The sequence below is a fragment of the Psychrobacter sp. UBA6739 genome, from assembly GCF_002453835.1.
Classification (GTDB): domain Bacteria; phylum Pseudomonadota; class Gammaproteobacteria; order Pseudomonadales; family Moraxellaceae; genus Psychrobacter; species Psychrobacter immobilis_A.
Map to the genome: position 1 here is coordinate 1 of NZ_DKHR01000048.1, position 42,629 is coordinate 42,629.

A 42,629-nucleotide genomic window follows, 5' to 3' on the forward strand; every position below is an offset into this window, starting at 1 on the left:
GTATAAGATCAAAAATGAATGTCTAAACTGAGGAAAAGTATACAATTTTTAAACTTAGAGAGAAAGTGTGGGGGGCAGGGGGGATTATGGAAAAGCAGATGAGCCAATGGCATGCGCATGTTTATGACAAAGAGCCGACGCACTATAGTTAGTGATGAGTTGCTGTTAAGCTGGCTAGTAGTCAATTAAAATAATCATCATGAAAAGTAGCAAGCATAAAAAAGGGTATATCAATTGATATACCCTTTTTTTCAAATAACTTATTTATAGAAAGTATTTATGAAAATATATTCTATAAATTATAGCAATTATTTGATTTTAGCTTCTTTAAACATCACGTGCTGGCGAATTTTTGGATCGAATTTCTTCATTTCCATTTTGCCAGGCATAGTGCGTTTGTTTTTAGTAGTGGTGTAGTAATACCCAGTACCAGCTGTTGATACTAATTTAATTTTATCTCTCATGATAGCTTTCCTGTAAATGAGGGGTCTTCAAACGATAGGTACGGATCTAAAATATTAAGTAGCTACATAAGATGTAGCAGAAAAGCAGCTTAAACGACGAAAATTATCGAGATATTAAGCTGCCAGTCTTAACTTATACTTTTTGACCTTGTGCGCGCATATCTGCTAACACTTTATCGATACCAAGTTTGTCAATAGTGCGCATACCTTTGGTAGACACACGTAGACGTACAAAACGATTTTCAGACTCTACCCAAAAACGATGGTTATGAAGGTTTGGTAGAAAGCGACGACGGGTTTTGTTGTTTGCGTGCGAAACATTATTACCCACCATAGGGCGCTTTCCAGTCACTTGGCAAACTCGAGACATGGCGAACTCCTAATCTATGAGGTATGAGTTTTTCTCATACCAGTCTGGGCAAGTTGCACGTTTTTGCGGCATGGACACAGCAAGCGGCAGCTTTGCACCAAACAAAACTATATGAATGTTGAGTTGATATTGCTGTTATCTAAAGGCAAATAACAAGCGTACCAATTCAGAAAATTTTAAAGCCGACATTTATACCATAAAAGTGATGAATACTCAAATATTTTTATGATTATTGTCGATCTAAAGGATGGCTATTATACCCTGAAATTCACTGGCTATGTTGTTGATTATTTAATAGTAAAAATTAATTTTTAGTTGTAAGTTATGACAAAAGTCAGTAAAGTTGCTGTTATATATTTAATACAATCTGTTAATACAACGGGTATTAATGTAAATCTATGTATCATTACCAATCTATTATGATTCTGTGTAATGATTTTTGTTTATTTGCTCGAATAAATTACTGCTGACGCGGAGTCCAAAACATGTCATATAGTTCACGCCCACTTTCTTCTAAGTTGTTTCAATTGACAGCGTTATCACTGGCTTTAACATTAGCAGGATGTGGTGGCGGTGATGGTACAGATACAATTGCGCCAGCGCCTGATTTGGGTGTAGAGCAGCCTGGTACAGGTGACGGTGAACAAGCTATTGGGGAAATCAATATTGTAGAAGGTGCACTCTTTAATGCTGATAGTAATATCATAAACTCAATTAGCTTAGAAGGAGCCTACTACAAGATAAAGGTTGTTGATAAAGCTAAAAACCCTATTATAAATGCGAAAGTTGTTTTCGATATTGATGCAGAAGGGATAAATCTTTCTCAAACAACATCAGGCGCAGTTTTGACAGATGCAGAAGGTATAGCGCAAATATTTTTGAAACCTAATAATGCAGAGGTTTCAGGCGCATATACTATCTCAGCGAATGTAACCTATAAGCAGAAAACCGCTACAACGGAGACAACTTTCTCAGTTCAGGCAACAACTGTTACTTTGTCAGAAATAACAGTTGGGTCCAGTAGCTTGGCTTCAGGAGGCCAAACGCCTATCAGTCTAAAAGTTACTAATGAAGCAGGTGATGTACTAAGTGGTGTTTTAGTAAACCTCAATAGTAGCTGTGGTCAAATACCAGAACAAGTTACCTCTGATAGTGAAGGGATGATTAAAGCAGTTTTTAAAGCCATTAATTTAGATACCACACTATGTAGTGGTCCAGTTAGTATGTCTGCACGTACAGGTAATAAAACTAAGTCAACGACAGTTACTGTTGCCTCTGCTGAAGCTACATCAATTATCTATACTTCTAATGACATCAGTCTAGGTATTCGCGGTAGTGGCTCATCTTCTACAGGACAAGCTGAGTTTACGGTGTACTCTGGATCTACTACCCTGGCAAATGAACAAGTCAGAGTGTCTTTAGAGAAATCACCCCTTGGTCTTACTTTTGGACCAAATAGAAACCAGCAATCTTATGTAGCAACCACTGATGCTAGTGGTCAGATTATTGTGCCTATATTCCCTGGTACAACGCCTGGGCCAGTAGAGATTGAAGTATCTTTAGTAGATGACCCATTAATAAATGCTTTGTCAAAAAACATAACAGTAGCCAGCTCACGAGTCACTCAGACGGGCCTTAGTTTATCATGGGAGAAGAACGTTTTAGATTGGTCTTATGATGGCGATAGTACTCAAATCAATGCAAGAATGGTGGATCGTAATGGTAATAAAGTGCCCGATGGCACAGTAATTAACTTTACTGCCGAAGGCGGCAAGGTTACCTCTAGTTGTGCCACAGTTGATGGTAACTGTGATGTCACCTTTACAACGCAAAACCCGCGTCCAGGTGATGGACGCGTAAGTATTTTAGCAGTTGCTGAAGGTGAAAAAGACTACATCGATATGAACGAAAACAATGCTTGGGATGAAGGTGTTGATATACTAGTTCATAATATCGGTGATACATTCCGTGACGATAATGAAAGCGGAGATTTTCAGATTGGTGAGTTTACTTATCCACTGACAACTGGGGCAAGCAATGCATGTGAAAATAATATTGATAAGTACATCAATTTAAAATTTCCATCATTGTCTGATTTGAAAAAACGTCAGTACGAATCTAGGTATATCAATGAGTTCGTTTCACCCAACAAAGTAAATAGCTGTAACACTGATTTAGATACGGTAGTACGTTATCAAGCTGTTACTTTGCTGTCTAACGGTAACGATACGCGTTTCACTGTGGGAAGTTTAGATCAAGGTGGTAATTTTACAGTTCGAACACCTCAAGCTATTTTTAGTAGTGACACATCCATATCATTTAGAGTGAATAGCGGTGGTTTTTACGACTTAAATCCTATGCCTTCTGGTACAACGATAACTGGTTCAGCAATTGACCAAACTTCTGCAAATCCAACTGCTACAATTGAACGTGTCGCAAATGGATTTTTCATTGAGGTTTTGGATGCTAATCCAAGATCAAGAGTTACTGTAAAAGTTGGTAATGAAGAGTTTTTAGTTCCTATTGGTAGTAACGGTACGGGAACTTCACAAGTATTTACTACTAATCCACCTATAGGCGACATTAGTGTAGAAAGCAAAAATAATACTTGTGAGGCTACCCTATCAGGTGTTACTAAAGTACCTGCTAACTTAGCAACTGGTATGCCGGGTGATAACTTGGGTACTTTTACAACCTTTAAGCTGAAAAACTGTCAGGCAACGGATGAGGTTAAGATTACTGCCACTTCACCAAATGGCAATGTAACTAGCTATACTTATACTATTGGATAGTTGCTTTAGGCTTTAGAACGAACCCCTAACCTCGCGTTGGGGGTTTTTACGTTATGAATCTTAATAACTAAAAAAAACCAACTCAGTCAGCAAAGTTAGGTAAAAGCGATTAGAATAGTCGGTTTCCTATGCTAATGACCGTATTGAAAGTCAGTAGCAAGTTTAATTTTTTGATTGGGCGCACTATGTCAGACACTGCAACGATTACTTCAGTAAAACACTCATCTCATAAACTATCTAGTAACCTGTCTAACAAGACGGCAATCGATACTGCCACGCTATTGATTAAATGCCGCGATCAAGCCGGTATTGTGCAAGCGGTATCTGAGTTTATTCATCGCTATGGTGCTAATATTATTACTCTCGATCAGTATTCAACTGCTCATGAGGGTGGTCAATATTTTATGCGTTTAGAGTTTGCTTTAGCAGGATTGAGCGAGATTATTGAGAATTTTGAAGCCAGTTTTGCGCATACGGTAGCCAAGCGCCATAATATGGCTTGGCGTTTACATGATAATGCGATTAAGACGAAAGTTGGTATTTTAGTATCAAAGTTTGATCATGCATTGTTGGATTTGTTATGGCGGCATCAGCGAGGTTTACTTGACTGCGAGATTACCTCTGTTGTTAGTAATCACGAAGACTTACGCCAATCGGTAGAGAACTTCGGTATTACTTTCCATCATGTGCCAGTGACCAAAGACAATAAATCAGAGGCAGAAGAGCAGATTCATACGCTAATGGCAGGCAATGATTTGCTAGTGTTGGCGCGTTATATGCAGATATTATCGTCTGATTTTGTCAAGCGATGGCCGATGCAAGTCATTAATATTCACCATTCATTTTTGCCTGCATTTGTGGGAGCTGACCCTTATCGTCAGGCTTATGATAAAGGTGTGAAACTCATCGGCGCGACCGCGCATTATGTCACCGCTGAGCTTGATCAAGGCCCTATCATTGAGCAAGATGTACACCGAGTCACTCACCGTCAAGGTGTGACGGAGCTGCGCGCTATTGGTCGTGATATCGAGCGTAATGTCTTGGCACGCGCTGTGAACTGGCATGTACAAAACCGCGTGATTGTAGCGGGTAATAAAACCGTGGTTTTTAATTAGCATTTAATTAGAGCGAGTTCAAATTGAGAAGTGCTGGTTAACAGAAGGTTAAAAAAAGCCGTGAGTATTATTCATTAATACTCACGGCTTTTTTCTGGACCTATTGCTATTGCAGCGCTGATTTTATATCAGCATCTCTAACACAAACTTGCTGCCCACAAAGCCAATGGCTAATAGGAGAAAAGCATAGATAGTCATATTGGCGGCACGTTTGCCCCGCCATCCAGCACGCCAGTTACCGACCAGTAGCGCCCCAAACAATAACCAAGACAGCAGGCTAAACACAGTCTTATGCACAATATGCTGTGCCATCAAATCCTCTACATAGATAAAGCCAATGCCCAATGCGATACTCAGCAGGACAAAACCGACCAATAACATATCGAATAATAGACTCTCCATACTTTGTAGTGACGGTAGTTTATTGACCCAAAACCGATGAATAGAGTGGTGCTTGAGTTCGCGTATTTGTAGGCGCAAAAATAGCGCTTGCACCGCTGCCATCAGCAGCACACAATAGGCGGCAAGTGATAGTAATATATGAGCTTCAAGCCCAATACTGATATTTGTAATGGGTTGATAAGGCGCACGGCCAATATAGCCAATTGTCAACCCTACCAATGCTGTTGGCGCTGCCAGTATGCCCAGACTGATAATAGGGCGATACAAGCAAAATAAAAAATAGAAGAACAAAAAGAATAAGCTGATTAGGCTGATGATATTAAAAAGATTGAAATTTAGCCCGTAAAGCGTCACAACATAAGGATAAAGTAGCGCCGCATGCGCGAGCATGCCGACCATCAATAATCCCAAACTGATGCCTTTATGGATAGGCTTATCCCGAGTCAGTGCCCAACTAAGGTAAGCGCTGACTAAGATATAGGCTAGGCTAGCAAGTAAGAATGCAAAGTGCACAGATATAATGCCTCATCTCATACTGAGCGTAAAATAGCCGCTCAATTTAATGCTAAAGTGGTATTATCGGAATGATTAGAATAATCGTCCAATTTATCATAAAATGGGTGCCAATTGAGCACCAACTTGCTTATTCCTTATAAATGCTTGGCCAAGTTTGCTTGAATAAGCGCTCATATGCCTAGCTTATAAAGCGATTGTCTATAAGTCATAAAGCGCTGCGCTAAGCTTTGGTAATGCTGTATTTGCAAAATCATTATAATTTTGGCGTCGTCTTGGTGCTATAGTGTTGATAATAGACTATTTTTTATCATTGTTTTTATGAAGATACGATTAAATACTTTACAGTATTCCCTAATAATATTTATCCGCCATTTAAGCTGAAGCCAGTTTCACCTAAGTATTGTTTTAAGTAAATATTGTTTTCACCAAGAATTATTTTAACTGAGAGTTATTTATGTTTGATACCTTAACAGAACGCTTGTCGTCGAGCCTGCGCAATATCGTCGGTACTGGGCAGTTGACCGAAGACAACATCAAAGATACCCTGCGTGAAGTGCGTATGGCGCTACTAGAAGCCGACGTCGCGCTACCCGTCACCCGTGACTTTGTAAAGCGCGTCAAAGAGCAAGCGCTTGGCGCAGAAGTACTCAAAGAGCTGGCACCAGGTCAAGCCTTTGTCAAAATCGTCCATGACGAGCTGACCGAAATGATGGGCAGTGCCAATCAGCAGCTTGAGATGACGGGTAAGCCACCAGTTGTTTATTTACTGGCTGGTTTGCAAGGGGCAGGTAAAACCACCACGGCTGGTAAATTGGCGAAGTTTTTACAAGAGCGCCATAAGAAAAAAGTCATGCTGGTATCCGCTGACGTCTATCGTCCAGCGGCGATTGCTCAGCTTGAGCAAGTGGCAGGTCAAGTGAATGCCAAGTTTGTTAATTCAAGTAGCGACGAAAACCCGATAGACATCGCGCTGCGTGCTATCGAAGAAGCTAAAATTCAATATCAAGATATTTTGATTATTGATACCGCTGGTCGTCTGGCTATCGATGAGACTATGATGGCTGAGATTAAGGCGTTAACTGCAGCGGTCAATCCGTCTGAAACGTTATTTGTCGTCGATGCGATGACGGGTCAGGATGCGGCAAATACTGCCAAAGCCTTTAATGATGCGCTGCCATTAACGGGTGTGATTTTAACCAAAACTGATGGTGATGCGCGCGGTGGTGCGGCACTTTCTGTACGTGCGATTACTGGCAAACCAATTAAGTTTTTAGGTCGCGGTGAAAAATTAGACGCGTTAGAGCTGTTCCATCCTGAACGTATCGCTCAACGTATTCTTGGTATGGGTGACGTACTGAGCTTGGTCGAAGAAGTTGAACAAAAAATCGACCGTGATAAAGCCGAAAAAATGGCAAAAAAGATGCAAAAGGGCGGTGATTTCGACCTTGAGGATCTATTGACCCAGTTCCAACAAATGAAAAGCATGGGCGGCATGGCAGGCTTCTTAGATAAGATGCCAGGTATGGGTGGCTCGGATATGCAAAAAGCGGTCGAAGATGCTAAGCCAGAAGAAAAAGTACGTGAGATGGAAGCGTTGATTAATTCGATGACGCCATTTGAGCGCAAAAATCCCGATAAAATTAATCCAAGCCGTAAGCGCCGTATTGCCGCAGGTTCTGGACGTGAGATTCAAGACGTCAATCGTTTGCTCAAACAACACAAGCAAATGGCAAAAATGATGAAAATGATCTCTAAGCCTGAAGGCATCAGTAAAATGATGAAGTCGATGCAAGGGCTAATGGGTGGCGGTGCTGCAGGTGGCGGCGGTGGCGGTCCTTTATTTGGTGGCGGCGGTCAGCAAGGCGGCGTCAAGGATGTGAATCCACAACAAATGGCTAAGCAGATGGGTCTGGATCCAAACAACATGCCAAGCACCGAAGAGATGCAAAAACAAATGCAGGAAATGCAGAATCAAGCGCCAAAAAAGTTTAAAACCCGTTTTTAATTGATAGATGCTTAGATTGCTATAGTATTCAATTCTTAATGAAAACCCCAAGGTGCAAGTCACTTTGGGGTTTTTTATGCCTGTCATGTTCCCATAAATATTGATGGATTAAGTATGAAAATTTATAAATTAATAAAATTTGCCTATCCTAAATGCTATGATAGGCGCTGTTTTATAATGCTAAGTCAATAGGTCGAGGTTATGATGTTTTTAGCAATGGATACCGTGTTTGATCAGTGTTCGATCGCGATTTTAGATGTCAGTGGTCAAGTGCTATCGAGTCATACGGAGACGGGTAAACGCCAGCAAACCCAGCAAATTCTGCCAATGATTGACGCCGCTTTGTCCGAGGCTAAGCTCAACCTTGCTGATTTACAAGCCTTGATATTTAACCGTGGTCCTGGTGCCTTTAGTGGCATACGGATTAATACGGCAGTAGTACAAGCATTGTCTGTCGCCCATGATATTCCTTGTGTCGGAGTCTCAAGCTTACAAGCGATTGCGCAAGCGGCGTATCAAAAATATGGTGTGACCGAAGTGTATAGCGCCCTTGATGCGCGTATGCAGCAAGTGTATTTTGGGCAATATGTGCTAATAGACAACCTTATGCAGGCGGTTAATCAGGAAAATGGCGAAGATACCGAGCAGTTGCTCGATTATGACAGCCAGACCGTGCTTAATATTCCCATTGCTGGCAATGGTGCGCCGTTATTAACATTACATGACGGTCAGATCATTCAGGCAGATATTCACCCTGATGCTACTGTGATAGGGCAGCTTGGTATTGCTCAATTTATGACGACAGGAGGCACAGAAGCCTCGCAAGCTTTACCAAAGTATCTGCGCAATCAAGCGTGGAAAACACTTAAAGAACAAGGTAAGGCGTAACCATCATATTAATGCCAGCCATTATCAGCGCTATATAAAATATAAAAATACTCTAAAACACTATTAGCCAATAGATCCATATTTAGGAAAGCCATCGTGGATATCATTTTATTAATTCAAGCTGTTATCATGGGTATCGTTGAAGGTATCACTGAATTTTTACCCATCTCTAGCACTGGCTACTTGATTTTATCAGCGGATTTGATGGGCTTTTGGACCAAAGAAAAAGTCGATTTATTTGTGGTAGTGGTGCAGCTTGGCGCTATCTTAGCGGTCATTTATGATTACTGGGACAGACTATGGCAAGCGCTGATGGGTCTGCTGACAGGCAAAGCTGAAGGCATGAGTAATCCACGCCAGCTAGGACTTAGCTTGATTGTGGCGACTATTCCGGTGATGATCGTTGGCTTCACCTTCGCTGATGAGATTAAATCATATTTATTTAATCCCATCGTCGTGGCAATTATGCTGATTATCGGTGGCTTCTTGATATTCTATGTAGAAAATCGCCCTAAAACGATTATTGCGCAAGAAGCAGAAGACGTCAGTCTAAAAACAGCGTTGATGATTGGTCTGCTGCAATGTCTGGCATTGATACCGGGAACATCACGCTCAGGCGCGACAATTATCGGCGCGCTATGGCTCGGCGTTTCACGTAAAGCTTCCGCTGAATTTTCTTTCTTTTTGGGTATTCCAGTCATCGTGGGCGCGGCATTATTGGATTTGCTGAAGCATCATGACGTATTGACCAATAGCGAGGATTGGCTGGTATTAGGTATAGGTACGGTGGTGTCATTTATCGTCGCCTTACTCTGTATCCGTTTGCTAGTAGAATGGGTCAGTCGTCGTGATTTTAAAATCTTTGCGTGGTTACGCATTATTACTGGCATCATTGTATTAATAGCGGCTTGGGGTTTTGGTTATCAAATGGCAGGCTAGAGCCGATTGTAGGATTGGGTCTATAAGCCGCGAATAGGAAAGTAGAGATGACCGCTTCACGCCAAGGGTTCAAAGAGAGTAGTAACATTATGAACTGCCAACTATACTATGTCAGCGAGTCGCAGCATAGTCAGGTTGCAGATATACAAGCGTTGATAATCGCACATCAGCTGCCCATTATTTTACACCTTGAGCTGTTTACCGATAAGCTTAGTCAAAAACGTCGCCAGCAGTTAAGCCAAACAGTTACCCAACCTATCTTGTTGTTGGATGAAAAAAACAAGCTATCATGGCTGAGCGATGGGTTAAGCGTTGCACCAGAATGGGATAAGCTGCAACGCCGTGTGGTGAGTGCGGGGCGTAAGTCTGAGTTATTATTACAAGCAGTCAAAATCACATCTGACAGTCAGGTTATCGATGCTACAGCAGGCTTTGGTCATGACAGTTTGATATTAGCCAGTACGGGCGCACAGGTCATTATGATCGAGCAACAGCCCTTGATGGCATTGTTATTGTTAGTAGAGCAGCAGCGTATGAGTGGGCTAGCAAATTGGCAAAAGCTGATGAGTCGTCTCTATATTATCAATACCGATGCGCTTGGCTATTTTGCAACTCTAGCAGCAGATGCGATAGATGATACTAAAGAAATCGATATGAAAGCAGTCGATGTGGTGTATCTGGATCCGATGTTTCCGGAAGACAGTTATCAAGATAGCAAAACGGGTAAAGGCGCTAAAGTGGGCAAGCACATGCAAGCCTTACACCAATTGGCTAGCCCCCCAACGCTAGAACAAGAAGAACAGTTGCTACAAAGTGCGCAAGCAGTCGTCCGTCAAAAGGGACAAAACACAAACACACAGGGGCGCGTGGTCGTTAAGCGTCCACAATTTGCGCCGTTACTTGCGCATCAACAACCAAGTGAGAGCTGGCATAACGAAGCCGTACGCTTTGATGGTTATTTTGTTTAATAGCCATTTTTTATGATAATGACTGTGCTTAGCTATTGAACTCAGTTATTGAGCTTAGAGTGCGCAGTTAGCAACTCCATATTTGTAAAATTAAGAGTGATTGGATTTAGGAGCAGGGAATGTCGACGCTAATTATTTGGATCATGGGTGCAGGATTATTATTAATAAATATCATGTTGCGCACCCGAATATTAAGGCTAGAAGCCCGTTTAAAAGAGTTCAGTCGTCCTGAAGATTATGTGGCATTTTTGCGTCAACAAGCCGCACAAAAAGACAAAATCCCTGCCATTAAAGCCTTACGCAAACAATATCCTGAGCTGTCGCTCATCGAGGCCAACAAATTGTGGCAGCAAATTCAGTAGCTCGCCAATGTATTAATAATTCAATGTAATAGCACTTCATATAAGAGCTGCCGAAAAAGTAGGCAAACACGCACAAAAAAACCTTCTATTAATGATAATAAAAAGCCATGACATTTAACGACAAACTACAAGCTTACCTGCAGCTGACGCGCTTTGATAAACCAGTAGGTATTGAGCTATTATTATGGCCAACGCTATGGGGCGTAATGCTGGCGGCGATGGGTCAAGCGCAACAGCAAGGTGCAAGTGCGGGTCTACCAAGTCTTAAGATGTTGGTGATTTTTGCGCTTGGCGCAATTTTTATGCGGGCGGCAGGTTGCGCGATCAATGATTTTGCCGATCGTAAGGTCGATGGTCATGTGACCCGCACCAAAGGACGTCCATTAGCTGATGGGCGTCTGTCTGCTAAAGAAGCAATCGCTGCTTTTTTAGTATTGGTATTACTCAGCGCCAGTTTGCTGTTCTTTTTGCCGATAGCCGTATTTTACTGGTCGCTTGGCGCAGTGTTATTGGCATTCATTTATCCATTTATGAAGCGTTTTACCCATTTGCCGCAGGTGTTTTTAGCAGCGGCTTTTGGTTGGGCGATACCGATGGCGTATGTGGCGATACAAGGCGCGCCTGATATTTGGTGTTGGCTGTTATTTGTCGCTTATATGTGTTGGACTGTGGCTTATGATACCCAATATGCTATGGCTGACCGTGAAGATGATTTAAAAATTGGGGTCAAATCAACGGCGATATTATTTGGTCGCTATGATGTGATTATTATCTCGCTGCTACAAACATTGTTTTTGCTTATCATGGGCGCGGTCATTTGGCATTACTTTGCACCGACAAGCTTAGGCCTGACGCCAGTATTTGGCTTGGCGTTAGTGGCAATGATGTTTGCTAAGCAAAATAGCGCTTGTGCTACTCGTAATGCAAGAGCCTGTTTTCAGGCGTTTTTAGCCAATATATGGGTAGGGCGTTACGTCTTTGCTCTCATCGCAATCGCTTGCCTATGGACGACTTTTAATGGATAACTTCAAAAAGCTCTCAAAGTCAAAAGCGAAAAAATCTTCTGATGCCAATGCACCTGTTATCGATTATCAAGCAAAGTTAGCTGAGCACGGATTAACACGCGAACAAGTGATCGCCACCGAGCGTAAATTGGCTAAGTTTGCTAATACGATGGATTCGCTGGTACGTGTGCCTTTTACCAAACAAGGCATGGGTGCAGATGCGGCGCTTTCGACGATTCCGCTGGCAGGAGATTTAGCAGGACTGGCTTTAACCAGCTATGCTTTTGTATTAGGGCGTCAGCTAGGTGTGCCAGCGCATAAAATGACGCCTGCGGTCAGACTGGCACTCATTGATATGGTCGTTGGTATAGTACCGGGTATTGGCACGCTGCTCGATATTTTTATTCGCCCCAGTCGTAAGACTTTAGGCATCGTGCATGAGCATCTGCACGATGAATATGGCATTACTGAAACGATGCATATGGATCGACCATTTTTACATCAATCGCTAGAAGATAAGCAGCGTAGCCGTTTTGGCGCTTTTTGGCACAATCCTATCATTGCATGGCTGTATTTGCACATTCCTGATCTGTTGGGATTGATCGTTATTGTAGTGGTTGGTTGGGGACTGTGGGCAGTAATCAGTTGGCTGGTCAGTCTGTTTGGCAAGGTAACTGGATTTGGTTAGAGAAAAGTTAATAGCATTAAAAAGGCGGCAAATATCATAAATATTTGCCGCCTTTTTAATGCTCAAGAGATTTTTTTATGTAACTTTTTAAAGGTTCTAAGCTGTATTTTTTAATCAATTACTCAGTGATGACTTCTGCTTCGGCACTGACTGCATCAAAGCTAGTAATTTTGTTATTTTGGACAAGGTCGATAGTACCACCACCAGCATGACTGACCAGCTCGATGCTGCCATCGCTTGATCGATAAGTCGGGTTATTGCCTTGACCTTCAGGTGCACTTAGTGTCATTTTTGGTTTATTAGGTAGGCTAATGATAGCGTTGAGTACGCCTGCTGCTGAGGTTTCAAAAACGACCGAGAGTGATTCACCAGCCGCATTTTTATAACGGACATCAGTAATTTGCGCACCTTTAATGGCTTGTTCTGGATTTGGTGCTATGGCAGTATTGTTTGCTACCGAGTCTGTTGCACCAAGGTCATTTTCTAGCTTAGTTAAGCTTACATCTTGTTCTGAGCTTACTTCAGAATTTGCGATATCATCACCATTATCAGCGGTCGTATCAACATTAATATTGCTAGTCACGGGTGTGGTTTGTACCGCCGCTTCAGAGATTGTTTCGTTATCTGTCTCAGGCTCTGGTGTTTTTTGGCAAGCACTCAATAGTGAGAGACTTAAAAAAATAGCAGAAATTGCCTGAAAATAGGGCTTTGATTTTGCAATTGTAAGAGCATCGATTTTCATGATAATACGGCTATCCATTGGCAGAGTTTTTGTTTAAATATAGTGAACGACGTAGACTTATTTATCCCTCACAGTCAAATATGACCGTCATTTGCTATTACTATCAATTTCTTGCTTACTATTTACAGGCATTATTATTTCAGTTTTAGATTGTCGGCTGCCATACCGCTTTCTTTATACACGTCATCTAAGTATCGACGGCTGGCAAGTAGCTTGTCTACAACGCCACTTTGGCTTTGGATATTGAGCTTTTGAGAAAAGTCTAAAATCGAGTTTAATTGATCTAATACCATGTCATAGCTGGTATTTTGTTTGTCGGTATCAATAATGACTGTTTTGGCATAATGTTTATCGAGGCTAAGGTAGTCGCCAATCAATTCTGGAACACGTGTGGTGATGAGTTTATTGAGAGTAAATAGCTGTGATTCAGTGATTTCTTCATGATGGGTAGACTCATATTGTTGTCCAATATCATCCATCACAGATCGAAACACCTTAGGTACTTGCTCGTCATAAAGTAGCTTGATAAAAGGATGTCGAGCTGAAAAGTTAATCGTGCTGAGCCCATTAGCTCGCTCATGATTTACCTCGTTGTTTACCGCCATATCTGCTTTAGACTGGGTAGCGACAAGATTCGCAGAAGCTAAGTATTCTTGATGCCGCTGTATAGAAGCAATCTGTGTGTGCTTAGACTTTTCTTTCATCACAAAAAATATGGGCACAATAACAATTAGGCTAAGCAAAATGAGTAAGGTAAAAAAAGACATGTCGGGACTCTGTCATAAAAAATGCTATTTATTAAAAAAATGCTATTTATTAAAAAAAAGTTTTTAGATTACAATATAACATGCTTGTGTTATGTTAAGGCAAAATAGCGGTCGATAAAAGTTGTATCTCGCTACTGTTTATCTCGCTATTATGTATCTTACCACTATATATCTTTTACGACTAAGTGCTTGCCTATTTCTAATTAAGGAAGATGATGAATAATGACACGATTACTAAGAGTCAGCTAGCCGCTTATAAACCAACTACTGCTTATGTCGGGACTTCTTGGGCGGTGATGTTGGTGGGTGTCCTAGCGTATTTACTTGGCTTATGGAATGCACAGAGTATGTTATTAAATGAAAAAGGCTATTATATAGCGGTGCTGGCGCTAGGTCTTTATTCAGCAATTAGCTTGCAAAAAACCCTGCGTGATCGTAGTGAAGGTATTCCAACAACCAATATGTATTATCTAATCAGCTGGGCGGCTCTTGGATTGTCCATTGCGCTAATCGCTATTGGGTTGATGAATGCGGGAAGTTTAAGCTTAAGTGAAAAGGGCTTTTATATGATGGCATTTACCATGAGTTTATTTGCTGCAGTGACCATTCAAAAAAACACCCGTGACGAAGCACAGATTCGCACTTTAACTGCACCAATGATTACGACTGATACTCAAAGTAGTACTAAAATTGGTCATCAAGAGTCCCGAGACTCTGACACTGGAAAATCACTTTTTGGTGCGGTTAAATCTAGAATGGAAGGCAGTGATTAAACCTTTGACTAAAAATCTCAAGTAAGCGGTGTTTGTAAACGCGTACGATTTGGCGACAGGCGCGCAAGCATCGCTGTTGATAAGGGGGCAAATGCTCCTAACATCATATCTGTTAGCGCTTCAGCACATATTGGTGCAATGGCATACCCCTTAGCTCCCATGGCACTCATGACCCAAGTTCGTTTACTGTCTGCTAACGCTCCAACGATAGGATGATAATCAGGCGTTTGCGTACGAATCCCCGCCCGTCCTTGCCACAAACTAATATCTGTTGGAATAATCGAGTCCATCTCGGGAATGGCAGTCACTAGTTTGTCTCGGCTAATCTGATGCTCTTCTGTGCGAATATCTATGTCGGTATCATTGCGTATAAAGCTTGCGCCTAATAAAAACTGAGATTGCTGTTCTACAACATCGTTCAATTGTGCATCGCCTGTTTGCGCGGTAAATAACGCACAGTAACCGCTGTATTTAAGCGGTATTTTGGGCAATATGGTGAGCTGCTCGGTTGTGGGCGTAAACCAAGAAAGCTGACCACGAATTTTACGACAATCAAAAATACGCTTGTCCAGTTGATGACTCTCAAAAGCTGCGCAAATGACCACATTATCAGCGCTAATGGATATCGTCTGCTTATCCTGATTATTGCCTTCGATACAAACACTTTCTTCTGTTTCGCTAATACTCTTAACGTCTACTTGCTGAAAGTGGATGAGTGGATGCATTAGGATAGTATCTTTTAATGCTTGCGGATTGACCAAGCCAGACTGCGGTAAATACAAATTCTCTGATAAATCTTGTGTTTTTAACCCGCTGACAGTTTGCGCCTGCTCATGGGATAGTGTGGTGGCCATCTCATCGGGATAATCAGCGATTTGCTCTGTGCCAATATTGGCTTTCATAAGCAGATCAAGAGCGCCCGTTGGTTCAAGTATTGGCACTAATCCTGATTTTTTAGCGTCTACATTTAAGCATCGATATAGCCTGCTGCTATAGAGATAGCCTATGGTATGCAAATGTTCATCGACATGATGAATGGGCGTCATCTTGGGAGCGAGCAGAGCACGAGGGTTGCCTGATGCGCCTGCCAAGGGTGCTGATTTATCTAACAAGGTGACTTGAATACCACGATTGGCCAATGACCAAGCCGTTAATAGCCCCGAAACGCCAGCGCCAATGACAATGCTATGGGCGGGCAGGTTGTCAGTGGGTTTGGCAGATTGGCTATCGTTGTCGGGCGCGGCGGTGCTAGCATTATTGTAAAAGGTGATGTCTTTACTATTGGTGTCTTTACTATTGTTGCCATTATTATTGTCAGTTAAATTTATGGTATCCAGCATGATCGCCGTTAGCATTTCGTTCTTACGACCAAAGCCTTTCACTTTTTTAATCTGAAAGCCACAATCTTGCAGCGCACGTTTGACGATACCGGCACAGCTATAGGTGGCGGCAGTTGTATTGGGGCGTGATAAACGCTGCATTTGTGCAAAAATACTATCCGCCCACAAGGTACTATTGCAAGAGGGCGCAAAACCATCTAAAAACCAAGCGTCAACATAAGGTACATGCGAGCTAGAAGAGTTACTTGATAGTTTGGCTAAGCTCTCAGCTGCGTCACCCAACCATATATCAACGGTCAAATTATCATCAAAAAAGCTCAAACGATGACAGCCCGCGATAAGAGACGGATAGGCCGCTAATAATAGCTCAATCAGTGTTGTCAATTCAGGCGCGCGCTGTCCCCATAAGGCAAGTATTTGGGTAAGGTCGGTACGAGGTATCGGGAACTTTTCAGTGCTAATAAAATGCAGTTTTGCAGTTGCTAATTGAGGGTGTATATCCCGCAGCTGTCGCCATAGCTGCCACGTAGCGAGAAAATTCAGTCCAGTACCAAAGCCCAATTCAGCAATCGTAAAGCATTGATTTGGCGCAAGATTGGTCAGTCGTTCAGGCAATTGATTGTGCGCCAAAAATACATGACGCGATTCCGCTAAACCATCAGCATTTGAGAAGTAAACATCACCAAACTCACCCGATACAGGCACTTTATTACCCGTATCATCCATCTGCCAATCAATCTTGGCAGGGGTGATATTTGATGAGTGAATGCTTAGTGACTGAGTGTTTTTAGAGGATGTCGACGATGTATCAGTATCTTTTGATTCGAACGTGGATTTAGACATAGACAGTCACATAAGATAAATCAATAAAAAGCGCGTGGTACTAGTTACCAGCGTTCACGGCGGACAAACACCAGCCAAGAAACAAAAATACCAACCAACAAGCTAATTAAGACAGTGAATGCACCGTATAAAAAAAGCTGACCTTTGCTCTCGTAGACCAAAACATTTACTTGAGTTTGCAAGTCATTCAACTCGCGCTGCAACTGTGCATTACGGCTTAATAGCTGCTGATTGGCATCGGATAACGCCTTATCAGATGGTTGTAATTGCGCCGCTAATGTATCGCTGATATTCATCACTGAGTTTTTTGTTGGTTGAGCGGTCGATATTGGTTGAGCTGGCACGGGTGTCGTGAGTGTTGGATCAGCCACATCGATAGCTGTCACCGTCGGCGCAGCCTGTGCTGAAACAGTAGCCATAAAAATCATACTAACAATGCTACGCCGATAAGAGCGACTTTTTAACGAAGATAGGCACTGAATCACGATTTTGCTACTTTAGCTGATGCGCTTGCGCTGTCATCCGCTTTTGGCAATGTATGGATAAAGGGTTTGATATCTACGTGACTGTACACGCCATCACGTAAGTAAGGCTCATCGTTTGCCCATGCTTGCGCTGCTTCTGCAGAGTCAAAGTCAGCAATAATTAAGCTGCCTGACATCTCACCTTTGCCATGCTCGATGGGTGTTGGACCAGCGATAATCAGTCGATTGTCATGATCTAAAGCTTGCAAGCGTTCGACATGTTCAGCGCGGGTAATCTGACGTTGTGCGCTGCTATTGGCCACGTCATGACCAATAATGGCAAATAAGGACATGAGACTTCCTCGATTAATAAAAATTATGATTAATTTAAAGTGTTTTGCTTAATGCGCCCGAGCTAATTGCGATTAATGATTGTCGCTATTGGCATTTAGAGATAGCATTGGCTCTATTATAAAATGAGTATTATTTGACGGTTTTATCGGTGAGCGCAGGGTTGAGGTGCTTTTTTAATACGGCAAACTGGGCGATGACGAATACCAACATAATCGGAATCCAGCCATAAGTTTTAAAGTTAATCCATGCCTCATCTGACATCGTAAACGCTGTGATATAATGCAGTATGCCCATAAAGGCGAAGAATAGTGCCCAAGCGAGAGTGAGTTTTTTCCAACCACTCATCGTCAGCAAAAAAACATCTTTCATCGCCAGTTGCATCAGTGGCTTATTAATCGCAGCACTGACTAAAAGTGTTAGTGCAAAGATACCGTTGATAATAGGTGACTTCCAACGCAGATAGATATCATCACGCAATAATAAAGTACCACCACAAAACAAAATGGTTAATAGTAAGACAACCCATTGCTGTTTATCAAAAGTGCCTTTTTGGCGAATAAAATGAATGGCATAAACGATGATGGTGGCGATAAGCAACGCACCTGCCCCCGCTAGGATACCACTGTAGCGAGCAGCAATAAAAAAGGCAATTAAGGGAATAAAGTCTAATAAAGCTTTCATAGCAAAGGGGATGTCCGACAAAAACGTATGGGGTAGTTTACACGTCTACTGCGCCAAAAAAAAGCAATCAACACGATAATCATGCTATATCACAGGCCTGCGTAGCAATATCTGATGATTATGACTCATAATCATGACAACTGCCAAATATAACGGCTTATTGCCAATGTGCTCATTTTTTTTATTTTCTACACTTTTAATTTTTAATGCTAAGGCTTCTCTTATGAAATTCGATTTACATTGTCACAGCACTTGCTCTGATGGTACTTATGCACCAACGGAAGTGGTGCAGCGCGCCCATGCGGCCGGCGTCAATGTATTGGCATTGACCGATCACGATACGCTGGCAGGAATTGATGAGGCGCGTGCGGCTGCCATTGCCTGCGATATGCAGCTGATTAATGGGGTCGAGATAAGCTGTGAGCATACACTTATTGGTGGTTATGGCAAAAATAAATCAACCAATAAAATCATCCATGTGCTGGGGTTAGATTTTACCGATCGCGAAAAAATGCATGCAACGCTGCAGCAATTACAGGATAGCCGTGCCACGCGTGGTCAACGAATCACTGAAAAGCTCAGTGTGCTATTAGATATTAACTATGATGCGCTGTGGCAAGCCGTACTTGATAAAGCTGGCGGCAACCCACAAGCGGTCGGGCGCGCGCATATTGGTCAAGTATTGTTTGAGCGCGGTGAAGTCAAGACAGTACAAAAAGCCTTTGATAAGTATTTGGCAGATAATAAACCTGCTTATGTGGCGATTGATGCACTGAGTATGGCTGACGGCATTGAGCTGATCCATGCTTGTGGTGGCAAGGCGGTGTTGGCGCATCCCACGCGCTATCAGCTTTCAGCGACACGAGTCCGTAAACTGATTGAAGAGTTTGCTGGTCTTGGTGGCGATGCTTGTGAGCTGCCGTCGAATAGCGAACCGGTTAGTACTCGCAGAATGGCCGATCGCAGTATCGCTGCCCACAATCTTGTCGCCTCGATCGGCAGTGACTTTCATGGTAGCAATATGCCGTGGCGTCGTTTGGGTGATGTACCAACAATGAACCCTGATCAGCAGGGAGTTTGGCAGTCTTTTGCAATTTTTTCTTAGACGAAAATTCATTGCTGAATACAGTTTTGAATGTTGACTAAGCTCAAACATCAATTGACAGGTTATCCAAAAAACAGGCGTCATATATTGACGCATGAAGGCAGTAAATAGATTGATAACTGCGACAGAAATTGCCACACTAGATGAGTGGGATTTTTTTAAAAATGAAATTTTCGGGGTTAACTCCCATTTAGTTTACAAAATGTAGTACCGACACTCGCATTCTTATCTACTTAAGTTTTTGGGAATGGTATAAGGTAAAAAGTCATATCATTTATTATTGTTGATTCAGGCTTTTGGTTTTTATTTAATAGTTTTAATGTCGACTTAATTACTTTCAATATTTGCGGTAGCCCTACTATGGCTGTATCGATATCTCATCTAGGCTACACCAAGCTATCTCAAGCAATTTTTGAGTGGCAAGCTGCTGATAAAACGTCATTACTGGCTTTATTTATGGTGATGGAGGTATCTTTACACTGGCTATGGTGCTTATTTGTTTGGTGGCGCCGCGATATTTATGACACCTATGTCGATATAGCGCTGCTGTATCCACTATGGTTCGGCGTGACACTGGTAGCTTTGTTTTTATTATGGATGACCAGTCGTTTTTCACCTGTCAAAAAAGCCAATAGCAATTTGTATAAGTGGCAAGGCATACTAATTACGGTCTATAGTGCCTATATTGCAATGGTTATTTTAGTTTTAGGACATAGTAGCTTGGTCGCGGGCGTCTCTTTAGTCGGCGGTGCGATATTGGGGATGATGCTTATACGTCGGCGCTATGTATGGAGAGCATTTTTAGGGCACGCAGCCGTCATTCTAGCAGTCACATTCATTCCTTATCTTGGCGTTACTTTACCCAATCTGCGTCAAATGACGCTCACGGTCATTCCTCTTGATACCTATTATAGTTATATCAATTATAGTGAAATTACGACAATCGAAAACGCCATCTCTGCCTCTATTTTTCAAAATGGCACACTAAATTGGGACAGTGTTGATCAATTGCGCCGATCTTCCGCTTTTTTTTGGCGTTCTACACATATTTATATGGCGCTACCAAAAGCTATTTTTATTATCTATATGTTTCGTACTTTGTTACTAATATTAGATGACAGTAAAAAGGAAATTCTGCAGCATGCCAATCAAGATGAGCTAACTCAACTCAAAAGTCGCCGTTACGGGATGATGCAAATGAAGCAGGTGCTGAAGTCAGTAGAAGACCATCAAGATATCAGCGTTATTTTATTGGATTTGGATTGGTTTAAAGAGGTCAATGACAGTTACGGCCATGAGATTGGGGATCGAGTATTGGTAGAGGTCGCGCAGACGCTCTTGCAGTCTTTAACTGATGAAACAATCGTGAGTCGCTATGGCGGTGAGGAGTTTTTGATTGTATTGCCAGATACGAAGCACGACACAGCTATGATAATTGCTGAACAATTACGGCGCGTTATCGCCAAACACGTCATCATTCTCGATGACGATACAGCCTTTAGTGTGACTGCCAGCTTGGGGCTATATACACTGACCCATGGTGAGCGTAATTGTATAAAACAAGCCTGCGAAACTCTGAATAAAAAGGATGCCTCGCAGTCGCTTGCTAAACCGCAGAGAATCCCCTCGTATAGTAGCAAACGCGTGAATCGTAAAATTCCCACAGTGCAGCTACCTCATGATATTTGCCAGCGCTTAATTTGTATGGCAGATAAGGCTTTGTATGAAGCCAAAGGCCGTGGCCGTGATCAAGTGGTGAGTGCCAACGAGATGTTGGCAGCAAAAAATAATAATATTGAAGCGCTCTATGGCACATAGCTAGCTGCCATAGTCGAAGGGTCAACTACGCTTTAGTGTATTAATTGTTTTACTAAGCTTGCCAAGACACTGGTGGCAAAGCTACCTGTCGTTAACGTAAAGCTCAGAACCAATGTCTGTTCATTATCTTTATCCTGCCATTCCCAAGACAGCGCTTCAATAGGTAGGCGCAGCGCGCGGCGCTGTGCTTTTACATCGCGCTGCTCTAAGCCATTGGCTAAGCGAGCCAGTAGCGGATTTTGCTGAATCACATTTTTCTCAGTACTTGCCGCCATGCCACTGACTTTATCATTATCCTTGCCCCATAATGCAGCAGTGGGATGGATATCACCCGTCTCAAGGCGTGCACGCAACGTGTTGTCTATGGCTTCGCTAGTAAATATTGATCCTGAACCCTCTAAGTTAAACACTTCTCCTGCCAGCCCAGTACTCCAGCTGCCATCACGCACTCGTACCGCCAATATCTCATTGAAAATTAAGCTACGTGCGGCAGACAGCTCCATTGTATTTTGCTCACGTGGCGCGTGCTTGCGTTTGCTCTTTTTGGGTTGTGGTCGACTTTGCTGTAGTGGGCGTGCAAACAGCGATAATGCTTCTCTAATATTATTGCCATTACGTCCAAAACGCTGAGGGCCAAAATAATTGGGTACGCCAGCTATAGCGATGCTTGCTAAATGCTGTTCGACATCTTGCTTCGCCGACAATAATTGCTCAGGTGCTGGCAATGCTGTATCAAAATCAGCAAATTGGATATTACGCAAGGTAATGATAAATTGATTAGCGCGATGCGTGCCGCGATTGAGCTTTTTGTTGTGCCATTGCTGGTCGATGATCGTGACCGATTCATTGGCTCCGATATCGGCTGGTGCAAATTCAGCCGCTGGCAGCTGTTTTTTTGGTATCCGTAAGCTGAACCACTGGGTTGTCAATGCATGGCGATCTTTAAGACCTGAATAACCAACATCGCGCAGAGGAATCTCTGCCCACTCTGACAGCAGTTTGGCAAGATAAGCGGTATTCATCCCTGATTTTTGGATATGCAGCCATAAATGCTCACCTTCACCGGTGAATTCGAGCGGCAATAGCTCATTAACGATAAAGTCTGTTGCGTGGGCTTTATAGGTTGCTTGCTGTACAGGTGGTTGAAGAGGCTGCGGTAACTGCGCAGTATCCGTCGCGGCGGTAATATCGATACTTGCCATATCAAACTGCTCATTATCAAATTGATTGTTTTCGAGAGCGGATTGAGGGCTAGCATTAATATCGGTCATGTCATCACGAGAATTCATAAAGTCGTCTTTTATGTTGAGGATAAGATTTAAAAAGAATAGGTAAGCATAGGGATTAACAGTTAACGATTACGTTTTGCAACGCAGGAAACATACAAAAAAACAGCGTGTGCGAAAGTGTCTTGCTACTATCAATGGATAGCGTTTTAAAAAAGCATTTAAATAAACGTATCGAGAACGGTGTTTTTCGTTGAAACTGGCTGATGTGATAGGGTTATTTTCAACACGTTTGATTCAGGGAACCATTATAACTGTTAAGGACGACTTATGACCAATGCAACGATTGACACAGTGACTATTAATAAGGCTGATATTGCCAGTGGCGGCATGAAATCTTACAAGCAAGATGATGATAGTATCATTTTAATCACCCGCGACGACGATGAGTTTCAGGCGTTCGATGGCAAATGCCCGCACGCAGGCGCAGATTTAGGCACAGGATTACGTTGTGGCAATCGCGTGGTCTGTCCTTGGCATCATGCGACTTTTGATAGCCGCGATGGTACTCTGTTAGAGCCAGTCGCGACAGAAGGTTTGACTCAATATGAAGTGACCGATAATGGCGACAACTTGACGGTGAATATCTCAGCGAAGATAGATAAACAGATTACAAATGATAAGCTTATCGAGACGCATACTCTCATCGTGGGCGGTGGCGCGGCTGGTTTTATGACAGCGCATCAGCTGCGTAACACTGGCTATGGCGGCAAAATCACCTTGATTAGTGCTGATGATAAAGCCCCTTATAATCGTCCATTATTGTCCAAAGCATTTTTAGCGGGCAATATGCCTGAAGAGAAGCTTCTACTAGGCGGTGCAGATTGGGCGAGCAAACACGATATTAATTTACGCTTGAATCAAACTGTCAGCGAAGTATTGCCCAATGAACGTACCATTATCATTAAAGATAAAAATGGTCATAGCGACAGACAAACTGCTGATTTTTTAGTGGTTGCAACAGGCGCTGAGCCAAAGATACCGCCCTTTAAAGGGGCTGAGCTTGATGGCGTTTATACGCTGCGTAGTATGGATGATGCCAAATTGATAAAAGCGGCCAGTCACGATCAGCGTGTGGTGATTATCGGTACTGGCTTTATCGGTATGGAGGTCGCTTCCGCATTGGCGCAGGCAGGCACGACGGCTTCTATTACCGTCATCGGAAAAGACCATCGCGTCATGGGAAATATTGTCTCCGAAACCGTCAGTAATGCGCTGATCAAGCTGCATGAAGAAAAAGGCATTCAGTTTGTTTTTGATGCCACGGTCAATGAAATCACTGAGGTTAAAAGGGTTGTTAATCGGTCTGAGAATGAAGAAGAAAATCAAACCTTTTCACAAGTGGGCGGTGTCACGCTGGCGAACGGTGAGCAAGTTGATGCTGATATTGTGATTTTAGGGACTGGCGTAGCACCACGTATAGAACTGTTCGAAGAAGTAAACGCGCCAGATGGTGTTCAAGTGGATGAGTATTTACAGCTGCGTGATGGGGTCTATGCATTGGGTGATATTGCGAAAGCTTCTGGACAAATGGGGCGCATGCGCATTGAACATTGGCGCGTGGCCTTGCAACATGGCTTAGTGACTGCGGCTGCGATATTAAATGATGATAGTGTCAACTCGCTCGCCGCGCGTATCCCTTTCTTTTGGACGATGCAATATGGCAAGAGCCTACGCTATAGTGGACATGCGAAGACACCCGATAATAATATCTTGTTTGGTTCGCCAGATACGTTAGATTATATCGAATACTACTTTGATGATGTTGGGGAAAACACACGTGCTAGTGCGGCTAGCACTTTAGGGCGTGATAAAGAGTTGGTTGCCTTTTCTGAACTACTCCGCCGTGGTCATGCACCAACGCGTGCACAGCTCAATGCAGGATTTAATATTATCGACCAAGCACAGGCGTTATCGCCCTAGTACTCAAGATGGATACATATTACTATTAAGGCTGACCTATCGATTTGGGTCAGTTTTTTTAATACAAACAAGGAAAGGAAAAATTATAATATGAATAAAAACACTATAGATAAAAATTACTTGGATAGAGAGTCCGTGTTTTTACGACAAGCGCAAGCCGATGATATTGGTGCACTTGAGCAATTATTAAATCGCTGTTATCGCGAGACCGCAGGTTGGACCAATGAGGCGGATTTAATTGGCGGTATTCGAACCACGTCAGCTGAGCTCGCTGCCGTGATTAATGACCCTAATCACTATTACTTTGTCTATCCAAAAACGACAACGGGCGACCGTGATGGAAAGGAAACGGGTGAGATACTCGGTTGTATCGCTGTCGATATCAAAACCGATGCTGACTCAAATAACAAAGCCTACATCGGCATGTTTGCAGTAGATCCAGAGCTGCAAGGGCAGGGCGTTGGTAATGTTATTTTGCAAGCAGCAGAAACCTTTGCTACTCATCATCTACAGTCAGATGAGCAAGCAGCAGCTAAAAACACTGCGCGTTTGACCATGTCCATTTTGAGTCATCGTCCTGAGCTGTTGGCTTACTATCAGCGCCGAGGTTATGAGCTAAATGGTAATAAAATACCATTTCCAAATGACGGCAATAATGGCGAGCCAAAGCGTGAAGATTTAGAATTATTGGAGTTAGAAAAAATGGTTCATTGAAAAATCTTGAATGTTTAAAGGCTGATTTTATTAACCCCAAAAATGACCAAAGGTCATAAATAGCCCAACACTTAGTAATATAAATGCCACGATGATTAAGCGCTTGAACCAGTTAAAAGCGGGCAAGCGCGTGGCATTGTCATCAGACATCAGATAGGCAAACAAAAATAACAAACTTGCTGCCAAGGTCATAATTCCCAGACCAATCGGTAATATAAAAAAGTACACCTGCCACACAGTTATCTCGCAACGGTTTTGAATACCACATCATAGCAGTATCGTGAATGCACTGTCAGTATACACCGCACGTTAATTCCTTCATCTCATTAGATTATTAAAGCTATTCATCATAAATCCAAACTTGTACTCTAAAATTAAGTTGGGTATTTAGAAGTAATTCTGTATAGTGAAGTAACATTATAGACACATTGAGATTGAGATGACTAATCTGAAAAAACTGGCAGTCATAGCATTACTAACACCGCTATTTGTCGCATGCTCTAATGCACCTTCTGAAAGCACAGTTGAAGCGTTAATCGAGGCACAATACGAGCAAGCCAATAGTATGATGGACGATGCGATGGCGAATGCAGGTAATGATGAGATGGCAAAGGCGATGAGCGGCATGATGGAGGGTATGATGCCAAAGCTTGAACGCGTCGAAAATATCAACTGTGATACTGTCGAGGGTGACAATACTTATATGTGTACTGCTGATATCACTCAGACAATCGCGGGAGAGAGCCGCACTAACAAGACCAATTTCAAGGTTTATCAAGTGAACGATGAATGGGTATTAGGCAATTAAAGCAGAGCTATATTTTTTAAAGTTACTCATAATAAAATCATCAGAAATTTCAAGTCACATTTACTTTATTCTTAGAGAAATAAAATGCTAAAAAAAATCGCTTTTCTAACGATTACATCAATACTATTTGCCGGTTGTGCTTCTGTACCCACTGAAAATATCGAAGTATCTAGCGTACTCAAGCAAGTGAAAGCACCTAGTGCCAACAATGCTGGTCTATATATTTATCGTAGCAATAGTGTGGTGGGTGGAGCTCTAAAGAAAGATGTGTGGGTAGATGATGAATGTATTGGTGAAACTGCACGAGGCACTTTTTTCTATCATGAAGTGCTGGGCAATATGCAGCACAAAGTTTCTACCGAATCTGAATTTTCTCCTAACGATTTAATGATTGATACTACAGCGGGTAATAACTACTTTGTAAAACAATATATTAAGCCAGGTTTAATTGTTGGTGGTGCGGGTGTTAAACTGGTACCTGAAAGTGAAGGCAGGGAAGCAATCGCTGACCTCAAACTCGGCATAAAAGGGACTTGTAGCAAGTAGTGCAAGTCATTATCTATAAGGAAAGGCTACCTCATTAGGGGTAGCCTTTCTACTAATTTAGCCCAGTCTTTCTATCAAACTAGCGCATTGTCACAAACTCTTCTGAGCCAGTTGGATGAATGGCAACCGTATTGTCAAAGTCCGCTTTAGTCGCGCCCATTTTGATGGCGACGGCAAAGCCCTGAATCATCTCATCAACACCAAAGCCAAGACCGTGTAGACCAATGACTTTTTCCTCATCACCCAAGCACACCAGTTTCATCATACACTTCTGACGATGCTGGGTCACCGCGCTATACATCGAGGTAAATGTTGAGTTATAGCATTTGATATTTTCTTTGCCATAGCGCTCAACCGCGTCGATTTCAGACAAGCCAATCGTACCAATAGCAGGATGGGTAAAGATCACCGTCGGTATCAACGTATAGTCCAAATGCTCATTAGGTTTGTTGTTAAACAAGCGCTCTGAAAGACGACGACCTGCTGCAATAGCTACTGGCGTCAAATCCACACTGTTTTCGATAATATCGCCGACCGCATAGATGTTCTTAACATTGGTGTTCTGGAATTTATCGACTTTGATTTTGCCAATTTCGTTCGTTTCCACACCCGTCACTTGCAGGTTGATATTGTCTGTCGATGGCGCACGACCAATCGCCCAAATCAAACAATCTGTCGTGTCTAGACTGCCATTTTCGGTACATAAAGTCAGGCTGCCATCTTCGTTTTTATTGACTTCCGTGAGCGTAGTATTGGTATGCAATTGAATACCGTCTTGCTCCATCTCTATCAGCAACGCCTCTACCACACTGTGATCAAATGAGCGCAGCGGCGAGTGCTGGCGTACATACAAATGCACCTCAGCGCCCAAACTGTTCAACACGCCTGCGATTTCAACAGCGATATATCCAGCTCCCACAATTGCCACGCGTTTTGGCAAATGATTCAACGCAAAAAAGCCATCAGAGTCGATGCCGTATTCTGCGCCTTTGATGTCTGGCTGAATCGGGTGACCGCCTGTGGCAATCAAAATATGGTCAGCGGTAATCAGCTCGCCATTCACTTCTACGGTATTGGTATCGACAAATTTGGCAAAGCCTTTGATCACTTCTACGCCATTTTTGGCTAAGTTATTGTCATAAGAGCGATGGATATTTTCGATATATTGTTGACGGCTCTGTACCAGTTTTTGAAAGTCAAAACCTTTAATATCCACATCAAAGCCATAGTCTGGCGCATATTTATGAATCGCCTCGGCAACTTGTGCGCCATACCACATCACTTTTTTGGGAACGCAGCCCAAATTCACACAAGTACCGCCCAGTTGGTTGGCTTCGATAATGGCGCATTTTTTGCCATAGCTCGCCGCACGGTTGATGGAAGCAATGCCACCGCTACCGCCGCCAATGGCGATATAGTCATAATGTTTTGTCATGGTTAAGTCTCTTTATTCAGGACGTATTGATGGGTATTGGTACAATTTTGCCGTCTATTATTTTTTAATTCTGTTGTTTTGAACTCTATTGTAATGGGTATCATTATTAATCTTACAAGGTTTTGCTTATGAGGATGTACCAGCTAGCATCAGAATATAAAAGCATTTAGGCAGAAATAGCCTGACATCTAATAATTCCATTTAAACCCAACTGCACTCATCTAAACTTACTTAAACAATGGCACGTCGTCTATAAAATAACAGTCCGGGAATGGATAAGCCTAGCACCAATCCTGAGGTGACAAATAAAGCTTCGAACAAATACACCATCATTTGGCTAAATAACTCGTCTGAAAAGCCAAAATAACCAATCTGCACCATACTGACCATCGCCTTATACGCGGCGATACCGGGCATCATACAAATGACACTAGGCGAGATAAGTGCTTTGGGTGGTAAGGTATATTTCTTAGAAAAATACACGCCTAAAAAGCTGGCAAGCATTGCCCCAAAAAAGCTAGCAACCACGATATGTACATGTTGATAAACCAGAGCAGTCTTTAATCCGAAGCCAAAAGCAGTCATCAGCAAACAAGGCAAAATATAGCGTTTGGGTACGCTGAACATCAGCGTCCAACCAAGGGTAATAATACATGAAAGCACAACAGTCTCAATGAACCACATCTCAAAACCCCCAATGCTGTATGCGTAATAAAACTAACGCCATCACGATGCCAACGCACGCGGATAGGGTGAGCATATAGGTAAATACCGCACGCCCAACGCCAATATTGACATAGCCTTTTAAGATATCTGAGAAAGAATTGATCAAAGGAAAGCTGGGCACCAGTAGCAAGACGCTAGAGGCAACCGCAATATCGGCATTATTACCAATATCAAAATAGTAGGTCGTCGCTCCAATTAAAGAAGCAATAAAAGCCGTCACAATGACGGTGATAAAGGGATTAAAGTGATGCTTGGACAGATAAATACGAGTGAACATCGCTACCATACCCGCAATAAATGTCACCGCGGTAATAGACCAGCTGCCGCCATTCAGATACGCAAACGCTGCGCAAGACGCACCAACAAATATGCCCACCAGCCACGTTGGGTATACGGTTTTATCCAACTCATCAAAGGCAAGGGTAGTGCGGTCAATCAAATCGGTACTATCGACGGTGGCTTCGGTTTTATTGATAATTTGCTGGATTTGTACCAATAAATTGACATTGATGCTCTGATTGATCGTGTCTCTGGTGGTGGTGATACAGCGCTCGTCACAGATGGTCGTCAGGGTGATGGCGTTAAAGTTCAGCGAACATTCAACGCTGTTCATCCCCAACGCAAGCCCCAAGCGTTTGGACAAGTCCACCACCACGGCAGACTCAGCGCCATACTGCATGAGGAGTAAGCCGCAGCGCACGCATAGTCGAGTAATGCGTTGCTGCTTTACGTAGCTGATAGAGGTCATGGTGAGACACGCAGGTTGGTTGGTATCGATACGCTATTATAAAGGGTCTGGGAGCTGACGCGCAGACATTATCGGACATTATGTTTGATGCTACTATAAATTATAAACTTTTTTGGCAAAGAGAAAATAGAACGTACGGTAGATGCGCGAGTGATAAATGTAGAAAGGGCGTTCATGTAGGTGGAATCTATTGCAGGATGCTCTCTAAGCAGCGATTTTAATTAAAGGAATAAAGTTGTAGGCGTCAAATGGAGGCTGGGAATTGTGATATCAAACAAATAATAGATTATAAAATTAATAGACTTTTGTTTTCTGTAGTGATAATCTCTTCCTCGATAATCTAGACACATTACTTACATGATAATTACATATTGATTGAATTTTAGTTACGTTATCAATTATATATCGTTCTCAATTATATATCGTTCTCAATTAATGTGTTGCAAGACATAGATTTCGATAGTGGAATTTTAAGTCTATCAATTCCTTGCCTTTAGCTTAGCTATTTAACTTAATTGTATTTCTCAACCAGGACGTCTAATGACCACTTTTAATAACATAAAAAATGCTCTATTGCTGACTACTATTACTACTTTAGCAGGGTGTACTACGGTCGCCGATATGGCAGGGTACGATACGGCTACATTAAATACCGATGCGGCTAAAAGCTACTCTCAAGTGGTCTCTAAAGCCAGTAGTCAAGGCGCGGTAGATAATACTTCTGCTACCGCCATTCGAGTGAAAAACGTCTTTAATCGTATGAAGCCCTACGCCGTTCGCGCTAATACAACAGGCGTCCCTTTTGATTGGCAGGTCACGGTTATACGTTCACCTGAATTAAATGCTTGGGCAATGCCTGGCGGTAAGATGGCTTTTTATACCGGTATTGTAGAAAAGCTACAGTTAACAGATGCAGAGATCGCGGCAATCATGGGACACGAAATGACCCATGCGCTATCTGAGCACAGTAAAAAAGATGCTGGGCAAAAAATTCTGACAGGCTTAGCGCTGCAGTTAGGTGGTGCCGAACTACAGTCAAGAACAGGGTTAAGTGATGATGCGTTGGGTTTGATTAGTGACTACGGACTTGATAAGCCATTTTCTCGTAGTCAGGAGTCACAAGCCGATGCGGGTGGTCTACGCTTGATGGCGGAGGCAGGCTACAATCCAGAAGCTGCCGTTGCAGTATGGCAAAAAATGGAGGCTGCCAATGGTCGTAGCAACACCATAGCTACTTTAATGTCTACCCATCCAAACTCTGGGCAGCGTATCGCTAAAATTCAGGCACTTTTACCTGAGGTTACGCCAGTTTATCAAGCGGCTGCGAAAGCACCTGCTAATGCAACTAGTAGGGCAACGACTGGAGTAACTACTAGAACCATTAAACGTAAATAACTCAGTAAATACTCTCAAATGTAAATATTACCCAAGAAGGTAAGTCAAACGACTTACCTTTTTTTGCGAAGAAATATCTAAAGGTGGCTGATTTAAATTTTATCTGACGTCGTGATTTTGGGTGTCAAGTAGGTTGGCAGCGAGGTAAGAGATCTAACAACTAAGTATTGGAGCCAATCCTGCTTTCCGCTCATATCTACTCACTGATACGAGGCGAGGGCTACGGTTTGTACTGTCTCTTGCTCCGCGTAGCCAATCCAAAATCTAGTCCTCGCAACTCGTTCAATTGAGTAGGATAACCGCTACAATCGGGGCTAAACCGCGTCTCATGACAGCTATTCAGTATTACGATTATATATTCTCTAAGTTATCCGTAAGTTCTAAAAGATGTTCGATAGCTGCTTTACTATTCGGTTTCTCTACGAGTCTCTTTTGAAGCAATTCTAGAGTCCATCGCTTAACTTCATTTAACTTGCTTTGCATAATAACTGATTGATGGATAAAAGGAGGCGGCTTTTGAGCATTTACCAGCTCTTGATAATGCCAAATCGCTGTATCAAGTCTATCTTCGTTGTTAAATTTGGCAGTCTCAACTTTATTAGAAATCTTAACTTTAAAAGCAGGGTGTTTTAGTAATTCTTGAATATATCTAATTCTATCTATTCCATCATCAAGTGGTTGCCAAACAACAGAACTGAAATTTTCTTTACTAATATTTTGTATAGCTTCAAAAAAATCCTCACTATCATTTCCATGTTTGCAAAATTGCATAAAAATTTCGAATAGAGTACTGGTATCAGTATTTAGAGCCAGTCCCTTTTTTTGATCATCAATGGTTTGCAAAAGAAAGTTATAAAAAATATCAGGAGTTACTGGAGTTCTAAGATAATAATCTCCTACAAACCACTCTTCTGGTCCTTTCTTAACTCTTTCTTCTATATATTGTTTCACTAGCGCTTCAAATTGGTTGGCTAAATCAGGAGAAGCATTTTTTTCGAGTATATTATAATAGAAGCTCAAATTAGGGAATGCTTCTCTGTCTATTCTATCTTTAATATTGTCAAACAGTCTCTGATTGAAGCTTTGATCTGAGTTTAAATTACGATATTCAGCCATCAAACCTTGCTTTTCTCTATCGCTTTCTAATTGAGTTTCTGTGAGTCTATCTGATCGACTTAATTCTTCGATAACATCACTTTCTGCATCTAAGTTGATGAGTAAGTCTGTTATTATTTTACTCCAGCCTGACAGTTCAAAGTAGCTATAAAACTGAGAAATAACATCATCCATTATCTTAAATTTTCTTGCTACTTCAACTTTCTCTTCATCATCTAATTTGAATGCAAGATCAAAGTCATAACCGCGAAGCTCATCGACTCTAGGTGAGCTGAATGACTTCACAAAGAAATCAAAATCGATAGTATTGTCAAAAGTAGAAGGCATATCATGAGCCGTACGTATAATTAAAAGAGCTTCCAAAATTTGTTGTTTACTAGTGAAAGACAGGTCGTCGTCTGAATTATCTAGTATAGCTTTCAAAGTTCTTTCAACTCGCTGGTAAAACCTTATATTTTTGATGTTCATAGTTTGATAAAAATTTTCGTATATAGGAAAAAGCTCATTATTTATGATTATCATCTTTGATGATAGATAGTGAGTTATCTAAAGTTAACACTTCATCAAACACTTTTTCCTTATATTCTCTAAAGTCTTTGTCTGCTTTACCTTCATGTAATATTACTACTACTTTACAGTTTTTTTCTAAGCTCAAGTGATTAACTAACCCCATCATATCTTTGATATCTATATTTTTAGATAGCCTTTCAATATCGTCAATACAAATCAAAGTGTCTCCAATAAGACTGGTAATGGCACTGCTAATTAAACCTTTACCAAGAGATAGAGTGACGCCTGTACCTTCAAGTTTTGGTAAGTCTATAGCATCCAAGCCTTTCTTGAATATACCTTTTAGTCCAGTAAGGTAGTCCTTCTTTTGTGTAGTATCATGAGTACTAAGTGCAATTTCGAACTTCAGAGCATCTATTGAATCAATGCCGAATAGTGAAACATAAGAATATTTACTGACTCCTAAATCTGTATGGTTTTCCTTGTAGAAGTCATTCCAAAAACGAGTCTTACCAATACCCCATTCACCAGTCAAAGCAACAGCAAAAGAGTCTTTATTATTGATAAGCTCTAAAAGCTTCTTTTCTAGATTTGCTACATTTGCCATCACTTATTACCTTACAGATGTTCTTAAAATATTGTCTATATTAGCATTGAATACAAAACCTAACCTAACAAAAAAGGCCACCCCCTAAAGAGTAGCCTTTCATTAATTATTACCTAAATTCGATTAACTCACTTCTTTCATCGCTTGCTTAAGCATTGGCTTCAAGAACTCACCCGTATATGAGCCTTTAACTTCTGCCACTTCCTCTGGTGTACCTTCCGCGATAATGAGTCCGCCACCTTTACCGCCTTCAGGGCCAAGATCAATCACCCAATCCGCTGTTTTGATAACATCCAAGTTATGCTCGATGACGACGATAGTATTACCTTTGTCGCGTAGGGTATGCAAGATATGCAGCAGCTTATCGATATCATGGAAATGCAAACCAGTGGTCGGCTCATCCAAGATATACAGCGTCTGCCCAGTATCACGTTTGGCAAGCTCACGCGCCAGTTTGACACGTTGCGCTTCACCGCCTGATAGCGTTGGCGCAGACTGACCAAGACGGATATAGCTGAGTCCAACATCCATCAATGCTTGCAGGCGGCGATAAATCGCTGGAATGGCTGAGAAGAACTCAGTGGCATCTTCTACAGTCATATCGAGTACGTCAGCGATATTTTTTCCTTTATAGTGAATCTCTAAAGTCTCGCGGTTATAGCGCTTGCCTTCACAGGTATCACACGGCACATACATATCCGGTAAGAAATGCATTTCGACCTTGATGAGACCATCACCTTGACACATCTCACAGCGTCCGCCTTTGACGTTGAAACTAAAGCGGCCCGGCTTATAACCACGAGCACGCGCTTCTTGAGTTTGGGCAAACATCTCACGCACAGGGGTAAACACACCCGTATAAGTCGCTGGGTTTGAGCGCGGCGTACGCCCAATTGGGCTTTGATCGATGTCAACCATTTTGTCCAGATGCTCAAGACCGCTGATGCTGTCATGCTTATCCGCGATGAGCGTTGAGGCATTATTCAATTGCGTCGCTGCCAATGGCATAAGGGTACGGTTAATCAACGTTGATTTGCCCGAACCTGAGACACCAGTCACACAAGTCATAATACCAATGGGAATGGTCAAATCTACATCATGCAAGTTATTGCCTGACGCACCTTTGAGCTCAATCGTCATCGGAACTTGTTTGGGTTTGGCTTTACCTTTGACTTCCATATCGATCGTTTTGGCTTTATGACGAATGGCTGGAATCTCGATTCTCTTCTTACCAGACATATATTGTCCAGTCAGCGATTCTTTGTTTGCCATAATGTCATCGACCGTGCCCTGAGCGATAATATGACCGCCATGTACACCTGCACCAATACCGATATCAATCACATGATCTGCTTGGCGAATGGCGTCTTCATCATGCTCAACGACCAGTACCGTATTGCCCAAATCACGTAAGCGCGTTAAAGTTTTCAGCAAGCGATCATTATCGCGTTGATGTAGACCAATCGATGGTTCATCAAGGACATACATCACGCCCATCAGACCTGCGCCAATTTGGCTGGCAAGACGAATACGCTGCGCTTCTCCGCCCGATAGCGTTTCAGCAGAGCGAGCAAGGGATAGATAATCAAGACCGACACTGACAAGGAAGTTTAAGCGCTCGTTAATCTCTTTAAAGATTTTTTCCGCGACTTCGCCTTTATGACCGCCAATTTTTAGCGTTTTATAATAGTCAGCTGCGTCACCGATAGACAGCTTGACGATTTCGGCGATGGTGTGATCTTCGACACGGACGTTACGTGAAATTTCATTGAGTCGCGCGCCATCACAGACATTACAAGTGGTATCAGCCAGATATTTGGCTAGCTCGTCACGCACGAGATTGCTTTGCGTTTTGGCATAGCGACGTTCTAAATAAGGCAATACGCCTTCAAATGGCACGGTCTTATTGGTTTTACGACCGCGCTCATCAGTGAAATTAAAGGTTAGCTTTTCTTTACCAGAGCCTTGCATAATCAGGTCTTGTTGCGCTTTTGGCAGCTCTTGCCACGGCGCATCCATATCAATTTTAAAATGATTACAAACGGTCGATAGCAATCCAAAGTAGTAGGCATGACGTTTATCCCAACCATTGATTGCGCCTTGATTGAGCGATTTTTCATGGTGGGTAATGAGTTTTTCAGCCGCGAAGTATTGACGTTTACCAAGACCGTCACAGCTTGGGCATGCGCCGTATGGATTGTTAAAACTGAACATACGCGGTTCAAGCTCAGGTACGGCACGATCACAGACAGGGCATGAATGCTTGGCTGACATCACTTGGTTTTCGTCGCCGCCTTCTTTTGGATTGCCATCCATAAAGTGTAACGTCACTAAACCTTGACCTAAACGTAAAGCTGTCTCTAAACTTTCAGCGACACGGTTACCCAAGTCATCACGGACTTTAAAACGGTCAACGACGACTTCAATGGTATGCTTTTTCTTCTTATCGAGTGTTGGTAATTCATCGGTATCGTAGACATCACCATCGACACGTACGCGTACGAAACCTTGTCCAATCAGCTGCTCAAGCAAGACGGTATGCTCACCTTTACGCTCACGAATCACAGGTGCCAAGATCATAATCTTAGTATCATCTGGCAAGGCCATGACTTGATCGACCATTTCAGTGACCGACTGCGCGACCATTGGTTCACCATGCTCTGGGCAAAAGGGCGTACCAATGCGCGCATAGAGTAGACGAAGATAGTCATAAATCTCAGTAATCGTCCCGACGGTAGAGCGCGGGTTATGGTTGGTTGATTTTTGCTCGATAGCAATCGCTGGCGACAGCCCTTCGATACTATCGACGTCAGGTTTCTCCATTTGTGAGAGGAATTGACGCGCATACGCCGATAAGCTTTCGACATAACGACGTTGCCCTTCGGCATACAGTGTATCGAATGCCAATGACGATTTACCAGAGCCTGATAAACCCGTAATCACCACAAATTTATCTCGTGGAATGTCTAAATCGATATTTTTTAGATTATGAGTGCGTGCGCCGCGAACCTTAATATACTCGTGTGCCATCGGTGATAGATTTCCTATTTGCTAAAAGGGGATTGAAAATATCTCAAATTAAAAGCTAAATACAGATCAATAGAATGGTTGGTTAAAAATGTGAATGTTTTGTAAGTTTATAATATGGTTATAAATAATATTTTTATAAAATGTTTATACGTTGATGAAGTGAGAGCTATAGATGCCTAATTTACTGTTTTAATTTTTATTGCTGAGCAGTATGCTACTTGGCGTTCATTTTGCTGTTTTCTTATTCTACAGCCTTTGATGTGATTGGTTTTCGTATGACTAAGCAAATCTAAATCAAATCAATGTTAAGTAGTAGTCATCTTTTGTCATGGTTTTGACCAACATGTCGTTTTATAGAGGAGTTTGTCATCTAAGCGATCGTTCTAGTTGACGAGCAATAATATTTATGACGCCTTACTTTATTGTCATGGCGACCGCATTATTCAAGGTGTGATTGCGCATCCGATGCAGTTGGTAACAAAATAATCGCGTAATATGAATGGCTTGGGTTGAAGAGGTATGGGAGGCTGCACCAATAAGACAAAAGTCTCGGCACGCAAACGGCGAATGTCTTATACTAGTGGGCTTAATTTGTAGCTAAAGTCTTGATAGCATCACAATAGTATAAGCAGCGCAGTAGTGATAAATCAGCAATGACGAACCAGTGAGGCAAGTATGAATAGCGTAGAAAAACGGGCAATCCTCGGGGTCGGTGGTATATTTGCTTTGCGGATGATTGGTCTGTTTATGATTGTGCCTGTGTTTTCTGTATATGGTGACAATTATGCGCACGCGACGCCGTTTTTGATTGGTTTGGCGGTCGGTATTTATGGTCTAGGGCAGGCGATATTTCAGATTCCTATGAGTCTTGCTGCGGATAAATTCCCGCGTAAGCCGATTATCATTTTAGGACTGATCTTATTTGCTCTTGGCGGTATCATTGCGGCAAATGCGACTGATATTTATGAGGTTATCATTGGTCGGGCGCTGGCAGGTAGTGGCGCGGTATCTGCGGTATTGATGGCATTATTGGCTGATGTGACGCGCGAAGAGATGCGTACCAAAGCGATGGCAACGATGGGCTTGACCATTGCGACTTCTATCATGCTCGCTTTTGCCTTTGGTCCGTTATTGGTTGGCTCGCTGGGTATCTCTGGTTTATTTTGGTTGACCTCAGGCTTTGCCGTATTGGCGATGTTATTACTGTTGTTTGTGCCGACACCGCTACGGGTGCTTAAGCATAATTTAGACAATAAATCGATTGGTCAGCAATTAGCGACCGTCCTCAAAATCGGCGATTTAAACCGCCTACATATCGGTATCTTTGCCCTGCATTTAACCATGACCGCTATCTTTGTGATATTGCCGCATCAGCTTAATGAGGTGATGGGTTTATCGGTACGTCAGCAAGGCTTGGTTTATTTGCCGCTGTTATTTATTGGTTTTGCCGTTGCCATTCCTTTTATTATCATCGCTGAAAAGAAACGCAAAATGCGTCAAGTATTCTTAGGCGCGATTGCGTTAATGACCGCTGCTTTAGCGATATTGGCCATTGGCAGTCAGGTTGGCGTTGGTATTATATTAGGTCTGTTGTTGTACTTTATGGGCTTTAACTTGCTTGAGGCAACGATTCCCTCATGGATATCTAAGCGCGCCCCAGTCGCCAATAAAGCCACTGCGATGGGGCTAAATTCATCCAGCCAGTTCTTTGGTGCGTTTGTCGGTGGAGCAATGGGTGGGTTGTTATTAAGTCAGCCGAATTTGCTGGCGTGGGGTATTTTAGCCGTCATTATGGGCGTGGCGCTACTCATTATCATTCCGATTGCACAGCCGCCTTATCTATCGAGTACTACTGTGACCATCCCTAAAGACATCAATATCCAAGACTGGTCACGGCAAATGCTGGCGGTAGATGGCGTGGATGAGCTGGTCGTGATGGCAAAAGAGCAAGTTGCTTATTTAAAGTTGGACAAGACACAATTGACAGATGACTCGCGCATGCAGTTATCGAGTTTGGCACAGAGTCCACTAGATATTTAACAAAGGGTATGGACAACGTACTTAGGCGAGTAGAGATAAGGTTGAATAGGCAAAAACTGAGTAGACAACGACTAGATAGACAGCCATTATTAATAAGTAAACGCTAAATCTTTATCTCTATTTAAAAGGAATTAATATGAGTAAATTTAAAGTGCTGTCGTACGGTGTTGCGCCTCGAGTAATGGCCAAGCTGGCAATAGGTGCTGGTCTATCAGCCACGTTACTACTCTCAGGTTGCGCCACACAAAATATCCAAGCCTATCAGAACAGCACGCCCACGCTCGATATGCATGAGTTCTTCTCAGGTCAAATCGATGGTTGGGGCATGTTTCAAGGTCGCAATGGCGAGGTTAAAAAACGCTTTTACGTCGATATTGATGCCACTCACGAAGGCGATAATGTCATCGTTTTAGATGAAAAATTCTCATGGGCAGATGGGTCAAAATCACAGCGTATCTGGCGACTGACCAAACAAGCTGATGGTAGCTGGAAAGGCACAGCAGGCGATGTCATTGGCGAGGCAACAGGGAAAGTGGTTGGCAATACCTTGCATTGGAATTACTTGTTAGAGCTACCCGTTGAGAATAAAACCTACAAAGTGAATTTTGATGACTGGATGTATCTGGTTGATAAAAACGTCATGCTCAATCGCTCAGTCATGAAAAAATTTGGCGTAGAGCTGGGTAGCGTCACCTTGAGTATGCATCGCAATAACGAGAGCAATGATTCTAAATAAGTTTATAAAGGACAGAGTGAGTTGATAAGTCAGTAACTGGTAATAGTATTAATTCGCTTAATAAAATGGCAAAATAGCAATATCATGGTTTTTTAAACCCAAAAATTATAATATATATCTAAACGACATAGATTGTCGTCTTTAATAGATAGCTTGTAGATATTCCAATAAAAATTGATTACAGTAAAATCATTAATGAATGCGCTTAGCTGCACAGTCATTAAAGCGATTCATAAAATTATTCATAAGTAAAAGGACGGTATCATGCGCGGAGTTAATAAAGTTATCATCATCGGTAACCTTGGAGCAGACCCTGAGGCACGTCAATTTAATAACGGCGGTAGCGTGACCAATATCTCGGTTGCAACGTCAGAGCAGTGGACCGACAAGCAAAGTGGCGAAAAAAGAGAAGCGACGGAATGGCATCGTATTTCTCTATTTAATCGTTTGGGTGAAATTGCCGCGCAGTATTTGCGTAAAGGCAGTAAAGTTTATATCGAAGGTAGTTTGCGTACCCGTAAATATCAAGATCCCAATGGTCAAGACCGTTATATTACTGAGATTCGCGCTGAGCAAATGCAAATGCTAGATGGTGCGACTGGTGGTCAAAGTGATAATAGCTTTGGCGGTCAAAATCAGGGTCAAGGTGGTGGCTATGGCAATCAAGGTGGTCAAAACAATCAAAACAACTTTGGTCAGCAAGCAAACAATCAGCCAGCACAGCAAGGCGGTTATAACCAGTCAGCTACTCAAGGTGGTCAAAACAGCTTTAACAATCAAAGCGCACCTGCTCAGCAGAATCAGTTCAATCAACCTGCGCAAAAGCCTGCACAGTCAAAGCCGACAGCAATGCCAGACGGTCCTGTCGATGATGATATTCCGTTCTGATGATGATAAGAGTTATCTGTTAAGAATAATCTATAGAAGACCCTGCAATTGCAGGGTTTTTTTATGGCTAGTGATAAATGACTTAAAAAAATAAATTTTCTATAGTGCGCATAAAGGTCGTATGAGAGTGAGCACGTTAAGAAAGATAGACTTTGTCAATTGCGATATTATCTCGCTAAAAAAGTAAAACGTTTGTTGGTTTTTATAGTTATAACCTGATAGTTATTTGAAAAAATAGAAAATTAATTATTGGTCAGCAAACGATTTAGTAAGAAGATAAAGCGGATAAACAGTAGCCTGCCTCATTGAGTTTATCGATTTTTTTATTCTCATTATTTTATCAAATTTTATATTGAAATTTATGAAAACTACCTTTCATATCCTATATAGACCGTCTGTTCTATTGGATTTAATTAGTGCTAACGGTTCATTAAATGGGTTGATATAATCCACTCGAATCAATAATTCAAACAATATTAAATGTGGGGCTTTGATTTAAAGTGATTCTTATTAACCAATAAAAAGTCAAAATCTGACTGTTCAATAGTTGAAATAATAAAAATTCATCTGGTCGACCGCTTACGATAGGGTTGGTTCAATGTGAAAGGTTAAAGCTGTCACGCTTTTATAATCAATTGACTATAAAAGTGCCCACCTTACTGCTAGTGCTGAGTACAAAGAATGAAAGATGGTGATGTGTTTCAAAAAACTGATTTGGGCAGAGAAGAGATTAAATCTCAGAGTCTCGGCATATTGCCGCGTGAAGCGAGAACCTTGCTCATTATGATCGATGGTAAACGCACGTATCAAAGCTATCTTGATACGCTTGACCGTAGCAAAATGTTTGCCGATTTTGGCGGTGTTGCACCACTATTTGAGTTGCTGTTAGGGCTTGAGTGTGTAGAGATAGTGGGCGCTGATAATGCTACCTCCCAAACATCCACTGCGCCGCAAGCACCGACGGCTTACCAGTCTCAAGCATCGTCGTCAGAAAGAAATATTGAGACAGAGTTTGATCGCACCTTTAATGATAAAAGCCTCAATAAAATGGCAGCATTAGGCAAGAAATCAATCAGTAGTATTTTCAAGGCTAGGTTGTCTGGTGCGAGCTACGAGACGATAAAGTCAGAGTTGGCCAACTATATTGAAAAAAACGCCCCACCAGTAGAAGCTTGGGGTTACTTGTTGAGTTTAGAACAATGCAAGGATAGCTCGCAATTATTGAGCTTGGTCAAAGAAATACAGAGCACCAGTAGCAGTAATTTATCGCGCGGCATGAATGAGTTTATCAAAAAAATTCAACGTTAATATATACGCGACTTATTTTATAAAACAAATGACTTATACCACAAATACTTGGTTATAAAAGACAGTAGCTGGGTGGTGATAGGTGAAAAATTTAGCAAACTAATTGGAGTGTTTTGTGGAATCAGCTGAGCTTTCAGAATTAAATCGCCTAAAGATGCATCATGGCGAGCATATTATTTTACGTTTAACTTATATTAGCCGTTATAACACCGACAATCCTAAAGGTGAAGTAACGCGCATCCTGACACAAGCTCAGCAAAACAATGAGCGTAATGGTATTACGGGTGCTTTGGTGTTCAATCACAATTATTTTTTGCAAAGTATTGAAGGAGCGAGACCCGTCATCAATGAATTGCTCAGAAAACTGGTTAAAGATGATCGGCATTATGCCTTACAAGTCATCGAATGCCGTGAAGTAGAGCTGCGCCATTGGAGCAAATGGTCAATGAAATATTTGATTCCGAGCGATGAAAACAAAGGACTTGCGCTCAAATTTTCGACAGGTACTCAGTTTAATCCTTATTTGATGAACACCAATCAAATCATGATGTTGATTGAGACGTTATCAGACCTTCAAGAGCAAGAAGCAGTGAGCGCCGCCAAAAAGAAGAAACCATGGTTTTCTATTGGCTAATTGACTGACGTTTATAAACGCTAAGAACCATCACACCCATGACATTTTACAAGAGATAAGATATGACATCAGCAATGGAAGATGCACACATTTTGATGAGCATGACATACGCTAGCCGTGCCAACCCAGATGTATCGGCCAACGACTTCAACGAAATCTTGCAGCAAGCACAAGTAAATAATGCCGCCAATGGCATCACTGGTATGCTGACGTTTAATAAAGATTACTTTTTACAAACCATTGAAGGGCCAAGAGCACAGATCAATCGTCTGTTATATAGTTTAATTGCTGATTCGCGTCATCATGACTTACAGGTTATTGAAACGCGTGAATTAAAGCATCGAGCATGGTCTAAATGGTCCATGAATTATGCTTCTCCGACTGAAAAAAATGCGGCGATTTATTTAAAATATTCGACAACGATTGATTTTAATCCCTATTTATTGAGCGCCGAAGCAGCCTATAATTTGATGAATGAGCTTAGTGATCAGCATGATTAATCAATGGCGCTTTTAACTAATTGGTAGGTATATATATGGAAAAAATCGGTTGCTATTTTTTATGGATTTATGTTTGCTGAGTTATTCGTTTAACCGTTTTTAGGACATTGTTTATAGAGACTGATTTTATCTTAAAATTAATAACTGTTTACGAATAACTATTAAATAAATAGTGGTTTTTCATTTACCCGATTTTACTATTCACTGACCTTTGTTATAGAAGATATAGTCTAATCCAAATAAAACCGATACAACCCTATTAACAATTGCATTTAATGA

Annotated in this window: 41 protein-coding genes; 23 read left to right on the forward strand and 18 right to left on the reverse strand. The window is 42.0% G+C overall.

Features of this window, described 5'->3' with window-relative positions:
- Positions 1–308: 308 nt before the first annotated feature.
- Positions 309–464 carry a 50S ribosomal protein L33 gene (gene rpmG, locus B2575_RS10290; RefSeq protein WP_045444249.1) on the reverse strand — a complete coding sequence of 52 codons (156 nt, stop codon included), beginning with the start codon at positions 462–464 and terminating at the stop codon, positions 309–311.
- Positions 465–597: 133 nt separating this feature from the next.
- On the reverse strand, positions 598–834 hold the full coding sequence (rpmB, locus tag B2575_RS10295; RefSeq protein ID WP_010201401.1) for a 50S ribosomal protein L28: 237 nt from the start codon (positions 832–834) through the stop codon (positions 598–600).
- Positions 835–1,319: 485 nt separating this feature from the next.
- On the opposite strand from rpmB, the gene B2575_RS10300 reads away from it, so the two are divergent.
- A complete protein-coding gene (locus B2575_RS10300) occupies positions 1,320–3,626 on the forward strand; it encodes an Ig-like domain-containing protein (RefSeq protein WP_296241836.1) in 2,307 nt (768 codons plus the stop codon).
- A gap of 185 nt (positions 3,627–3,811) precedes the next feature.
- Complete coding sequence (gene purU / locus B2575_RS10305) at positions 3,812–4,741, forward strand: formyltetrahydrofolate deformylase (RefSeq protein WP_296241837.1); 930 nt, start codon at positions 3,812–3,814, stop codon at positions 4,739–4,741.
- Between the two features lie 123 nt (positions 4,742–4,864).
- On the opposite strand, the gene B2575_RS10310 is transcribed toward purU, so the two are convergent.
- Entirely contained in the window at positions 4,865–5,656 is a 792-nt protein-coding gene (locus B2575_RS10310; protein WP_193008587.1) for a cytochrome C assembly family protein, read from the reverse strand.
- A gap of 457 nt (positions 5,657–6,113) precedes the next feature.
- On the opposite strand from B2575_RS10310, the gene ffh reads away from it, so the two are divergent.
- From ffh to B2575_RS10345, 7 genes are all read left to right on the forward strand, one after another.
- Positions 6,114–7,664, forward strand: a complete 1,551-nt coding sequence (gene ffh, locus B2575_RS10315; RefSeq protein ID WP_055124688.1) for a signal recognition particle protein — start codon at positions 6,114–6,116, stop codon at positions 7,662–7,664.
- Between the two features lie 204 nt (positions 7,665–7,868).
- A complete protein-coding gene (gene tsaB, locus B2575_RS10320; RefSeq protein ID WP_296241887.1) occupies positions 7,869–8,552 on the forward strand; it encodes a tRNA (adenosine(37)-N6)-threonylcarbamoyltransferase complex dimerization subunit type 1 TsaB in 684 nt (227 codons plus the stop codon).
- A 96-nt stretch (positions 8,553–8,648) separates the two neighbouring features.
- The gene (locus B2575_RS10325) at positions 8,649–9,491 is read left to right on the forward strand and encodes an undecaprenyl-diphosphate phosphatase (protein ID WP_296241838.1); all 843 of its coding nucleotides are present in this window, start codon (positions 8,649–8,651) and stop codon (positions 9,489–9,491) included.
- Between the two features lie 47 nt (positions 9,492–9,538).
- Positions 9,539–10,459: a class I SAM-dependent methyltransferase gene (locus B2575_RS10330; RefSeq protein WP_296241839.1), complete on the forward strand. Its 921-nt coding sequence runs from the start codon at positions 9,539–9,541 to the stop codon at positions 10,457–10,459.
- 119 nt (positions 10,460–10,578) lie between these two features.
- Positions 10,579–10,821, forward strand: a complete 243-nt coding sequence (locus B2575_RS10335) for a hypothetical protein (RefSeq protein ID WP_087815087.1) — start codon at positions 10,579–10,581, stop codon at positions 10,819–10,821.
- A 107-nt stretch (positions 10,822–10,928) separates the two neighbouring features.
- A complete protein-coding gene (gene ubiA / locus B2575_RS10340; RefSeq protein WP_296241841.1) occupies positions 10,929–11,846 on the forward strand; it encodes a 4-hydroxybenzoate octaprenyltransferase in 918 nt (305 codons plus the stop codon).
- Positions 11,839–12,513 carry a DUF4112 domain-containing protein gene (locus B2575_RS10345; protein ID WP_060491737.1) on the forward strand — a complete coding sequence of 225 codons (675 nt, stop codon included), beginning with the start codon at positions 11,839–11,841 and terminating at the stop codon, positions 12,511–12,513. Before ubiA ends, B2575_RS10345 begins: the two co-directional genes overlap by 8 nt.
- 118 nt (positions 12,514–12,631) lie before the next feature.
- On the opposite strand, the gene B2575_RS10350 is transcribed toward B2575_RS10345, so the two are convergent.
- Together B2575_RS10350 and B2575_RS10355 are read right to left on the reverse strand one after the other, a co-directional pair.
- Positions 12,632–13,255 carry a hypothetical protein gene (locus B2575_RS10350; protein WP_060492297.1) on the reverse strand — a complete coding sequence of 208 codons (624 nt, stop codon included), beginning with the start codon at positions 13,253–13,255 and terminating at the stop codon, positions 12,632–12,634.
- Positions 13,256–13,389: 134 nt separating this feature from the next.
- Positions 13,390–14,022, reverse strand: coding sequence for a hypothetical protein (locus B2575_RS10355; protein WP_296241846.1), 633 nt, complete (start codon positions 14,020–14,022; stop codon positions 13,390–13,392).
- Between the two features lie 215 nt (positions 14,023–14,237).
- On the opposite strand from B2575_RS10355, the gene yiaA reads away from it, so the two are divergent.
- Entirely contained in the window at positions 14,238–14,795 is a 558-nt protein-coding gene (gene yiaA / locus B2575_RS10360; protein ID WP_055124683.1) for an inner membrane protein YiaA, read from the forward strand.
- 17 nt (positions 14,796–14,812) lie between these two features.
- On the opposite strand, the gene mnmD is transcribed toward yiaA, so the two are convergent.
- From mnmD to ispZ, 4 genes are all read right to left on the reverse strand, one after another.
- Entirely contained in the window at positions 14,813–16,978 is a 2,166-nt protein-coding gene (gene mnmD / locus B2575_RS10365) for a tRNA (5-methylaminomethyl-2-thiouridine)(34)-methyltransferase MnmD (RefSeq protein WP_414707433.1), read from the reverse strand.
- Positions 16,979–17,022: 44 nt separating this feature from the next.
- The gene (locus B2575_RS10370) at positions 17,023–17,397 is read right to left on the reverse strand and encodes a hypothetical protein (RefSeq protein WP_227676597.1); all 375 of its coding nucleotides are present in this window, start codon (positions 17,395–17,397) and stop codon (positions 17,023–17,025) included.
- 62 nt (positions 17,398–17,459) lie between these two features.
- On the reverse strand, positions 17,460–17,795 hold the full coding sequence (locus tag B2575_RS10375; protein ID WP_250163068.1) for a YciI family protein: 336 nt from the start codon (positions 17,793–17,795) through the stop codon (positions 17,460–17,462).
- Between the two features lie 130 nt (positions 17,796–17,925).
- A complete protein-coding gene (ispZ, locus tag B2575_RS10380) occupies positions 17,926–18,477 on the reverse strand; it encodes a septation protein IspZ (protein ID WP_045444273.1) in 552 nt (183 codons plus the stop codon).
- A 223-nt stretch (positions 18,478–18,700) separates the two neighbouring features.
- Between ispZ and B2575_RS10385 the strand changes: the two genes are divergently transcribed.
- The gene (locus B2575_RS10385; protein ID WP_296241851.1) at positions 18,701–19,582 is read left to right on the forward strand and encodes a PHP domain-containing protein; all 882 of its coding nucleotides are present in this window, start codon (positions 18,701–18,703) and stop codon (positions 19,580–19,582) included.
- A 360-nt stretch (positions 19,583–19,942) separates the two neighbouring features.
- Positions 19,943–21,400, forward strand: a complete 1,458-nt coding sequence (locus B2575_RS10390) for a GGDEF domain-containing protein (RefSeq protein WP_296241854.1) — start codon at positions 19,943–19,945, stop codon at positions 21,398–21,400.
- Positions 21,401–21,432: 32 nt separating this feature from the next.
- Here the strand turns inward: B2575_RS10390 and truD are convergent, their stop codons facing one another.
- Positions 21,433–22,602: a tRNA pseudouridine(13) synthase TruD gene (truD, locus tag B2575_RS10395; RefSeq protein WP_296241892.1), complete on the reverse strand. Its 1,170-nt coding sequence runs from the start codon at positions 22,600–22,602 to the stop codon at positions 21,433–21,435.
- Between the two features lie 354 nt (positions 22,603–22,956).
- Here truD and B2575_RS10400 point away from each other — a divergent pair, with 354 nt between their 5' ends.
- Complete coding sequence (locus B2575_RS10400) at positions 22,957–24,609, forward strand: FAD-dependent oxidoreductase (RefSeq protein ID WP_296241856.1); 1,653 nt, start codon at positions 22,957–22,959, stop codon at positions 24,607–24,609.
- Between the two features lie 90 nt (positions 24,610–24,699).
- On the forward strand, positions 24,700–25,323 hold the full coding sequence (locus B2575_RS10405; protein ID WP_296241860.1) for a GNAT family N-acetyltransferase: 624 nt from the start codon (positions 24,700–24,702) through the stop codon (positions 25,321–25,323).
- A gap of 30 nt (positions 25,324–25,353) precedes the next feature.
- Here the strand turns inward: B2575_RS10405 and B2575_RS10410 are convergent, their stop codons facing one another.
- Positions 25,354–25,515: a hypothetical protein gene (locus B2575_RS10410; protein WP_227676031.1), complete on the reverse strand. Its 162-nt coding sequence runs from the start codon at positions 25,513–25,515 to the stop codon at positions 25,354–25,356.
- A gap of 247 nt (positions 25,516–25,762) precedes the next feature.
- Here B2575_RS10410 and B2575_RS10415 point away from each other — a divergent pair, with 247 nt between their 5' ends.
- Together B2575_RS10415 and B2575_RS10420 are read left to right on the forward strand one after the other, a co-directional pair.
- Entirely contained in the window at positions 25,763–26,131 is a 369-nt protein-coding gene (locus B2575_RS10415; protein WP_045454206.1) for a hypothetical protein, read from the forward strand.
- 84 nt (positions 26,132–26,215) lie between these two features.
- Positions 26,216–26,677 (forward strand): DUF2846 domain-containing protein, encoded by a 462-nt coding sequence (locus B2575_RS10420; protein ID WP_060491730.1) that lies wholly within the window; start codon positions 26,216–26,218, stop codon positions 26,675–26,677.
- A 79-nt stretch (positions 26,678–26,756) separates the two neighbouring features.
- On the opposite strand, the gene gorA is transcribed toward B2575_RS10420, so the two are convergent.
- The 3 genes from gorA to B2575_RS10435 form a co-directional block, all read right to left on the reverse strand.
- Entirely contained in the window at positions 26,757–28,112 is a 1,356-nt protein-coding gene (gene gorA, locus B2575_RS10425; protein WP_296241868.1) for a glutathione-disulfide reductase, read from the reverse strand.
- Positions 28,113–28,343: 231 nt separating this feature from the next.
- Positions 28,344–28,796: a threonine/serine exporter family protein gene (locus B2575_RS10430; RefSeq protein WP_055124673.1), complete on the reverse strand. Its 453-nt coding sequence runs from the start codon at positions 28,794–28,796 to the stop codon at positions 28,344–28,346.
- A gap of 1 nt (position 28,797) precedes the next feature.
- A complete protein-coding gene (locus B2575_RS10435; protein WP_045444295.1) occupies positions 28,798–29,586 on the reverse strand; it encodes a threonine/serine ThrE exporter family protein in 789 nt (262 codons plus the stop codon).
- Positions 29,587–30,126: 540 nt separating this feature from the next.
- Between B2575_RS10435 and B2575_RS10440 the strand changes: the two genes are divergently transcribed.
- Complete coding sequence (locus B2575_RS10440; protein ID WP_296241871.1) at positions 30,127–30,981, forward strand: M48 family metallopeptidase; 855 nt, start codon at positions 30,127–30,129, stop codon at positions 30,979–30,981.
- Between the two features lie 282 nt (positions 30,982–31,263).
- Here the strand turns inward: B2575_RS10440 and B2575_RS13605 are convergent, their stop codons facing one another.
- The 4 genes from B2575_RS13605 to uvrA form a co-directional block, all read right to left on the reverse strand.
- Positions 31,264–31,311, reverse strand: a complete 48-nt coding sequence (locus tag B2575_RS13605; RefSeq protein ID WP_372814928.1) for an archaellin/type IV pilin N-terminal domain-containing protein — start codon at positions 31,309–31,311, stop codon at positions 31,264–31,266.
- Positions 31,312–31,332: 21 nt separating this feature from the next.
- Positions 31,333–32,424 carry a hypothetical protein gene (locus B2575_RS10445; protein ID WP_296241872.1) on the reverse strand — a complete coding sequence of 364 codons (1,092 nt, stop codon included), beginning with the start codon at positions 32,422–32,424 and terminating at the stop codon, positions 31,333–31,335.
- A 178-nt stretch (positions 32,425–32,602) separates the two neighbouring features.
- Complete coding sequence (locus B2575_RS10450) at positions 32,603–33,214, reverse strand: P-loop NTPase fold protein (RefSeq protein WP_296241874.1); 612 nt, start codon at positions 33,212–33,214, stop codon at positions 32,603–32,605.
- A gap of 123 nt (positions 33,215–33,337) precedes the next feature.
- Positions 33,338–36,244 (reverse strand): excinuclease ABC subunit UvrA, encoded by a 2,907-nt coding sequence (gene uvrA, locus B2575_RS10455; RefSeq protein ID WP_296241875.1) that lies wholly within the window; start codon positions 36,242–36,244, stop codon positions 33,338–33,340.
- A 675-nt stretch (positions 36,245–36,919) separates the two neighbouring features.
- Here uvrA and B2575_RS10460 point away from each other — a divergent pair.
- The 6 genes from B2575_RS10460 (at position 36,920) to B2575_RS10485 (ending at position 42,350) form a co-directional block, all read left to right on the forward strand.
- Positions 36,920–38,284, forward strand: coding sequence for an MFS transporter (locus tag B2575_RS10460; RefSeq protein ID WP_296241877.1), 1,365 nt, complete (start codon positions 36,920–36,922; stop codon positions 38,282–38,284).
- A 136-nt stretch (positions 38,285–38,420) separates the two neighbouring features.
- Positions 38,421–39,020 carry a DUF3833 domain-containing protein gene (locus B2575_RS10465; protein WP_296241878.1) on the forward strand — a complete coding sequence of 200 codons (600 nt, stop codon included), beginning with the start codon at positions 38,421–38,423 and terminating at the stop codon, positions 39,018–39,020.
- A gap of 264 nt (positions 39,021–39,284) precedes the next feature.
- A complete protein-coding gene (gene ssb, locus B2575_RS10470; protein WP_045444307.1) occupies positions 39,285–39,908 on the forward strand; it encodes a single-stranded DNA-binding protein in 624 nt (207 codons plus the stop codon).
- 696 nt (positions 39,909–40,604) lie between these two features.
- A complete protein-coding gene (locus tag B2575_RS10475; protein ID WP_296241881.1) occupies positions 40,605–41,216 on the forward strand; it encodes a hypothetical protein in 612 nt (203 codons plus the stop codon).
- Between the two features lie 115 nt (positions 41,217–41,331).
- Positions 41,332–41,850, forward strand: a complete 519-nt coding sequence (locus B2575_RS10480; RefSeq protein WP_296241883.1) for a BLUF domain-containing protein — start codon at positions 41,332–41,334, stop codon at positions 41,848–41,850.
- A gap of 62 nt (positions 41,851–41,912) precedes the next feature.
- Entirely contained in the window at positions 41,913–42,350 is a 438-nt protein-coding gene (locus B2575_RS10485; RefSeq protein WP_296241885.1) for a BLUF domain-containing protein, read from the forward strand.
- Positions 42,351–42,629 lie beyond the last annotated feature (279 nt).

Bases quoted from the DNA above. Each gene is read 5' to 3' on its own strand.
- rpmG (WP_045444249.1), bottom strand. From the start codon at position 464: ATGAGAGATAAAATTAAATTAGTATCAACAGCTGGTACTGGGTATTAC.
- rpmB (WP_010201401.1), bottom strand. From the start codon at position 834: ATGTCTCGAGTTTGCCAAGTGACTGGAAAGCGCCCTATGGTGGGTAAT.
- B2575_RS10300 (WP_296241836.1), top strand. From the start codon at position 1,320: ATGTCATATAGTTCACGCCCACTTTCTTCTAAGTTGTTTCAATTGACA.
- purU (WP_296241837.1), top strand. From the start codon at position 3,812: ATGTCAGACACTGCAACGATTACTTCAGTAAAACACTCATCTCATAAA.
- ffh (WP_055124688.1), top strand. From the start codon at position 6,114: ATGTTTGATACCTTAACAGAACGCTTGTCGTCGAGCCTGCGCAATATC.
- tsaB (WP_296241887.1), top strand. From the start codon at position 7,869: ATGTTTTTAGCAATGGATACCGTGTTTGATCAGTGTTCGATCGCGATT.
- B2575_RS10330 (WP_296241839.1), top strand. From the start codon at position 9,539: ATGACCGCTTCACGCCAAGGGTTCAAAGAGAGTAGTAACATTATGAAC.
- B2575_RS10335 (WP_087815087.1), top strand. From the start codon at position 10,579: ATGTCGACGCTAATTATTTGGATCATGGGTGCAGGATTATTATTAATA.
- ubiA (WP_296241841.1), top strand. From the start codon at position 10,929: ATGACATTTAACGACAAACTACAAGCTTACCTGCAGCTGACGCGCTTT.
- B2575_RS10345 (WP_060491737.1), top strand. From the start codon at position 11,839: ATGGATAACTTCAAAAAGCTCTCAAAGTCAAAAGCGAAAAAATCTTCT.
- B2575_RS10350 (WP_060492297.1), bottom strand. From the start codon at position 13,255: ATGAAAATCGATGCTCTTACAATTGCAAAATCAAAGCCCTATTTTCAG.
- B2575_RS10355 (WP_296241846.1), bottom strand. From the start codon at position 14,022: ATGTCTTTTTTTACCTTACTCATTTTGCTTAGCCTAATTGTTATTGTG.
- yiaA (WP_055124683.1), top strand. From the start codon at position 14,238: ATGAATAATGACACGATTACTAAGAGTCAGCTAGCCGCTTATAAACCA.
- mnmD (WP_414707433.1), bottom strand. From the start codon at position 16,978: ATGTCTAAATCCACGTTCGAATCAAAAGATACTGATACATCGTCGACA.
- B2575_RS10370 (WP_227676597.1), bottom strand. From the start codon at position 17,397: ATGGCTACTGTTTCAGCACAGGCTGCGCCGACGGTGACAGCTATCGAT.
- B2575_RS10375 (WP_250163068.1), bottom strand. From the start codon at position 17,795: ATGTCCTTATTTGCCATTATTGGTCATGACGTGGCCAATAGCAGCGCA.
- ispZ (WP_045444273.1), bottom strand. From the start codon at position 18,477: ATGAAAGCTTTATTAGACTTTATTCCCTTAATTGCCTTTTTTATTGCT.
- B2575_RS10385 (WP_296241851.1), top strand. From the start codon at position 18,701: ATGAAATTCGATTTACATTGTCACAGCACTTGCTCTGATGGTACTTAT.
- B2575_RS10390 (WP_296241854.1), top strand. From the start codon at position 19,943: ATGGCTGTATCGATATCTCATCTAGGCTACACCAAGCTATCTCAAGCA.
- truD (WP_296241892.1), bottom strand. From the start codon at position 22,602: ATGGCAAGTATCGATATTACCGCCGCGACGGATACTGCGCAGTTACCG.
- B2575_RS10400 (WP_296241856.1), top strand. From the start codon at position 22,957: ATGACCAATGCAACGATTGACACAGTGACTATTAATAAGGCTGATATT.
- B2575_RS10405 (WP_296241860.1), top strand. From the start codon at position 24,700: ATGAATAAAAACACTATAGATAAAAATTACTTGGATAGAGAGTCCGTG.
- B2575_RS10410 (WP_227676031.1), bottom strand. From the start codon at position 25,515: ATGACCTTGGCAGCAAGTTTGTTATTTTTGTTTGCCTATCTGATGTCT.
- B2575_RS10415 (WP_045454206.1), top strand. From the start codon at position 25,763: ATGACTAATCTGAAAAAACTGGCAGTCATAGCATTACTAACACCGCTA.
- B2575_RS10420 (WP_060491730.1), top strand. From the start codon at position 26,216: ATGCTAAAAAAAATCGCTTTTCTAACGATTACATCAATACTATTTGCC.
- gorA (WP_296241868.1), bottom strand. From the start codon at position 28,112: ATGACAAAACATTATGACTATATCGCCATTGGCGGCGGTAGCGGTGGC.
- B2575_RS10430 (WP_055124673.1), bottom strand. From the start codon at position 28,796: ATGTGGTTCATTGAGACTGTTGTGCTTTCATGTATTATTACCCTTGGT.
- B2575_RS10435 (WP_045444295.1), bottom strand. From the start codon at position 29,586: ATGACCTCTATCAGCTACGTAAAGCAGCAACGCATTACTCGACTATGC.
- B2575_RS10440 (WP_296241871.1), top strand. From the start codon at position 30,127: ATGACCACTTTTAATAACATAAAAAATGCTCTATTGCTGACTACTATT.
- B2575_RS10445 (WP_296241872.1), bottom strand. From the start codon at position 32,424: ATGCCTTCTACTTTTGACAATACTATCGATTTTGATTTCTTTGTGAAG.
- B2575_RS10450 (WP_296241874.1), bottom strand. From the start codon at position 33,214: ATGGCAAATGTAGCAAATCTAGAAAAGAAGCTTTTAGAGCTTATCAAT.
- uvrA (WP_296241875.1), bottom strand. From the start codon at position 36,244: ATGGCACACGAGTATATTAAGGTTCGCGGCGCACGCACTCATAATCTA.
- B2575_RS10460 (WP_296241877.1), top strand. From the start codon at position 36,920: ATGAATAGCGTAGAAAAACGGGCAATCCTCGGGGTCGGTGGTATATTT.
- B2575_RS10465 (WP_296241878.1), top strand. From the start codon at position 38,421: ATGAGTAAATTTAAAGTGCTGTCGTACGGTGTTGCGCCTCGAGTAATG.
- ssb (WP_045444307.1), top strand. From the start codon at position 39,285: ATGCGCGGAGTTAATAAAGTTATCATCATCGGTAACCTTGGAGCAGAC.
- B2575_RS10485 (WP_296241885.1), top strand. From the start codon at position 41,913: ATGACATCAGCAATGGAAGATGCACACATTTTGATGAGCATGACATAC.